Genomic DNA, 57671 nt, shown 5'->3' with positions numbered 1-57671 from the left:
CCTGCCGCCGCTGTCCCGGGTACCGGGCGGTCAGCCCCTTGACGACCACCGGGAACGGCGAGGCGGGCGCATGCCGGGGCGTCCGCGGCTCGCGTACGGGCTCCTGGGCGTCCAGCACCTCGTACACGCGCTCCGCGCTGCGCCGCACCCGCTGCCGGTACCGCACGGCGAGCGGCAGTCCCAGTACGGCCTCGAAGGCGGCCAGCGGCGTCAGGACGACCACGGCCATCGCCACGCCGCTCAGCCGGCCCGCGGCCACCGCCTGGGCACCGAGGAACGCGGTGGCCGTGACGGTCAGCCCGGAGACCAGCGCGGTCAGCCCGTCGCCGAGCCCGGTGACGGCGGCGGCGCGCGCGGCGATGCGGGTGAGGGTGCCGTCCGCCCGCCGGGCCGCGTCGGTACGGGCCGGCAGCGCACCGGCGACGGTCAGCTCGGCCGTGCCGGTGAGCAGGTCCGTCACGCGGGTGGCGAGCAGGCCCCGGGCGGGCGCCAGCCGCCGCTCGGTGCGCCGGGCGGCGGTCGCGGTCAGCAGGGGAACGCCGACGCCGGCCGCCAGCAGGCCCGCCGCGAGGGCGGCACCGGCCTCGGGCAGCAGCCAGGCCGTGAAGCCGACGGAGGCAGCGGAGACGGCGAGGGCGACGCCGGCGGGCAGCAGCCAGCGCAGCCAGTAGTCCTGGAACGCGTCCACGTCCGCGACCAGCCGGGTGAGCAGATCACCGCGCCGGACACCGCGCAGCCCGGCGGGCGCGAGCCGCTCCAGCCGCCGGTACACCGCCACCCGGGTGTCGGCCAGCATCCGCAGCACGGCGTCGTGCGACACCAGCCGCTCGGCGTACCGGAAGACGGCCCGCCCGATCCCGAAGGCCCGGGTCGCCGTCACGGCCACCATCAGGTAGAGCACCGGCGGCTGCTGCGAGGCCCGCGAGATGAGCCAGCCGGAGGTCGCCATGAGCCCGACGGCACTCCCCACCGCCAGGCTCCCCAACAACCACCCCGCCCAGAGCCGCCCGGACCGCCCCCCACCCATCCCCCGAACCCGCCCAAGCACACCCCGCCCGGCCCCCACCACTCGTCCATCCAGCCCACGCCCCCGCACCCCCACCGCATCTCCATCCGGCACAAGGCCCCCAGGCCCCGCCGCTCCTCCATCCGGCCCACCCCAGCCAGCCCCCGCCCGCCCACCATCCAGCCCACCGAGTCGGGTGGTGGGTGGGCAAGGCCGGGGGTCCAGGGGGCGGAGCCCCCTGGGTGCCCGACTGTCCCCCGGGTACCTGACCAGCGCCGCCCCTTCCAGGACCCCGCCCCTCTCCACAACCCGGCCCCCCTCCAACCGCACCACCCGATCGGCCACCCCCAACAACGCAGGCCGATGCACGACGAGCAACACGGTCCGCCCCACCGCAAGCCTCCGCACCGCCGCGACGACGTCCCCCTCCGACGCCCCGTCCAACGCGGCCGTCGGCTCATCCAGCAACAGCACAGGCCGGTCCGCCAGAAACGCCCGGGCCAGCGCGAGCCGCTGCCGCTGCCCCGCCGACAGTCCCGCCCCGTCCTCCCCGAGCACGGTGCGGACCCCCTCCGGCAGCGCCGCCACGAACTCCCACGCACCGGCGTCCCGCAGAGCCCGGCGCACAGCCTCGTCGTCGGCATCGGGACGAGCCAGCCGGACGTTCTCCGCGATGGTCCCGGCGTACAGGTGCGGCCTCTGCGGCACCCACGCGATCCGTGACCGCCACTCCGCCGGATCGAGGGAGGCGAGATCGGCACCCCCGATCCGCACCCGCCCCCCGGTCGGCCGTACGAACCCCAGCAACACGCTGAGCAGGGTCGACTTGCCCACCCCGCTCGGCCCCACGAGCGCCACGGTCTCACCGGGCTCGACGGTGAACGACACATCGGTCACCGCATCCGAGGCACGCCCCGGATAACGGACGGTGACGCCCTCGAAGGCCACCGCGCCCTCCGGCACCGACCCGGCCCCGGACACCGGTACCGGCGTCTCCAGCACGGCGAAGATCTCCTCCGCCGCCGCGAGTCCCTCCGCCGCCGCGTGGAACTGCGCCCCCACCTGACGCAGCGGGAGATAGGCCTCGGGCGCCAGTACCAGGATGACCAGCCCGACGTACAGATCCATCTCGCCATGCACGAGCCGCATCCCGATCGTCACGGCGACCAGCGCGACGGACAGCGTGGCAAGCAGTTCCAGGGCGAAGGAGGAGAGGAAGGCGATCCGCAGGGTGCGCAGGGTGGCCTGCCGGTACTCGCCGGTGATCCGCCGGATGGACGCGGCCTGCGCCTTGGCCCGGCCGAACACCTTCAGCGTGGGCAGTCCCGCGACCACGTCCAGGAAGTGGCCGGACAGCCGGGACAGCAGCCGCCACTGACGGTCCATCCGGGACTGTGTCGCCCACCCGATCAGCATCATGAAGAGCGGAATCAGCGGCAAGGTTCCGACGATGATCGCCGCCGACACCCAGTCCTCGGTGACGATCCGCGCCAGCACCGCCACCGGCACGACCACGGCGAGACCCAGCTGCGGCAGATACCGCGCGAAGTAGTCGTCCAGGGCGTCGACCCCGCGCGTCACCAGGGTGACCAGCGAGCCGGTGCGCTGCCCGCTCAGCCACCCGGGCCCGAGCGCTGCGGCCTGGTCCAGAAGCCGGCCGCGCAGCTCCGACTTCACGGCCGCGCTCGCGCGGTGCGCAGCAAGTTCGGTGAGCCACGCGACAACCGACCGTCCCACCGCCACGGCAGCCAGCAGCAGCAGGGGACTGCCCAGTTCAGCGGCCGCGTACCCGTGCTGGAAGGCTCCGACAACGACCTCGGCGACCAGCATCGCCTGGGCGATGACCAGTCCCGCACCGACGGCCCCGAGGCCGACGACCACCGCGAGGAAGAGACGGGTGGCACGGGCGTACCGCAGAAGGCGTGGGTCGATTGGTTTCACGTGAAACACCCTTCGGTCCAGAGGGGGTGTTTCACGTGAAACACCCCCTCTCCGGCCGGACTCAGTGCGCGGCGCCGGCAGCGGCGTCGGGAGCGATGTGCTGCGTGCCGATCCGCTTGCGGAACACCCAGTACGTCCAGCTCTGGTAGAGCAGCACGAGCGGAGTGGCGATGGCCGCCAGCCAGGTCATGATCTTCAGGGTGTACGGGCTCGACGAGGCGTTGGTGACCGTCAGGCTCCAGCCCTCGTCGAGGGTGGAGGGCATGACGTTCGGGAAGAGCGACAGGAAGAGCATCGCCACGGCGGCCACGATGGTGACACCGGACAGTGCGAACGCCCACCCTTCACGCCCTGCCTGGTTGGCCACCAGGGCGGCGGCCAGGGCGCCGACGGCCACGATCAGGGCCACCAGGCTCGTACCGTCGCCGCTGTCGGCCTGCGTCCACAGCAGGAACGCGAGCGCCACGACGGCCGCGACCAGGCCGGCCCACCGGGCCAGCCTCCGGGCCCGCGCCCGGATGTCCCCGACGGTCTTGAGCGCGGTGAACACCGCCCCGTGGAAGGTGAACAGTGTCAGTGTCACCAGCCCGCCGAGCAGGGCGTACGGGTTGAGCAGATCCCAGACGCTGCCGACGTACTCGAAGTTCCGGTCGATCTTGACGCCCCGCACGATGTTGCCGAAGGCGACACCCCACAGGAAGGCCGGGAGGAGCGAGGTCCAGAAGATCGCCGTCTCCCAGTTGCGCTGCCAGTTCTCCTCCGGCCGCTTGGCCCGGTACTCGAAGGCGACGCCCCTGACGATCAGACAGACCAGGATGAGCAGCAGGGGCAGATAGAAGCCGGAGAACAGGGTGGCGTACCACTCGGGGAAGGCGGCGAAGGTCGCGCCGCCCGCGGTGAGCAGCCAGACCTCGTTGCCGTCCCACACCGGCCCGATCGTGTTGATCAGCACCCGGCGCTCCGGCCGGTCGCGGGCGAGCAGCTTGGTGAGGATGCCGACCCCGAAGTCGAAGCCCTCCAGGAAGAAGTAGCCGGTCCACAGGACGGCGATCAGGACGAACCAGACGTCGTGAAGTTCCATGACTGTCCCCTCGGCCTAGTACGAGAAGGCCATCGGCTTGTCGGCGTCACGGTGGTCGCCGCCGATCTTCGTGGGCGGGTTGAGGTCGGCCTCGGTCAGCTCGGGCGGGCCGGCCTTGACGTACTTCGCCAGCAGCTTGACCTCGACCACGGCGAGGATCGCGTACAGCGCCGTGAAGACGGTCATCGAGGTGATGATCTCGCCCTGCGAGACACCGGGGGAGACCGCGTCCCGGGTTTCCAGCACGCCGTAGACGACCCACGGCTGGCGTCCCATCTCGGTGAAGATCCAGCCCCAGGAGTTGGCGATCAGCGGGAAGGCCAGGGTCCAGATCGCGATGCGCCAGTACCAGGTGGTGAGCTTCGGGCTGAGTGCCTTGTTCTTGAACAGGACCAGGTGCGGCACCTCGTCCTCGCCCACCCGCAGGTGCTGCGGCAGCATGAACTTCTTGCGAGTCAGCCACAGCCCGGCCAGGCCGATGGCGAAGGAGGTCATGCCGAAGCCGATCATCCAGCGGAAGCCCCAGAAGGTGACGGGGATGTTGGGCCGGTAGTCGCCCGGCCCGAACTTCTGCTGCTCGGCCTTGTTGATGTCGTTGATGCCGGGGACGTACGAGGTGAAGTCGTCGTTCGCCAGGAAGGACAGCAGGCCGGGTATCTCGATGGCGACGCTGTTGTGGCCCTTCTCCACGTCGCCGTAGGCGAAGACGGAGAACGGCGCCGGCCTCTGGCCGTCCCAGAGCGCCTCGGCGGCGGCCATCTTCATCGGCTGCTGCTTGAACATGACCTTGCCGAGCAGGTCGCCGCTGACCGCGGTGAGCAGACCGGCGATGACCACGGTGACCAAGCCGAGCCGCAGCGAGGTCTTCATCTCCCGGATGTGCTTCTTGCGGGCCAGGTGGTAGGCGGCGATGCCCACCATGAAGGCGCCACCGGTCAGGAAGGCCGCGGACAGCGTGTGGAACGCCTGGTTGAGCGCGGTGTTCTGGGTCAGCACGGCCCAGAAGTCGGTGAGCTCGGCGCGCCCCTTGACCTTGTCGATCTTGTAGCCGACCGGGTGCTGCATCCAAGAGTTCGCCGCGAGGATGAAGTACGCCGACAGGATCGTGCCGATCGAGACCATCCAGATGCAGGCCAGGTGGATCTTCTTGGGCAGCTTGTCCCAGCCGAAGATCCACAGGCCGATGAAGGTCGACTCGAAGAAGAACGCGATCAGCGCCTCGAAGGCGAGCGGAGCGCCGAAGATGTCACCGACGAAGCGCGAGTAGTCCGACCAGTTCATGCCGAACTGGAACTCCTGCACGATGCCGGTGACCACACCCATCGCGATGTTGATCAGGAAGAGCTTGCCCCAGAACTTGGTCGCCCTGAGGTACTTCTCCTTCTCCGTGCGCACCCACGCCGTCTGGAGCCCTGCGGTGAGGGCCGCCAGGGAGATCGTCAGCGGGACGAACAGGAAGTGGTAGACGGTGGTGATGCCGAACTGCCAGCGCGCCAGTGTCTCCGGCGCCAAAGCCAGGTCCACGTCGTCACTCTCCTTACTACGCCGTGGTACAGCGGCGGTTTGCCCCGTCTGTCAGGGACATACAAGGCAAACGGGATGCGCTTGTGAACGCGTTCACATTCACAAGCCATTATGACGCACTGATTTTCGGCCCGGGGAGGGGGGTCCCCCCTTCGCCTTTCCGTCAAGACCTTGGCAGCGACTTCAACGTCTTGTTGAATTGCGCGCCATGCAGATACGCATTTCCTGGCCCGCGGGCAACATCACCGCGACCCTCGACGCAAGCAGCCCGACCACGCAGGCCCTCGCCAAGGCACTGCCCCTCGCTTCGACCGCGCGCACATGGGGTGAGGAGGTGTATTTCGACACAGGCGTCGCTGTTTCACGTGAAACGGGCGCCCGTCAGGTCGTGGAACCGGGCACGGTGGCCTTCTGGACGGACGGCGACGCCCTGGCCCTGCCCTACGGACCCACGCCGATCTCGCAAGGCTGGGAACTCCCCCGAACCGAGTTCGGGGGAGAGTGCCGCCTCGCAAGCCCGTGCAACATCCTCGGCAGCCTCGATGGGGACGCCCGCCTCCTGGCGACCGTACGATCCGGCGATCCCATCCGGGTGGAACTGGTCCAGGAGTAGCCCCCCGGCCGAGCTGGAGTCCCTGCGCACCGGCAGTTCAGGCACACCAGAGCGCAGGCACCGCAGAACTCCCGCGAACTAAAGCCCCTTGCGGAACGCTTCCGCCACCTTCAGGAAGATGTCGTTCGCCTCGGCCTCCCCGACCGTGACCCGCACACCCTCGCCCGGGAACGGCCGGATCACCACACCGTGCTCCTCGCAGGCCTGTGCGAACGCGACCGTGCGCTCCCCCAGCCGCAGCCACACGAAGTTGGCCTGCGTCTCCGGCACCGTCCAGCCCTGGGCCCGCAGCGCGTCGACCACGCGCGTACGCTCGCACACCAGCGAGCCGACCCGGCCCAGCAGCTCGTCCTCGGCCCGCAGCGAGGCGACCGCCGCGTTCTGCGCGAGCTGGCTCACCCCGAACGGCACCGCCGTCTTGCGCAGCGCCGCCGCCACCGGCTCATGGGCGATCGCGAAACCGACGCGCAGCCCGGCCAGCCCGTACGCCTTGGAGAAGGTCCGCAGCACACACACGTTGGGCCGCTCCCGGTACAGCTCGACACCGTCGGGCACCTCGGAGTCACGGATGAACTCCCGGTACGCCTCGTCCAGCACCACCAGCACATCGCCGGGCACCCGGTCGAGGAAGCGCTCCAGCTCGGCCCGGCGCACCACCGTGCCGGTCGGGTTGTTGGGGTTGCAGACGAAAATCAGGCGCGTCCGGTCGGTGATCGCGTCCGCCATGGCGTCCAGGTCGTGCACATCACCCGGAGTCAGCGGCACCTGCACCGGGGTGGCACCGCTGATCCGCGTGATGATCGGGTACGCCTCGAAGGAGCGCCAGGCGAACATCACCTCGTCGCCCGGGCCGCTGGTGGCCTGGATCAGCTGCTGGGCGACCCCGACCGAGCCGGTGCCGGTGGCCAGGTGGGAGAGCGGGACGCCGAAACGATCCGACAGCTCGTTCATCAGCCCGGTGCAGGCCATGTCCGGGTAGCGGTTGAAGTCGCAGGCCGCCGTGGTCACGCTCTCCAGCACACCCGGCAGCGGCGGGTACGGATTCTCGTTGGAGGACAGCTTGTAGGCGACCGGTCCGCCGGCCGCGGCCGGCTTGCCCGGCCTGTAGGTGGGGATACCCTCCAGCTCGGCGCGCAGCTTGGGGCTCGTCTCGCTCACCGCAGTCCTCCTCGCGACCACCGGCGGACCGTCGACACCGCCGGCTTCCAATACTCCTCACCTTATGAGGATTCGGCCCGACTGCGTACAGGTGCGGGTGGACGGGAACGCGGCAACCGCCTCCGCGAGGGGCCGGTGCACCGCCTCACCCACCGGCATCAGGGGCATCACCGCATGAAGGCGTACGTTTCGGGGGGCGCGCCGTACATATATCTACGCGCCGGTGGCTTGCGCCCTGGCGCGCGTCCCCCGTGAAGGTGAGTTGAGACCTCTTCGATACCTCGGGCACTTGGCAGGCCCATACGCGTCGACGAGACACGTCTTACTATTGGATCCGTCAACTACCTTGCTTTCGCAGGGAGTTGACCCTTCATGACCATGCAGAAACGTGCCTGTCAACGCGTGCATATGCGTCCGCACTACCCCACCGCATGAGCCCTACTATCGGCTCGCCATGACAGCAGCAGGGAAGCACCAGGTGAGCCGCGCGGAAACCTCACGTCGAGGCAGTCGGCCGGGTCGGGCGGGCATCAGAGACGTCGCCGCCGCCGCCGGGGTCTCCATCACGACCGTGTCCGACGCCCTCAACGGCAAGGGCCGGCTCCCGGATGCCACCCGGCGCCATGTGCGCGAGGTCGCCGACCGGCTCGGGTACCGCCCCTCGGCCGCCGCCCGTACCCTCCGTACCGGCAAGTCGGGTCTGATCGGCCTGACCGTCACGACGTACGGGGATGAACCTTTCACCTTCACGGAGTTCGCGTACTTCGCCGAGATGGCCCGGGCCGCCACCTCGGCCGCGCTCGCCCGCGGCTACGCCCTGGTGATCCTGCCCGCGACCTCCCGCCATGACGTCTGGTCCAACGTCGCCCTGGACGGCACGGTCGTCATCGACCCCTCCGACCAGGACCCGGTGGTCGGTGAGCTCGTACGGCAGGGCCTGCCGGTCGTCTCCGACGGCCGTCCGGCCGGCGCGCTGCCCGTCACCGCCTGGGTCGACAACGACCACGAAGCCGCCGTACTCGGCATCCTCGACCACCTCGCCGCCGCCGGCGCCCGCCGCATCGGCCTGCTCACGGGCACGACGACGGACACGTACACCCACCTGTCGACCACCGCCTACCTGCGCTGGTGCGAGCGTGTCGGACAGGACCCGGTCTACGAGGCCTACCCCGCGCACGATCCGTGCGCGGGCGCCGTCGCCGCCGACCGGCTGCTCGCCCGCCCCGACCGTCCCGACGCGGTCTACGGACTGTTCGACCCCAACGGCACCGACCTGCTCGCCGCCGCCCGCCGCTACGGCCTGCGCGTCCCCGACGACCTGCTGCTGGTGTGCTGCAGCGAATCGACGGTCTACGCCAGCACCGAGCCGCCGATCACCACGCTCTCCCTGAAACCGCGGCGCATCGGCACCGCGGTCGTCCAGCTCCTCATCGATGCCATCGAGGGCGTCGAGTCCGAGCAGCCGGTCGAGCAGGTGATACCGACGGAGCTGATCGTGCGCACGTCCTCCCAGCGGCGGCCGCAGCGCACGACGGTCAGCCCGCCGAGGACACCGGACGAGAAGTAGCGCCGGGCCGGCCGAGGACCCGGCCGGTCCACAGCTGGTCGAACACCCACCCAAACGGGGCGAAAGCCGCGGTGAACTGGAGTCTTGTTCGGATTCCCACCCCTGGGTCATCACACGGCGCGACGCGCATTCCTATGATGGGCCCACGACACCGTGGACCGCTGCGACCAGGCAGTCCGAAGCGGTGCAGATGCGGCGCGATGGTGGAGGGGTCTGATGACTCAGGGGGCCGGTCAGGGACCCGAGGCGGAGCGGACGGCGACGCTGCGCGACTTCCGGGTACCCGCGTACGTCCACGAGACCGGTCCGTACGTCCGTGGCGTCCACCCCGGCGACGCCGTCCCGGCCGCCGACGAGGCGTACCCCGAGGGCTACACCCCCACCCAGCGCGACCTGCCCGTCATCAACCGCGGCGACACCCTCCAGGTCCCCGTGGAGCCCGCCCCCGCGGCCCCGGCCCCGCAGCCCGCGGCCGGCCCCGGACCGCTCTACGTCGTCGGAGACGTCCACGGCTACCTGGACGAGCTGGTCACCGCCCTGCAGGAGCAGGGCCTGATCGACGCCTCCGGCCAGTGGTGCGCCGGCACCACCCGGCTGTGGTTCCTCGGTGACTTCACCGACCGCGGCCCGGACGGCATCGGCGTCATCGACCTGGTCATGCGCCTGTCCGCCGAGGCGGCCGCGGCGGGCGGCTACTGCAAGGCCCTCATGGGCAACCACGAGCTGCTGCTGCTCGGCGCCAAGCGGTTCGGCGACACGCCCGTCAACTCCGGCGCGGGCACCGCCACCTTCCAGGCGGCCTGGCTGCTCAACGGCGGCCAGAAGACCGACATGGACCGCCTCCAGGACCACCACCTCCAGTGGATGGCCCGCCTCGACGCCGTCGAGGAGGTCGACGGCTATCTGCTCCTGCACTCCGACACCACCGCCTACCTGGACTACGGCGACTCCATCGAGGCGGTCAACGACACCGTCCGCGAGACGCTGACCCGCAACGACGCCGACGAGGTCTGGGACCTCTTCCGCAAGTTCACCAAGCGCTTCTCCTTCCGCGACGAGGGCGGCGCGGACGCCGTGCGCTCCCTCCTCGATACGTACGGCGGCACCCGGGTCGTTCACGGACACAGCCCCATCCCCTACCTCCTCGGCGAGGTCGGCTCCGAGGACGGCGAGGAGGGCACCGGCCCGGTCGTCGAGGGACCGCACATCTACGCCGACGGTCTGGCCATCGCCATGGACGGCGGAGTGACCATGGCCGGAAAACTGCTGGTCCAGCAACTCCCGCTGGATATCTGAGCGTTCTCGGGGCAGGCGTCCCCCGGTCGCGTACGCGCAGGCCGGGACGCGAATTCCGGCAATCCCCTGTCACCGTGCGCCGTCACGGCTCTACCATCGGCTTATCCGTAGCAGGCTCCCCTCCGTTTCTGCCCGACGGCTCGCCGGCGTGCGAGCCCCAAGCCCTACGGAGCATCGGGGGATGCACATGAGAAGCGTTCCGCAGCACCTGAGGAGCGAGGACCGACAGGACTTCGAGCGGCTCCTCGATGAGGCGCTGCGCTCCGCACCGAACCGACCGGAACCGGCCGCTGCCGGACAGCGGCTCAACCCCGAACAACTGCGCACCATGGCGCTCGACGCCGCCGCCCTGATCACGGCAGCCGCGGCGGCCGAGTACCAGCACTACGTCAAGGTCCGCGACCAACTGCGCCACCCGGCGCCGCTCGCCCCGCCGGCCGCCGACAACTCCGATGCCGGGCCGACCGGTTCGGAGGTCACGGGCCTCGCCACCGCCCTCGGCGAGGCCGCCGAGAACACGGGCGCGGGCGCCACCGCGGTCATCGCCGTCCTGGCACCCATCCTCTCCGGAACCGCCGCGGTGCTGTTCCTGCTCGTCGGTTACCTCCTGAAGATGCTGGACCCCGGGCAGACCATCGCCCGGACCATGCTCACCACCGGCTGGGTGTTCGGCGCCATGACGGCGGCAGCGATCCTCGTCGCCGCCGTCGGGCTGGTGCTCACCGCGCTGCGCAACAGCACCCCGGCGGACGCCCGGGCCCAGGACGCGGCGCACGAAGAGCTGGCCAGGGCACGAGAGGCATGGCGGGACGCCCTGCTGCAGCGCGGCATCCTGCCCTTCCTCCAGGAGGCGCTGGCCGGTCCCGGCCCGGCCGCCGTCCCCCACACGGCCCCACCCTCACCGACCGGCCGCATACCGCGCCTGGGCTACGGCCGCCCCGGCTTCAGCAGCCCCGACGCCGGCACCGGTCGCCCGAGCTACACCAGTCCCGACTACACGAGCCCGGACTTCGGCGGTCCGGAGCACCAGCCCGACTAGCCCGGCCTCACGCCGCACAGGGCCCGGCCCGGCGTCCACCGCGGGGCGTGGGCCGGCCGCCACGGCGTGAGGGTGTCCGGCGGGCCGAGCGGCGTGGTACCACCACCCGGCCGGCCGCGGACCCACCGCCCCGCGCCGCACCAGCCGCCCGCTGCGGGCCGTCCGGTGCGGCGAGTCCACCGCGCGCCGGTCGGCGACCGTCTCAGTCGGCGATCGGCAGATAGACGCGGTTGCCGGCGGCCGCGAACTCCTTGGACTTCTGGGCCATGCCCTCCTCGATCTCGCCCCGGCTGCCGCCGTGCTCCCGCCGGATGTCCTGCGAAATCTTCATGCTGCAGAACTTCGGGCCGCACATGGAGCAGAAGTGGGCCGTCTTGGCGGGCTCGGCCGGCAGCGTCTCGTCGTGGAACTCCCGTGCCGTCTCCGGGTCGAGGGCGAGGTTGAACTGGTCCTCCCACCGGAACTCGAAGCGCGCGTCCGACAGGGCGTCGTCCCACTCCTGCGCGCCCGGGTGTCCCTTGGCGAGGTCGGCCGCGTGCGCGGCGATCTTGTAAGTGATGACGCCGGTCTTCACGTCGTCCCGGTTGGGCAGGCCCAGGTGCTCCTTGGGCGTGACGTAGCAGAGCATCGCCGTGCCCCACCAGGCGATCATCGCGGCACCGATGCCGGAGGTGATGTGGTCGTACGCCGGCGCGACGTCCGTGGTCAGCGGGCCGAGCGTATAGAACGGAGCTTCATCACAGATCTCCTGCTGAAGGTCGATGTTCTCCTTGATCTTGTGCATCGGGACGTGACCGGGGCCCTCGATCATCGTCTGTACATGGAAACGCCTGGCGATCCGGTTGAGTTCCCCGAGCGTCTTCAACTCGGCGAACTGCGCCTCGTCGTTGGCGTCGGCGATCGAGCCGGGCCTCAGACCGTCGCCCAGCGAGTACGTGACGTCGTAGGCGGCGAGGATCTCGCAGAGCTCCTCGAAGTTCTCGTAGAGGAACGACTCCTTGTGGTGCGCCAGGCACCACGCGGCCATGATCGACCCGCCGCGCGAGACGATGCCGGTCTTGCGGTTGGCGGTGAGCGGGACGTAGGGGAGCCGGACACCCGCGTGGACGGTCATGTAGTCCACACCCTGCTCGGCCTGCTCGATGACCGTGTCCTTGTAGATCTCCCAGGTCAGTTCCTCGGCCTTGCCGTCGACCTTCTCCAGTGCCTGGTAGAGCGGCACCGTGCCGATGGGCACGGGGGAGTTGCGCAGCACCCACTCGCGGGTGGTGTGGATGTTGCGGCCGGTGGACAGGTCCATGACCGTGTCGGCGCCCCAGCGGGTCGCCCACGTCATCTTCTCGACCTCCTCCTCGATGGAGGACGTCACCGCGGAGTTGCCGATGTTGGCGTTGACCTTCACCAGGAACCGCTTGCCGATGATCATCGGTTCGATCTCCGGGTGGTTCACATTGGCCGGCAGCACGGCCCGGCCTGCCGCGATCTCCTCGCGGACCACCTCTGGAGAAACGTTCTCCCTGATGGCCACGAACTCCATCTCCGGCGTTATCTCGCCCCGCCGCGCGTACGCGAGCTGGGTCACCGCCTCGCCGTTGCGGCCCCGGCGCGGCTGACGCGGGCGCCCGGGGAAGACCGCGTCCAGGTTCCGCAGCCCGCCACGCGGCGCGGTGTGCTTGATCCCGTCGTCCTCGGGACGGACCGGACGGCCCGCGTACTCCTCCGTGTCCCCGCGGGCGACGATCCAGTTTTCCCGCAGCGGCGGCAGGCCCCTGCGGACATCCGTGTCCAGCAGGGGATCGGTGTACGGGCCTGACGTGTCGTACAACGTGACCGACTGCCCGTTGGTGAGGTGCACCTGGCGGACCGGCACGCGCAGGTCGGGGCGCGAACCCTCGACGTACGCCTTGTGCCAGCCGATGGACTTCCCGGCCTCCTGGGACTTGTCGTCCTGAACAGAGGCAGGCGTGCGTGCGTCCTTGTTGGTCATGAGACCTACTCCCTACGCCGGCATTACCCGGTAACAGGTTCGGCGGTCGACGCAGCGGTGTCCGTCTGCCGACATCTCCGTGGAACTGCGTTCGTTCCACGTGAAACATCGTGTCTACGGAGGTCAGCGCCCTCTCAGCCCGGTGCTCCGAGCTCCCGCGTGTGCAAAGGTGCCTCCACGCTAGCGTCATGTGTGGCGCGGTGAACAGTGGGCCCCCACGGTTCTTGCGATGATCGGGTGGTGACCAGGATGGAGCAGTACCCCTACCAGCCGCCGGAGCCGCATCGCCGAGACGGCTCGGGACAGGCCTTCGGACCCGGCCACGGAGCCCCTGACGGCGGCCGTGGTACCGGTCCGGGAAACGGCTCTGCCCCGCTCCACGGGGACTCGGGTGCCGGCTCGGGCACCGGCGGTGACGGCCCCGGGCACCACGGGCCCGCGGGTCACGGCCACCAAGGCCACGCGCACAGCCACAGCCACGGCCCGGCCGCTCCGGTGTCCCAGCATCTGCGCAAGGTCATCGCGGCGGTGCTGATCCCCTTCACCGCGGCGGTCCTGGTCGGCCTCGTGGTGCTCTGGCCCGGAGGAGCGCCCTCCCACAAGCGCACCGGCGTGGGCTTCGACCGGCAGACCCAGCAGGCCACGGTCACCCGGGTCGTCGAGGTCGACTGCAAGTCGGTGAACGCCTCCGGTGCCACCCCGACCGGTGACACCTCCACCGCGGAGGGCAGTTCGGCGCAGCAGCAGGCCGACGGGACCTGCAAGAAGGCGACCATCCGGGTCGACACCGGCAAGGACAAGGGCCGTACGTTCACCGAGATCGTGCAGCCGGACCAGTCACGGCAGCTGGAGCAGGGCGAGAAGGTCGTGGTCGCCTACGAGCCCTCCGCTCCGAAGGACCTCCAGTACGCGGTGACCGATGTGAACCGCTTGTTCCCCATGATGCTGCTCGCAGGGATCTTCGCCGTCGCCGTCGTCGTGGTGGGCCGGCTGCGCGGCCTCATGGCACTGGTCGCCCTGGCCGTCAGCTTCCTGGTACTGACCCTGTTCATCCTGCCCGCGATCCTGCAGGGTTCGAACCCGCTGCTGGTAGCCGTGGTCGGGTCGAGCGCCATCATGCTGATCGCCCTGTACCTGTGCCACGGCCTGTCGGCCCGGACATCGGTGGCGGTGCTCGGCACCCTGATCTCCCTGTCGCTGATCGGCGTGCTCGGCTCGCTCTTCATCGGCTGGGCCGCGCTCACCGGCAACACGGACGACAACACCGGCCTCATCCACGGCCTGTATCCGTCGATCGACATGAGCGGTCTGCTGCTGGCCGGCGTCATCATCGGTTCGCTCGGCGTGCTGGACGACGTGACGGTGACCCAGACGTCGGCCGTGTGGGAGCTGCACGAGGCCAACCCCTCGATGGGCTGGCGCGGGCTGTACCGGGCGGGCATCCGCATCGGCCGCGATCACATCGCCTCCGTCGTCAACACCCTCGTGCTCGCCTACGCCGGTGCCGCACTGCCGTTGCTGCTGCTGTTCTCGATCGCGCAGAGCAGCGTCGGGACCGTGGCCAACAGCGAGCTGGTGGCCGAGGAGATCGTGCGCACGCTGATCGGCTCGATCGGTCTGGTCGCCTCGGTCCCGGTCACCACCGCGCTGGCCGCGCTGGTCGTCTCGGCCGACCGGCCCGCCCCGGCTGCCGCGTCACCTTCCGGGGCTCAGCCGGCCGCGGCGCGCGGCGGCCGGGGCCGGCGTCGGAAGCGGTGAGCCGGGTGCGGCCCGGAGAGGGGAAGCAGGGTGGAGCCCCGCTGAAGAAGCGTTCCTGCACACGTCCACGCTGCACGACCGAGCGTCCCGCACTCGTGCCGTAACGCTTCAGCCGGCGCTCTGTTCCTCGGCCAGGATGCGGTCCAGGGCCTCGTCCAGATGAGCGTCGAAGTCGGCGAGCGCACCTTCCTGGCCGAGCGGCACGAGCTTGTCCGTCCGGTCGAGGAAGGCAACGAGCGGTGGCGCGGACGAACGGAACAGCGCCCGGTCGCTGCCGACCTGAAGCCGGATCAGCACCTCGCCCAGCACCTCCGCATCGGCGGGGGCGATGTGCACATCCCCCTCGCCACACGGTCGGCCGACCCCGTCGATCAGCAACTCCCGCCCGAACGCCCAGGTCACCGGCGCATCACCGGGCAGATGGAAGGTGAGCCGCACGGCATACGGATCATCGGTCTCGTAGCGCAACTCCACCGGGATGCGGAAGGAGAGCTCCTCCGACACGAGAAAGCTCATCATGACTTCTGCCTGTACGGACTCGCGCATCGGTTACCCCGTCATATGACGTCGACTGGCCGGGATCAATCCTTCTGACCGTGGTCAAATCTAGCTGAACGTACACGACAGATCACAAGGAGTAAGTTTTCAGATACTGATAGAGAGCGTGAGAGACCCCAGATGCCGCCCGATCTCGGCCTGCAGCCGGTGGGCGGCGGGCAGCAGCCGGTCGGCCTGGTGGGCGGGGAGGGAGATGGCCATGGTGGCGGCCGTGGTGCCGACCGTGATCGGCACCGCCGCGCAGACCGTCCCGACGGCGTACTCCTGGCGCTCCACCACCGGTTCCATGCGCCGCATCCTCGCCAGCCGCCGCAGGAGGGCGTCGTTGTCCCGCACGGTGTACGGGGTGAGGGGCTGGGCGGGATACCGGGCGAGGTGGTCACGCCGCGCGTCCTCGTCCAGCTGGGAGAGCAGGCACTGCCCGATCGCGTGCGCGTGGCCGGTCTCACGGAAGTCCGCCCACTCCTCGACCGCGGGCGCGTCACGGGAGTCGGAGACGCACATGACCTCGATCTCCCCGTCCCGGTACATCGCGTAGTACACCGGCACACCGATGGAATCGCGCCAATGCGCGAGCGTGTCCGCCACCATGCTGCGACGTTTCTGCTGCGCTCCGCTGCGGCCCAGCCGCTCGGCCGCCTCCCCGAGGAAGAACAGCCCCTTCTCCCGGTGCAGATAGCCCTCGTGCACCAGGGTGCGCAGCAGGTGGTACGTCGTCGGCAGCGCGAGGCCGGTCTCACGGGCGAGCTGTTTGGCGGGGGCGCCGTACGCATGCGCGGCAACGCTCTCCAGCAGGCGCATGGCGCGCTGGACGGACCCGATGAGCGTGGCGGTGGATGCCGTCGCACCCGGTGGTTCCGGCACGCCGACGGAGGAAGCCGGAAGGACTCGGTCCGGCGCGTGCGGCGGGTCGGGCAGGTCCGCCGCACGTGGCCCGCCAGGGACGGGCCGGACGGCCGGTCGCTGGAGAGGAGCCGCGCACGGGGGCGGCGGGGCGGGGGGGAGGCGGAGTTCTGCCGGTGCGGTGTCAACCGTGGCCAAGGGTCACTCCCGAAGGGCGAGGGGCAGCCCGTGCGGGGAAAGAGCACGGAGGGGGGACTGCGCCCCACGGGGCCTGACCCCGCGGGGAGTTCCGGACTCTAACCGCCGGCCACCGCGTGCAGACGGCTCCCTGGAAAACTTCCCTCCCCCGAGGGAACCGGTGCTCCCGTCACGGGTCACCGGCCCCCTGATGCCTCACCAGTCGCTGCGCGACGCGGAGTTCCCCATGAACTTGCGCACGACGTAGATCAGTCCGCCGACCAGGGCGACGAAGACCAGCACCTTGAAGAGCAGACCGATCACGAACCCGACCACGGTCGCTATCAGGCCCCCGAAGACGACCAGGGCGATGACCGGCACCGCGACCCACTTCACCCACCACGGCAGCCCCGCGAAGATCTCTCGCATCGCCCTTGTCCTTTGCGTCTCGTGCGTCTTGTCTGTTCGCACTCGATGCTAGGGCCGCGCAGGGGGCCGGCGGGGGCCTCGCATCCCTTGTCCTCCCCTGACCCGTCCCCTAGGGATGCCCGGGGCCCGCCCTCACGCCTCCGGCGGAGAGAACACGACGAGCACCCTGAGGTCCTCGCTGATGTGGTGGAACTTGTGCGCGACCCCGGCGGGCACGTAGACGACGCTGCCCCGCGCCACCTGGGTCGTCTCCAGACCGACCGTGATCGAGGCCCGGCCGCTGACCACGAAGTACACCTCGTCCTGGTTGTGCGGCTTCTGCGGGTCGTGCTCGCCCGCGTTCAGGGCGTACAGACCGACCGACATGTTCCGCTCGCGCAGGAACTGCAGGTAGGCACCCTCGTTGGCGGCCCGTTCCGCCTCCAGTTCGTCCAGCCGGAAAGCCTTCATCGCCGCTGCCGCCCTCGCCTCACCACTCGCCGGTCCCCTGCTCGCCGTCACACCGCTCGCCGCCCATCCGGCCGGCGCGCGTCCGGTCTGCCACGATCAGACACATGAAGAATTTCGTAGTCAAGACGATCGCCAATGCGGGTGCCCTGGCGGTCGCGGTGTGGCTGCTCGACAAGATCACCCTCACGGGTGACAGCACCGCCAAGAAGGCCGGCACACTGATAGTCGTCGCGCTGATCTTCGGTCTGGTGAACTCCCTGGTCAAGCCGATCGTAAAGGTCCTCACCTTCCCGCTCTTCATCCTGACCCTGGGCCTGATCACCCTGGTCGTCAACGCGCTGATGCTGCTGCTGACCTCCTGGGTGTGCGACAAGCTCGACCTGAGCTTCCACGTGGAGGGCTTCTGGACGGCCGTCCTCGGTGGCCTGATCATCTCCGTCGTCTCCTGGGCGCTGCACATCGTCCTGCCCGACGAGGACTGACCGCGCCATGACCTACCGCGTCTGCTTCGTGTGCACCGGCAACATCTGCCGCTCCCCGATGGCCGAATCCGTCTTCCGCACGCGGGTGGCGGAAGCCGGACTGGAGGACCTGGTGGCGGTCGACAGCGCCGGTACCGGCGGCTGGCACGAGGGCGAGCCCGCCGACCCGCGCACCGTCTCGGTCCTGGACGAGTACGGCTACGCCGGCGAGCACGTCGCCCGCCGGTTCCAGCCGTCGTGGTTCGCCCGCCTCGACCTTGTGATCGCGCTGGACACCAGCCATCTCAAGGCCCTGCGCCGCCTCGCCCCCACCGAGGAGGACGCCCGCAAGATACGCCTGTTCCGCTCCTACGACCCCACCGCGGGAGGCGACCTCGACGTACCGGACCCGTACTACGGGGGACGGGAGGGCTTCGAGGAATGCCTGCAGATGGTCGAGGCGGCGAGCACCGGCCTGCTCGCAGCCGTACGGGCCGAGCTGGACGGGCGGGCCGCATGACGGGCGCCATGCGGGACGAGGGCTGCACCGGGGAGGGCACGCGCGCGGTCCGGGCCGGGCTGCCCGAGCCGGTCAAGCACGAGCCGACCCTGCCCGGGCCGGTGTTCGCGGCCCACTTCCACCTGCCCGGCGAGGTGACGGGCCCCTACGCGTACGGCCGTGACGACAATCCGACCTGGACGCTGCTGGAGCGGGCCATCGGCGAGCTGGAGGCGCCCGGCCGGGACGACGTCGAGACGCTGGTGTTCGCCTCCGGTATGGCGGCGATCTCCTCCGTGCTGTTCTCGCAACTGCGCGCGGGGGACGCGGTCGTACTGCCGTCCGACGGCTACCAGGTGCTGCCGCTGGTCGGCGCGCAGCTGCGGGACTACGGCATCGAGGTCCGCACCGCGCCGACGGGCGGCGACGCCCAGCTCGAGCTGCTCGACGGTGCGCGGCTGCTGTGGATCGAGTCCCCCTCCAATCCCGGACTCGACGTGTGCGACATCCGGCGGCTGGCGGAGGCGGCGCACGCGCGCGGTGCCCTGGTGGCCGTCGACAACACGCTCGCCACGCCGCTGGGGCAGCGCCCGCTGGAGCTGGGCGCCGACTTCTCGGTTGCCAGCGGCACCAAACAGCTGACCGGGCACGGCGATGTTCTGCTGGGCTATGTCACCGGCCGCGATGCCGAGGCGATGGCCGCCGTACGCCGCTGGCGCAAGATCGTCGGCGCGATCTCCGGGCCCATGGAGGCCTGGCTCGCACACCGGTCGATCGCCACGCTGCAGCTGCGCGTCGACCGGCAGAACGCCACCGCCCTCGCCGTCGCGGAGGCACTGCGCCGGCGTCCCGAGGTCTCCGGACTGCGCTATCCGGGCCTCTCCGACGACCCCGCGCACGCGATCGCCTCACGGCAGATGCGCGGGTACGGCTGTGTCGTCTCCTTCACGCTGCCCACGCGTGCGCGTGCCGAGCGTTTCCTCACGGCTCTGCGCCTGGTGGAGGACGCGACGAGCTTCGGCGGGGTGCGGTCCACGGCCGAGCGCCGCGGCCGCTGGGGCGGGGACGCGGTCCCGGAAGGCTTCATCCGCATGTCCGTCGGCGCGGAGGACCCCGCGGACCTGGTGGCCGACGTACTGCGCGCCCTGGACGAGTCCGCGGGGTGAACGCGTCCACCCGCCCGCCGGACCGTCGGGACGGTCCGAGCCTCCCCCCTCGTGGCTCGGACCGTCCGCGGCTTCCGTGAGGGAAAGCCCGCTCCGACAAGGCTAGTTGACTGTCTGTCAGTGTCCAATCACAGTAGCGACAGGGACCTATCGGCGTATTTATGGTTGGTGCCTGCCTGGGGGCCGGAGAGGCAGTCACCGGGAGGGCGTGCCATGGATCTGGCCTTGCTGCGGACCTTCGTCGCCGTGCACCGGTCCGGTTCCTTCACCCGCGCCGCCGCGCTGCTCGGCCTCTCCCAGCCGGCCGTCACCTCGCAGATCCGCACGCTGGAGCGCCAGCTGGGCAGGCCCCTGTTCCTCCGCCAGGCACGCGGGGTGACCCCCACGACCATCGGCGACGAACTCGCGCACAAGGCGGGGCCGCACCTCGACGCGCTGGTGGAGATAGCCGAGAGCCGCCTGGACGACGCATCCTCCTCACGGACCCTGCACCTGGCCGGGCCCCCGGAGTTCACGGCCGAGCGGGTTCTGCCCACTCTGACGGAGCTGACCGGCGAGGACGGCCGGGGCCTCACGCTGCGCGCCTCCTTCGGCACGTCCGCGGAGGCCCTCGACGGGCTGGCCTGCGGCCACCATGACCTCGCCATCAGCACCGCCCGGCCGCGCGGCGCCCTGTTCACCGCCACCCCGCTCTGCGACGAGGAACACGTACTGGTCGCGGCCCCGCGCTGGGCCGAACGCATCGGATCCGACACGGTACGGCTGAAGGGCGCGCCGGCCGTGGACCACCTGCCGCTGGTGGAGGTCCATGAGTCGCTTCCCTTCGTCTCGCGCTACTGGGCCGCCGTCTTCGACTCCCGTCCGGCCGCCACGGGCACGATCGTCGTCCCCGATCTGCGGGCGGTGCTGTCCTGCGCGATCGCGGGCGCCGGACTGGCGGTGCTGCCGCGTTATCTGTGCGCCCCGGCCCTCCGCGAAGGCGCGATCGTCACCTTGCACGAGCCGGCGGTGCCGCCGCTGCGCACGTACTTCCTGGCGGTGCGGACCGGCACGCTCGGTATGCCTCCCATCGCGCGGGCCCACGAGTGGCTCCAACGCGCCGCCACCGCCTGGTGCTGACGCTGTGGCGCGGGCTCAGGCACTGCGGGGGTGGGGTGGTGCTTTGCGATGTTTCACGTGGAACCAGCCGGGCCACATTTCTCCCATGACCGTCCGACCCGTGGTCAAGCGCACCGCCCGCGCCGTTCTGCTGGACGGTGACGACCTGATTCTGATCAAGCGCACCAAGCCCGGTGTCGATCCCTACTGGGTCACTCCCGGTGGCGGGGTCGAACCCAGGGACTCGACCGTCGTGGACGCCCTCCACCGAGAGGTGTACGAAGAGCTCGGCGCCAAGATCACCGATGTGGTCCCGTGCTTCGTGGACACGGTGGAGCACATCGGTGAGGACGGCGGCGCGACCGGTGTAAAGGTGCAGCACTTCTTCGTCTGCCGGCTGGAATCCATGGATCCGGCCCTGCGGCACGGTCCCGAGGTGGACGAGCCGACGGGTGAGTACGAGATCGTCCGCGTTCCGTTCACCCGCGTCGGCATCGCCTCCGTCCACCTCGTGCCCTTGTCCCTGCGCCACTACCTGGACGGCAACATCGAGGGAGTACGGGCCATGCACGCCCCCGACCTCGGGTGAGCGCCGTCAGTCCGCGGTGACGAGCAGTTCCTCCACGGAGTCGTGCCGTATGCGGCTCGGCGGAATGCCCATGTCCCGCAGCGCGCCGATGCCGCTCCGGACCATGCCGGGCGGGCCCGAGAGATAGGCGTCGTACTCGTTCCACGGGCCGTATCCGCGGACGGCGTCGGGAAGCTGGAGCCGGGACTGCTGGTCTATGACCGCGCGGACCGACAGCCAGGGGTGGCTCTGCTGGAGCCTGAGCATGGTGTCGATGTCGTAGAGGCCGTGCTCGGTGCGTGCCCCGTAGAACACCTCGACCGGGCGGCGTTCGCCGTGCTCGGCGACATCCTCCACCAGGGCCTTGATGGGCGCGATGCCGGTGCCGCCGCCCAGGCAGAGCAGTCCGCTGTCGGTGGTGTGGTCGACGGTCATCGAGCCGGTCGGCGGGCCGAGGCGTATGACGTCTCCGGGCCGGGCACGGTGCACCAGCGCGTTGGAGACCCAGCCGGCCGGGACGGCCTTCACATGGAACGTCAGCAGTCCGTCGGAGCGGGGCGCGGAGGCGAACGAGTAGTTCCGCCACACCCGCGGCCACCAGGGGGTCTCCACGCTCGTGTACTGGCCCGCGAGGAACGGGTACGGCTGGTCGGGGCGGACGGTGAGGACCGCGACGTCCGGGGTCCGCAGCTCGTGCGTGACGACCTCGGCGTGCCACCAGGCCGGGGCGAGCAGCTCGTCCGCCGCCGCGGCGTCGATCATGACCTGGGACATCGTCGTGTACGCCCGCACCCAGGCCGCTTCGGTCTCCGGGCTCCACAGGGTGGTGGCGTACTTGCTCAGCGCGCCGATGAGGCATTCGCCCACGGCCGGATAGTGCTCGGCCCGCGTCCCGTACTTGCGGTGTCCGCGGCCCAGATTCCGCAGGTAGTCGACGAGGACGGGGGTGTTGTCGAGGTGCTCGGCCGCCGTGAGCAGCGCCTTCAGCAGGCGGTCCCGCTGGACGTCCATCGCGGCCGGGAAGAGCGACCGAAGTTCCGGGTGCCGGACGAAGAGCAGAGCGTAGAAGTATGAGGTGACCTTGTCGGCGACGGGGCCGATCTCGGTCATCGTGCGCCGGATGAGGAGAGCGTCCGCGCCCGGCCCGGGCCGCGCCGCAGGGGGAACGAGATGCCCCGCAGAAGGACCGGGGCGCTCGGCACGGTCGGCAGGAAGACCGGGGCGCTCGGCGGGAAGACCGGGACGCCCGGCACCCGGCCGCAGCACCGCGGGCCGGAGTCCGCCGTGCTCCGCCTGGTCACCGTCCCCGTCCGGCGGCGGAGCCGACGGCACCTTGCGCGGCGCGAACCAGTCGCCCCCACCCGACATGCCGTTCTCCCCCGACGTGGTGGTCGGAGCGTCCATGGTGTGCCCTCGCCTCGAACATCTCTAGGTCGGTCTGCGCACCCTCCTACCCGGAAGGCGGGCGAACCATTTCATAGGCGTCCCACAGGTCCCGCCCGGTGTAGGAGTGGGTCGCGAGCCCGGCCAGATGGGTGTCGGCGTTGACGGCCACGGAGACCGGTACGACAGCGAACAGCTCCTTGTCCGACGACGAGTCGCCGTAGGCCACGCAGTCCGCCCGCGCCACGCCGAACTCCTCGCAGAGCCGGTCCGCGATGGTCACCTTGGCCGCGGCGCTGAGCACCCCGGACGGGTCGACGGGCTCGGTGAACGGCACGGCCGGGAACCGGGACCCATGCGCCGCGTGAGCACCCCAGTCGAGGAGCAGTTCGACAAAGAAGGAGGGCGAGAGAGACACCACCGCGCAGTATTCACCCGCGCTCCTGATCTCCGCCCAGACCTCGCGGATCCTCGCCAGCCAGGGAGCAGCCTCGAACGCGGCCCGTACGTGCGTCTCGGTCAGATCAGCCCACAGCTCGTGCACCTGTGCCGCGTACTCCGGCGGTCCGATCCGTCCCTCCGCGATCGCCCGGTCCAGCGCCGTCGTCTCCGCTTCCAGCCCCAACTGGCGGGAAATCTCGACCGGAGCGGTGGAGCCGTGGAGCAAAGTGCCATCGAGATCGAACAGATGAAGTCTCGCCATGGCGCTGAGGCTAGTCGGCTGCCGATGTTTCACGTGAAACACCAACAGCTGTCCAGGGGAGGTGCACCAGGCTACGAGATGGCCAAAAGCACGTATGTCCGAGCCGAAACGGGTGGACGGCAGGGGTGCCGGTCGGACAGCCTGACCTGCGTGCCGACTCCTTCCCTCGCCGCTCTGCCCATCCGTCGCCTGACGCTTCGCGATCTCCCAGCCTGCGCCGACCTGTCCGAGGACCGGGGATGGCCTCGGGAGGAACACAAGTGGGGATTCCTCCTCACAGCGGGCAAGGGCTTGGGCATCGATGACCCCGAGGGGGGTCTGGTCGCCGCGTGCGTGGTCACGGAGTACGGCGCATGGGGGCGGCCGGATCTCGGTGCCGTGGGGATGGTCCTGGTGGCCGAACGCCATGCCCGCAGGGGCGTCGGTCGCCGCCTGATGCGGCATGTCCTGTCGGCCATGGGACCCACTCCGCTGACCCTGCACGCCACGCCGTCCGGCCGCCCCCTGTACGAGGAGCTGGGCTTCAAAGCGACGGGCCGGGCGGAGATGCTGAGCGGCCTCTTCTCGCCCGGCGGCCCGGAGCCGGCAGTCGCCACGCGTGCCGCCACCGCGGAGGACCTGCCCGCGATCCTGCGGCTCGACGAGGAGGTGTTCGGCACCGACCGCACCCCCCTCATCACCCGGCTGCCCGCCTTCGCCGATCAGCTGCGGGTCGCCGAGGAGGACGGCCGGCTCATCGGCTACACGGCCGCGTGGCCCAACATGGACACCCATGTCGTCGGCCCGCTGATCGCCCGGGACACGGAGACCGCCAAGGCGCTCATCGCTTCGCTGGCGGCCCGTACGGACCGCCCCCTGCGCACCGACATCGACGTCCGCCACGAGGAGCTGCTGGTCTGGGCGAAGGAGCGGGGGCTGGCCTCCGTGGCCTTCAACGCCGTGATGACCTACGGCATCACCGAGCTGCCGGGCGACTGGACCCGGCGCTTCGCACCGCTGACGGTCGCCGCGGGCTGAGCTGACGTACGCCGCACGCCGGCCCCGCCGCTTCTGGCGGCGGGGCCGGCGTCATGTGGTGCGGGCCGTGGCTCAGGCGAGGGCCTGCACGGCCGCGGTGGCGAAGCCGTGGTCCTGCTCCGGGGCACCGCCGCCGACGCCGATCGCGCCGATCAGCCGGCCGTCCCGGTGGACGGGGACGCCGCCGGCGATGAACAGCAGCGGCCGGTCGAGGGCCGTGGGCAGGGTGTGGAAGAGACCGCCGGGCTGGACGGCGGCGACGAGGCCGGCGGTGGGCGCGTTCAGCTGGAGCGCCGTGTAGGCCTTGCGGGTGCTGGTCTCACCGGAGATCAGCACGGCCCGGTCGTCCCGGCGGAAGGCGAGCAGATGGCCGCCGGCGTCCAGGACGGTGACGCTGACGGTGACCCCGGCCTCCTCGGCCGCCCGGCGGGCCGTGGCGACGAGCAGCTCGGCGTCTTCGGTGGTGAGCGGGGCGACGGCGGTGGTGCTCATGGAGCTGTCTCCTTGGGTGGTGCCGTGGTGGGTGCTTGCCGTACCGGAAGGCCCGGCACGGGGTCTTGGGGTGTCCGGTGCGAGGCGCCCGGGTGCCGGCGGCTCAGTGGTGGACGGGCGTCCGCTGCCCCGACGGCGTACCGGAGGCGACCACGGTCCCGTGCCTACGGTCGCGGCGCTCCAGGGCTGCCGACAGGACGGCGAGGACGAGGGCGGCGGCGGCGAGGGCGGCACCGACCCAGTTGGGGGCCGTGTAGCCGAAGCCGGCCGCGATCACGAGGCCGCCGAGCCAGGCGGACAGGGCATTGCCCAGGTTGAAGGCGCCGATGTTCACGGCCGACGCGAGCGTCGGGGCGCCGTGCGCCTGGTCGAGGACGCGCTTCTGCAGGGGCGGCACGGTGGCGAAGCCCAGCGCGCCGATCAGGGCGATGGTCACCGCGGCCGCGATCTTGTTGTGGGCGGTGAGCGTGAAGAGCGCCAGGACGACGGCCAGGGCACCGAGCGAGACGTACAGCATCGGCATCAGCGCGCGGTCGGCGAACTTGCCGCCGACGAGGTTGCCGCCGACCATGCCGAGGCCGAACAGGACCAGCAGCCAGGTGACCGAGCCGTCGGCGAACCCGGCGATGTGGGTCATCATCGGCGCGATGTAGGTGATGGCCGCGAAGACACCGCCGAAACCGAGGACGGTCATCGCCATGGCGAGCAGCACCTGGGCGTTCTTGAAGGCGGCCAGCTCATGCCGCAGGTGTACGCCCTCCGGCTGCGGCAGCTCGGGCACGAGCTTGGCGATACCGGCGAGACCGACGACCCCGAGGGCGGCGACGACGGCGAAGGTGACGCGCCAGCCGATGGCCTGTCCGATCAGGGTGCCCATCGGGACGCCGACGACGTTGGCGACGGTCAGTCCGGTGAACATCATCGCGATGGCGCCGGCCTTCTTGTCGGGCGCGACCAGCTCGGCCGCGACGACCGATCCGATGCCGAAGAAGGCACCATGGGCGAGTGAGGCGACCACACGGCCGATCAGCATGATCGCGAAGGCGGGGGCCACGGCGGAGAGCAGGTTCCCGGCAATGAACAGGACCATCAGCAGCATCAGCATCCGCTTGCGGGGGACCTTGGTGCCGAGCAGGGTCATCAGCGGGGCACCGATGACCACGCCGAGCGCGTAGCCGGTCACGAGCAGGCCTGCCGTGGGGATGGAGACCCCGAAGTCACCCGCGACCTCGGGCAGCAAACCCATGATCACGAACTCGGTCGTGCCGATTCCGAAGGCCCCGATCGCGAGGGCCAGAAGCGCGAGAGGCATGTGGGGGTACACCTTCCCAGAAGATTGCAGGAGCGCTTTGCGTTCGTCCACAATAATTGCAGACGCGGGATACTTGCAAGCGATGACTATTGCGCTGGTGCTCTACCCTGGATGCAGCCGCTCCGGGACGGAGGAACACGCCAATGACAGCGACGGACCCCGCGCTCACCGCCCTCGCCCAGGGCTGGTGCGCCCTTTCTGCGCTGCACGGAAGAATCGAGGCGCACATCGAGCGCGCCCTCCAGGCCGGGCACGACCTGAGCGTGCGCGAGTACTCCCTGCTGGACGTGCTCAGCCGGCAGCACGACGGCGAGGGCGGACACCTGCAGATGAAGCAGGTCGCCGACGCGGTCGTGCTCAGCCAGAGCGCCACCACTCGTCTGGTGACCCGGCTGGAGGACCGCGGTCTGCTCGAGCGCTACCTGTGCCCCACCGACCGGCGCGGGATCTACACCAATGTCACCGAGGCCGGCCTGCGACTGCTGGAGGAGGCGCGGCCCACCAACGACGCGGCGCTGCGCGAGGCCTTGGACGACGCCGCCAGGAACCCCGAACTGGCCCCGCTGGTGCGGGTGGTCGAGTCGCTGAACGTGCCCGCATAGGGTGCGGGCATGGGAGATCTCGAAATACGCCCCGCACTCGCCGACGACCTCCCGGCGATCGTCGCCCTGCTCGCCGACGACCCGCTCGGAGCGCAGCGCGAGTCCCCCGACGACCTGGCCCCGTACCGCACCGCACTGGAACGGCTCACGGCCGACCCGAACCAGCACCTCGTCGTCGCCGTACGCGAAGGCCGTGTGATCGGAACCCTCCAGCTCACGATCATCCCCGGCCTCTCGCACAAGGGATCCACCCGCGCGCTCATCGAGGCCGTGCGCATCCACGCCGACCAGCGAGGCAGCGGACTGGGCAGCACGCTGATCGAGTGGGCGATCGACACCTCCCGGCGGCTCGGCTGCCGGATGGTGCAGCTCACCTCCGACAAGTCCCGCACCGACGCCCACCGCTTCTACGAGCGGCTCGGCTTCCACGCCTCGCACGAGGGCTTCAAGCTACGACTCTGACCACAGCCCCCGGGCCCCCGGTACCCCGGACCGCACCGAAAACCGGAAGAGGGGTGTGTTTCACGTGAAACACACCCCTCGCCGCATCCCAGGGCTAGCCGATGCCCCGCCACCCCTGCGGGTCAACGCCCCCCGGCACCGCTGAACCGGGTTCGTACGGCTGTCGCGTGAACACGAACGAGCCGATGTCCAGGTGGCTGAGAGACCCGTCCGGGCGCCGTACCGGCCGCATCACCTCACCGGCGTAGTAACCCTCCAGCCCCGTCCAGGTGCCGTCACCGTTCGCGCGGAAGCGGGCCCTGCGGCCGCCGCCGGCCAGCGGGGCCAGTGCGAGAAGGCCGTCGGCGGTGGCACGGAGGCCGCAGGCGTGGGTGCCCCAGTACCACTGCCCCACCAGCTCCAGCACCGCCGCATCGGCTTCACGCAGCGGCCGCCAGGGCTCCGGGATACGTGGTTCCGCCTCGGCGACGATCCGGACCAGGTCCGCTCCGACCGCACCCAGCAGCGGTCCGCTGGTGCAGTTGGCGAGGACCACGGCGGCCACGTCGTCCTCCACGCTGATGGTGAGGTTCGCCAGAAATCCCGGCAGCGAACCGGAGTGGCCGACGAGCAGCCGGCCGTCACGCCGCTGAATCTGCATGCCCAGCCCGTAGGTGACGCCGTCCATGACGTCCGCGGCCTCGGCGGGCGCCGCCGGGGTACGCATCTCCCGCACCGATTCCGCGCCCAGGACCCGGTCGTCCCCCCGGGCCAGGAACACGGCGAACCGCGCCAGGTCCCCGGTGGTCGACCAGAGCTGGCCGGCCGGCGCCATCCGGCCCAGGTCCTCCAACGGCTCGGGGAGCATCGCGTCGGCCCATGGATGCACGGCCCAGCCCCCCGCGTGCGGGGGCTCGGGCCGCACGCCGGTGCGGTGCAGGCCGAGCGGCTCCAGGATCTCGGCGCGCAGCACCTGCTCCCAGGGAGCGCCGCGCACCTCCTCCACCAGGGCTCCGAGCACGGTGTAGCCGGAATTGGAGTAGTGGTGCCGCCGGCCGACGGGATGCAGCAGGGGCCGTTCCCCGAGCACATCGCTCAGCGCCGGCCGCAGGGAGCCGGGCGTCCGCTCCCACCAGGGCGCGGGCGACTCGGCCGCCAACCCCGCGGTGTGCGCGAGCAGTTCGGCGATCGTCGCCTCGCCCACACCGGTGCCCGGAAGATGCTTCTCCAGCGGATCACCGAGATCGAGCAGACCCTCGTCGCGCAGCCGCATCACCAGCACAGCGGTGAACGTCTTGGTGATGGAGCCGATCCGGTACTGCACGGTCTCGTCGGGTCCGTGCCCGTCCACCGAGGTCCGCGCACCGTGCCACACGGCCCGCCCGTCCCGTACGACGGCGGCGACCAGCGACGGAGCCCGCCCTTCGGCCTGCGCGACGGCGATCCGGTGCAGCAGGGCACGCCGGGTGCCGGGAAGCAGCTCTTCCTGAGGTGTCGTCATGGGCTCAGTTCACCCGTTGCGGCGGCGGGCGTCGAATCCGTTTCCCGGATCAGGTCTGGGCCATGTCCACGAAACGCGAGTAGTGGCCCTGGAAGGCGACCGTGATGGTGGCCGTCGGACCGTTTCGGTGCTTGGCGACGATCAGGTCGGCCTCGCCGGCCCGCGGGGACTCCTTCTCGTACGCGTCCTCGCGGTGCAGCAGGATGACCATGTCGGCGTCCTGCTCGATGGAACCGGACTCACGCAGGTCGGAGACCATCGGCTTCTTGTCGGTGCGCTGTTCGGGTCCACGGTTGAGCTGGGAGAGCGCGATGACCGGGATCTCCAGCTCCTTGGCGAGCAGCTTGAGGTTACGGGACATGTCCGAAACCTCCTGCTGACGGCTCTCGGCACGCTTGGAGCCGCCGGACTGCATCAGCTGGAGGTAGTCGATGACGACCAGCTTCAGGTCGTTGCGCTGCTTCAGGCGACGGCACTTGGCGCGGATCTCCATCATCGACAGGTTCGGGGAGTCGTCGATGTACAGCGGCGCCGCCGACACGTCCGGCATGCGGCGGGCGAGCCGGGTCCAGTCCTCATCGGTCATCGTGCCGGACCGCATGTGGTGCAGGGCGACCCGGGCCTCGGCGGACAGCAGACGCATCGCGATCTCGTTGCGGCCCATTTCGAGCGAGAAGATGACGCTCGGGAGGTTGTGCTTGATGGAGGCGGCCCGCGCGAAGTCCAGGGCGAGGGTGGACTTACCCATGGCGGGACGGGCCGCGATGACGATCATCTGGCCCGGATGGAGGCCGTTGGTGAGGGAGTCGAAGTCGGTGAACCCGGTGGGCACGCCCGTCATCTCGCCGCTGCGCGAACCGATCGCCTCGATCTCGTCGAGGGCGCCTTCCATGATGTCGCCGAGCGGGAGGTAGTCCTCGCTGGTGCGCTGCTCGGTGACGGCGTAGATCTCCGCCTGGGCGCTGTTGACGATCTCGTCCACGTCGCCGTCGGCCGCGTATCCCATCTGCGTGATGCGCGTTCCGGCCTCGACCAGGCGGCGCAGGACGGCCCGCTCGTGGACGATCTCCGCGTAGTACTCGGCGTTGGCGGCCGTCGGCACGGTCTGGACGAGACTGTGCAGGTAGGCGGCGCCGCCGACCTTGTTGATCTCGCCGCGCTTGGTGAGTTCGGCGGCGATGGTGATCGGGTCGGCCGGCTCGCCCTTGGCGTAGACGTCCAGGATGGCCTGGTAGATCGTCTCGTGCGCGGGCTTGTAGAAGTCGTGGCCCTTGAGGATCTCGACGACGTCGGCGATGGCGTCCTTGGACAGCAGCATGCCGCCCAGCACCGACTGCTCGGCGTCCAGGTCCTGGGGCGGCACCCGCTCGAAGGCCGAACCGCCGCCGTCCCAGGAGTCGTTGTCCCGGCCCCGGTCGTGCTGCTCGCCACGACCCCGGCCGCCGTCACCACGCCGACGGGAGGCCGGCAGACGATCGCTGGGTCCGCTGTCGGCCCACGGATCGTCCAAGGGCTCGGAAATGCTCACCGAGCCACCTCCTCCCGTCCGCACGGCGGACCTCGCCGTGTCCTCTTTTGTACGGCACGACACTGACAACTGAGAGGCCCGGCTCCGGTTTCAACGTGTCGTCTCTGCGACGGTTCCCGAGCCGGAAAGGGACGCTTGCCGGGCCCGGGAAAGGAGCGGGCGCCGGACCACGGTAGGCCCCTCGGCACCGTCAGCCAATCTGGTTATCCACAGGCCATGTGGACGACCGCCCCGATGCTGTGGAGAACTCGCCGAAACCTGTGCACGACCCGGTGGACAGCCCTGTGAACAAGACCTCTCTCCCGGCATGAACAAGCCTCTGAGCTGCGGTTTTCCGATCCACCGGCTGTGCAGAAGAAAAACTTCCCCAGTCGGCCCAAGATCGCTTCGAACGGCGCCCGAAAGGACTCGACACCGGAGGCAAAGTAAGGACTGCACATCGGTTGCATCTCTTACCTGTGGAAGATTAGATTGATGCTCATGACACAGGCTCCAGCGATATCCCAGGCCACTCGTCGGCGGCACGACCGAGAGATCGTCGCGCTCGCCGTCCCGGCCTTCGGCGCCCTCGTCGCCGAGCCTCTCTTCGTCATGGCGGACAGTGCGATCGTCGGCCATCTCGGCACTGCTCAGCTCGCCGGTCTCGGCGTCGCCTCGGCGCTTCTCACCACCGCCGTGAGCGTCTTCGTCTTCCTCGCGTATGCCACGACGGCCGCCGTCGCCCGCCGCGTCGGCGCCGGGGATCTCCCCGCCGCCATCCGGCAGGGCATGGACGGCGTCTGGCTGGCTCTGCTGCTCGGCGTCGCCGTCATCGCCGTCGTTCTGCCCCTGGCCCCCGGCATCGTGGACCTCTTCGGCACGTCCGCGACCGCGGCCCCGTACGCGACCACCTATCTGCGCATCTCCGCACTCGGTATCCCGGCGATGCTCATCGTCCTGGCCGCGACCGGAGTGCTGCGCGGCCTCCAGGACACCAAGACCCCGCTCTACGTCGCCATCGCGGGCTTCGTCGCCAACGCCGGACTCAATGTGGGACTCGTCTACGGCGCAGGGCTGGGCATCGCCGGATCGGCCTGGGGCACCGTCATCGCACAGTGGGGCATGACAGCCGTCTACCTGACCGTGGTCGTCCGCGGAGCCCACCGGCACGGCGCTTCACTCCGGCCGAACGCCGCCGGGATCCGGGCCTCGGCCCAGGCCGGTGCACCCCTGCTCGTCCGCACCCTCTCCCTGCGGGCGATCCTCATGATCGCCACCGCGGTCGCGGCCGGGCTCGGTGACGCCGAGATCGCCGCACACCAGATCATCCTGTCCCTGTGGAGTCTGCTGGCCTTCGCGCTCGATGCGATAGCGATCGCGGGGCAGGCCATCATCGGCCGCTACCTCGGCGCGGGCGACGCCCAAGGCGCACGGGAAGCCTGCCGCCGCATGGTCCAGTGGGGCCTTGCGACCGGTGTCGTCCTCGGTGTGCTCGTCGTGGCCGCCCGACCACTGTTCCTGCCGCTGTTCACCAGCGACTCCCTGGTGAAGGACGCGGCGTTGCCGGCCCTGCTGCTGGTGGCTCTCTCGCAGCCCGTCTGCGGGATCGTCTTCGTCCTGGACGGGGTCCTGATGGGGGCGGGCGACGGGCCGTATCTGGCCGGGGCCATGGTCGTCACCCTGGCGGTGTTCGCTCCGGCGGCCCTGCTCGTCCCCACACTGGGCGGCGGCCTCACCGCCCTGTGGGCGGCGATGACGTTGATGATGACCGTCCGCATGCTGACGCTGTGGCTGCGGACCCGGTCCGGCCACTGAATCGTGACGGGCGCGAGCCGCTGACCGTTTCACGTGAAACATGCCGTGGTGACCACCCTCGGCACAGGGAAGGGTGACCATCCCCGGCATGGGAAAGGGGCCACACCCATGAAGGGTGCGGCCCCTTTCACCGGCTCAAGCGAGCACGGCGATCACGCGGCGGTCAGGCCGCGACGACCTCGATGTTGACCTTGGCGGCAACCTCGGGGTGCAGACGCACGGACGTCTCGTGGGCGCCCAGGGTCTTGATCGGAGCGGACAGCTCGATGCGGCGCTTGTCGACCTCGGGGCCACCGGAAGCCTTGATCGCGGACGCGATGTCGGCCGGGGTGACGGAACCGAAGAGACGGCCGGAGTCGCCGGAGCGGACGGCCAGACGGACCTTCACGCCCTCGAGCTGGCCCTTGATCTGGTTGGCCTGCTCGATGGTCTGGATCTCGTGGATCTTGCGAGCACGACGGATCTGCTCGACGTCCTTCTCGCCACCCTTGGTCCAGCGGATAGCGAACTTCCGCGGGATGAGGTAGTTGCGAGCGTAACCGTCCTTGACGTCGACGACGTCACCGGCAGCGCCGAGGCCGGAGACCTCGTGGGTGAGGATGATCTTCATGTGTCGGTCACCCTTCCCTTATCGCGCGGTGGACGTGTAGGGCAGCAGCGCCATCTCACGGCTGTTCTTGACGGCCGTGGCGACGTCACGCTGGTGCTGCGTGCAGTTGCCGGTCACGCGGCGGGCACGGATCTTGCCGCGGTCGGAAATGAACTTCCGCAGCATGTTCGTGTCCTTGTAGTCCACGTACGTGACCTTGTCCTTGCAGAAAGCGCAGACCTTCTTCTTAGGCTTGCGCACAGGCGGCTTCGCCATGGTGTTTCTCCTGTGTGATCAAGAAGTTGGGGTACGACCCGCCCTCGACCGGCCAGGACCCGGAAAACCGGGCCCCAGGGCCTAGAAGGGGGGCTCGTCCGAGTAGCCGCCACCGCCGCCGGAGCCGCCGCCCCAGCCGCCGCCACCCTGGTTGCCACCGGCGGGAGCGCCGGTCGCCCACGGGTCGTCGGCCGGAGCGCCGCCGCCCTGCTGGCCGCCACCGGAGCCGCCGCCCCAGCCGCCGCCACCCTGGCCGCCACCGCCGCCGTAACCGCCCTGGCCACCACGAGCGCCGCCGCCGGCGGTCTTGGTGACCTTGGCCGTGGCGTTACGGAGGCTGGGGCCGACTTCCTCGACATCCAGCTCGTAGACCGTGCGCTTGACGCCCTCACGGTCCTCGTAGGACCGCTGCTTCAGCCGGCCCTGCACGATGACGCGCATGCCTCGCTGGAGCGACTCGGCGACGTTCTCCGCCGCCTGACGCCAGACCGAGCAGGTCAGGAAGAGGCTCTCGCCGTCCTTCCACTCGTTCGTCTGGCGGTCGAAGGTGCGGGGAGTGGACGCGACGCGGAACTTCGCGACGGCCGCACCGGACGGGGTGAAGCGCAGCTCGGGGTCGTCGACAAGATTGCCGATGACCGTGATGACGGTCTCGCCTGCCATGGGGGAACCTCTCGGCGGGTTTGCTGCTCTGGCTGCTTGGTTGCTGCTACTCGAATCCCGAGATCAGCTGAGCGGAAGGGCTCAGTGCATCTCGGGGCGGAGGACCTTGGTCCGGAGGACCGACTCGTTCAGGTTCATCTGGCGGTCGAGCTCCTTGACGACCGCAGGCTCGGCCTGCAGGTCGATGACCGAGTAGATGCCCTCGGGCTTCTTCTTGATCTCGTAGGCGAGACGACGACGGCCCCAGGTGTCGACCTTCTCAACCTTGCCGCCGCCGTCACGGACGACGGACAGGAAGTTCTCGATCAGCGGGGAGACAGCACGCTCCTCGAGATCGGGGTCGAGGATGACCATCACCTCGTAGTGACGCATGTGGAACCCACCTCCTTTGGACTCAGCGGCCACGGTCGTTCCGTGGCAGGAGGGTTGTGATGCGTACGCAACGGTATCGGCCGCCACTGACAATCCGGGCTCCGCGAAGGAGCCGGGTCGGTGGACGCTGAGTGACCCGGTCAGGTCTGGGCAGACACCAGTGCAGACGGTACAGACTACCCGCACACCCGCTTCCGGTTGAAATCCGGCCGCCGGGACCGTCAATCTGTACACATCGGGTGTGTACGGCGCTACCATGCGCCGCCTTCCGCAGGAGGTGCCCATGGCACAGGCATTGCGACCCAACACCGCCGGATCCCTCTTCGCCACGGACGGCAAGCCTCATCCACTGCCGGACGCCCTGATGGCGGTGACGTTCGTCCTGGGCGTGCTGTCGTTCATCACGTCCTTCTTCCACGGCCTCCACCTGCTGAGCTCGTGGGCGGGCCTGGTGGCGCTGGGCACCGGCATCTACGGGCAGTGGGTCTCGGAGACCACGAGGGAGCGGTTCTTCCTGATCCTGGGTCTCGGTGCCGCGGGGGTCGGTTTCCTGATCGCCATGGCTCACGGTGGACTGTTCGGCGGGCTCATCGGCTGACCCGCGGGGAGTAACGCCCGTACGCCCGGTCGGGGCGCTCGCAGGGCGCAGTAGGCTTCGGCGCTAGAGCCGGAGCCCCTGTACCCATGGGGACACACCAGCCCGAGGAGCGCCCCGAATGAGCCTGACCCTGAGGACCATCAGTCGCGAGCAGCATCTGGCCTTCATCCAGAGCCTGCCGTCGGCGAGCCACATGCAGGTCCCGGCCTGGGCAGATGTGAAGGCGGAGTGGCGTTCCGAGAACCTCGGCTGGTTCGACCGCAGCGGCCAGCTGGTCGGCGCGGGTCTGGTGCTGTACCGGCAGCTGCCCAAGATCAAGCGCTACCTCGCGTATCTGCCCGAGGGCCCGGTCATCAACTGGTTCGCGCCGAACCTGGACGACTGGATCCAGCCGATGCTGGCCCACCTGAAGCAGCAGGGCGCCTTCTCGGTGAAGATGGGCCCGCCGGTGATCATCCGCCGCTGGAACGCGGACACCATCAAGAGGGGCATCCAGGACCCGGACGTCAAGCGGCTGCGGGACCTGGAGGCCGACTTCATCGAGCCGCGCGCCTTCGAGGTGGCCGACAAGCTGCGCCGCATGGGCTGGCAGCAGGGCGAGGACGGCGGTGCCGGCTTCGGCGACGTGCAGCCCCGCTACGTCTACCAGGTGCCGCTGGCGAACCGTTCCCTGGAAGAGGTCCACAAGAACTTCAACCAGCTCTGGCGCCGCAACATCAAGAAGGCGGAGAAGGCCGGCGTCGAGGTCGTCCAGGGCGGCTACCAGGACCTGGCCGAGTGGCAGCGGCTGTACGAGATCACGGCCGTCCGTGACCACTTCCGGCCCCGCCCGCTGTCGTACTTCCAGCGCATGTGGACGGCCCTCAACACCGAGGACCCCAACCGGATGCGGCTGTACTTCGCCCGCCACAACGGTGTGAACCTGTCCGCGGCGACGATGCTCATCGTCGGCGGGCACGTCTGGTACTCCTACGGCGCCTCCGACAACATCGGACGCGAGGTCCGGCCCTCGAACGCGATGCAGTGGCGGATGCTGTGCGACGCCTACGCCCTCGGCGCCACCGTCTACGACCTGCGCGGCATCTCCGACTCGCTGGACGAGACGGACCACCTGTTCGGCCTGATCCAGTTCAAGGTCGGCACGGGTGGCCAGGCCGCCGAGTACCTCGGCGAGTGGGACTTCCCGCTGAACAAGCTGCTCCACAAGGCGCTCGACATCTACATGTCGCGCCGGTGAGCCGCAGGCGTTTGATTCCATAGGCTTCACAGCTGTCACACCCCTGATTCACCACAGCCACGAGAAAGGTCCCGGGTCCGGCCATGGCGCTCACGCTCTACGTCGACACCGCGCGCTGGCGGGCGCACCACAAGCACGTGCAAGAGCAGTTCCCGGGCCTCGTCCCGGTCTGCAAGGGCAACGGCTACGGCTTCGGGCACGAGCGGCTGGCGGAGGAGGCCACGCGGCTCGGCGCGGACCTGCTGGCCGTCGGCACCACCTACGAGGCGGCGCGCACCAAGGACTTCTTCGGCGGTGACCTGCTGGTGCTGACGCCGTACCGGCGCGGCGAGGAGCCGGTGCCGCTGCCGGACCGCGTCATCCGCTCGGTGTCGTCGGTCGACGGCGTGTACGGCCTGGTGGGCGCCCGTGTGGTCATCGAGGTGATGTCCTCGATGAAGCGGCACGGCATCAGCGAGCAGGACCTGCCGCAGCTGCACCAGGCCATAGAGAACGTCCGGCTGGAGGGCTTCGCCATCCACCTGCCGCTGGACCGCGCCGACGGCTCGGACGCCGTCGAGGAGGTCATCGGCTGGATGGACCGGCTGCGCGCCGCCCGGCTGCCGCTGCACACGATGTTCGTCAGCCACCTCAAGGCGGACGATCTGGCCCGGCTCCAGCAGCAGTTCCCGCAGACCCGGTTCCGCGCCCGTATCGGCACGCGTCTGTGGCTGGGGGACCACGACGCCACCGAGTACCGCGGCGCCGTCCTCGACGTCACGCGCGTGGCGAAGGGCGACCGGTTCGGCTACCGGCAGCAGAAGGCGGCCTCCGACGGCTTCCTGGTGGTCGTGGCGGGCGGTACGTCGCACGGGGTGGGCCTGGAGGCCCCGAAGGCCCTGCACGGGGTGATGCCGAGGGCCAAGGGCGTCGCCCGGGCCGGCCTGGCCACGGTCAACCGGAACCTCTCCCCGTTCGTCTGGGGCGGCAAGCAGCGCTGGTTCGCCGAGCCGCCGCACATGCAGGTGTCGATCCTCTTCGTCCCCTCCGACGCCCCCGAGCCGCACGTGGGCGACGAGCTGGTGGCCCACCTGCGGCACACCACCACGCAGTTCGACCGGCTCGTGGACCGCTGAGCCCGTCCAGGTGAACGAGAAGGCCGTATCCGGAGCGTCCGGATACGGCCTTTCGCATGAGCCCGCCGACGAGGTGTTCGCTCAGAGCGAACCGTCCCGGCGGGACAGCGTCTCCGGCCGTCCCCAGTCCACCTGGGGACCCTCGAACGGGGCGGCGTGCCGGGGCGGATGAGTCGCCGCGCCGAGCGCGAACGCGTCCTGCGCACCGTCGAGCACCCCACCCGAGGGATCGTCGTCGCCGGAGCGGCGCACCACGTCCCGGTCCGGCATGAGGATGTCCCGCACCACGACGGCGCACAGGTAGAGCGTGCCCGCCAGGTGCACCGCGATCGCCCAGTGGTAGCCCTGCGTCGGCAGGCCCTTGTGCGCGTCTCCGCTGGTCGTGTAGGCGAGGTACATCCAGATGCCGAGGAAGTACGCCACCTCGCACGCCTGCCAGATCAGGAAGTCCCGCCACTTGGGCCGGGCGAGGACCGCCAGCGGCACCAGCCACAGGACGTACTGCGGGGAGTAGACCTTGTTGGTGAGGACGAAGGCCGCCACCATCAGGAAGGCCAGCTGGGCGAAGCGGGGCCGGCGCGGGGCGGTGAACGTCAGCGCGGCGATGCCCAGGAAGGACAGCACCACCAGCACCGTGGCCGCGTTGTTGACGAAGGCGGTGGTGGGCGGATTGCTGGAGTTCTGCGCCCAGATCAGCCAGAAGGAGCCGAAGTCGACGCCGCGCTCCTTGCTGAAGGTGTAGAACTTCGCCCAGCCCTCGCGGATGTGGAAGCCCGTGGCGTCGTGCGTGAGCATGACGGGCAGGTTCACCACGAGCCAGGCGCCGAGCGCACCGGCAGCGGCCTGGATAAACGGGCGCCACTTGCCGGCCCGCCAGCACAGCACCAGCAGGGGGCCGAGCAGGAGCACGGGATACAGCTTGGCGGCCGTGGCGAGCCCCAGGAGGATGCCGAAGGCGAGAGCCCGGCCCCGGGACCACATCAGCATCGCGGCGGCCGTCAGCGCGACCGCCAGCAGGTCCCAGTTGATGGTGGCGGTCAGCGCGAAGGCGGGTGCGAGAGCGACCAGCAGGCCGTCCCAGGGGCGCCTGCGGTGGGTACGGGCCACGCAGACGGCGATGACGGCCGCGCACACCATCAGCATCCCGGCGTTGACGAACCAGTACCACTGCTCCTGGTGCTGGATGGTCCCGCTGTGCGGGGTCAGCCAGGAGGCCACCTCCATGAACAAGCCGGTCAGCACCGGGTATTCGAGGTAGTCCATGTCGCCCGGGAGCTTGTCGAAGTACGGCACGAGATGGTCAGCGAAACCGCGGCCCTGGTACAGGTGCGGGATGTCCGAGTAGCAGGCGTGCGTGTACTGGCTGCTCGCGCCGAAGAACCATGCGCCGTCGTAGCAGGGCGCCTTCTGGACCAGGCCGAGGGCGAACATGCCGATCGCCACGAGCGCCACGATCCGCACGGGCGTCCACCAGGAGGTCCCCGGCAGGGCACGCCGCCCCAGGGGACCGCCGATCAGCTCACTGCCGGCGGCGGCGACCTCGTCCTCCCTGGTCGGCTGCACCGGTTCTGCCGTGGCGGGCCGCACGGGCTCGGGCTCGTGCATGCTCGCGGGCGTCATCTCTGCACTGGGCATGGGGCACATCCTGCCGTACCCGGCCGTGAATACGCCGAGGGCCGCCGCACCTTCCGGGTGCGGCGGCCCTCGTTTCACGTGAAACACCTCCGGCGGGCGATGGGGTCGCCGGCCGGTCGGATCACCGGGCTAGCCTGTCTGACCGCCGAAGAACCCTCCGTTGCCGTTTCCTCGGGTGTTGCCGGTCCCGCTCGTGTCCGTGACCGTGGGCGTCGGTGACGGTTCCACGCCCCCGTCGGTACCGCCCGTCTCGTCGCCTCCGGGGCCGTTGCCGTTGCAGTTGCCGCCCCAGCCCAACTCGCACGACTCGCTCGGCGAAGGAGACGGCGTCGGGGTCGTCTCGCTCGGCGTCGGGGTCGGCGTGTCACTCGGCGTCTGGCTCGGCGTGATGGTGACGCTCGGGGTCGGGGAGGGGGCCCCCACCTGGTCCTGGACCGTGCCGATGTCGGTGGCGTCCGGGAAGCCGGGGTCGCTCTTGCCCTTGAGCGCGGCCTTCATGTACTCGGTCCACACCAGCGTCGGGATGTCACCGCCGTGGATGGAGTCCTTGCCCGCCGTTCCGTTCATGGACAGCAGCTCGTGGTCCTTGGGGTTCTCGCGGAACATCGCGACCGACGTCGACAGCTGCTGGGTGTAGCCGACGAACCAGGCCGACTTGTTGCTGTCGGTGGTACCGGTCTTGCCGGCAGCGGTACGCCCCAGGGCCTTGGCGTTCTGGCCCGTACCGTTCTGGATCACGTTCTCCAGCGTGTCCGTGACGTTGTCGGCCACGGCCTCCGGCATCGCGCGTGTCGTCTTCGGCTTGGTGAAGCCCGGCAGCTCCTGACCGTCCTTCTTGACGCTCACCACCGAGTAGGGATCCGTGTGCTTGCCGGAGGCGGCGAACGTCGCGTAGGCGTCGGCCATACGGATCGCGCTCGGTGTGGAGGTACCGATGGCGAAGGACGGGTTGAGCGAGGCGAAACTCGCGTCGAGGATGCCGGACGCCTTCGCGACGTCCCGGACCCGCGACATCCCCACGTCCATGCCGAGCTGCACGAACGGCGTGTTGACGGACTGCTCCATGGCCTTGCGCAGCGTGATGTAGCCCCAGGGCTTGGGGCCCTCGTTGCGCTGGTAGAAGACCGAGCCGTCCTTCTTCAGGACGTCGGTTCCGTCCTGGTTCTTCACCCGGAGCTTGTCGTTGCCGTTGTACTTGCTGAGCGGGGAGAGGCCCTCGCCCTCGGACCGGTACGTGCCGTACTGCATCGCCGCGGCGAGGACGAACGGCTTCCACGTCGATCCGACGGGGACGCCGGAGGTGTCGGCGTTGTTGGTGAAGTGGCCGTTCTCGTAGCCGTCACCGCCGTAGAGGGCGACGATCGCTCCGTCGTCGGGCACCACCGACGCCGCACCGAACTGGACGTATTTGTCCAGCTCGCGGTTCTTCGGGTCGAGGCGCTCCTTCTGCACCTTCTTCACCGCCGCGCTGAGGGCGTTGACCTGCTTCTTCTGGAAGGTCGTGTAGATCTGGTAGCCGCCCTGGTCGAACTGCGCCTCGGTGATGTCGGAGTGGTTCAGGACGTACTTCTTGGCCGTGTCGACGAGATAGCTGATCTGGCCGGTCATGCCCTTGGTCGCCTTGCGGCCCTGGGGCTTGGGGTACTCCTTGACGGCTTCCTGGTACTCGGTGTCGCTGAGGTGCTTGTCCTTGTGCATCTCCTCGAGAATCCAGGACCAGCGTTCCTTGGACCGCTTCAGGTTGTCCTTGGCGTTGGCCGCTCGGTCCAGGTCGGCGTTGCCGGCCGGGTCGTAGTACGTCGGGCCCTTCAGCAGCGCCGCGAGGAAGGCGCACTGGCTGGGCTTGAGGTCGACCGCGTCCACGCCGTAGTAGGTCTGGGCGGCGGCCTGGATGCCGTAGGCGCCGCGGCCGTAGTACGAGGTGTTCAGGTAGCCCTGGAGGATCTGCTTCTTGTCGAGCTTCGTGCCCACCTTTATGGAGATGAACATCTCCTTGAACTTGCGGGAGACGGTCTGGTCCTGGCTCAGGTAGGTGTTCTTCACGTACTGCTGGGTGATGGTCGAGCCACCCTGCGTCTGACCGCCGCGGGCCATGTTGGCCAGGGCCCGCGCGATGCCCATCGGGTCGACGCCCGAGTCGTCGTAGAAGCTCTTGTTCTCCGCCGAGATCACGGCCCACTGCATGGCCTCGGGGATCTTGTCGATGGTGACGTTCTGCCGGTTCACCCCGGTGCCCGTCGCGACCATCTGGCTGCCGTCGGCCCAGTAGTACACGTTGTTCTGGGACTTGGCCGCGTCGTTCTCGTTCGGGATCGAGACCATCGCGTAGCCGACGCCGATCATGACCACCAGGCTGCCGACGAAGCCGATGAACAGCCCGCTGACCAGCTTCCAGGACGGCACCCAGCGCCGCCAGCCGTACTTGTCGGCGCGCGGGTAGTCGATGAAGCGCTTCTTGCCGGGTGCCGTCGTCGCGCGGCCCCTGCCGCGCCCGGGGCCGGTCGGTCCTCCCGGGCCGCCCCGGCGGCCGCCGGGGGCCGGAGCGTCGGCCGCTCTGCGCCGGCCGCCTCTCTGCGCCGCACGGCGGGCCTCGGCACGGCCGCCGTAGGGACGTTCTTCGCCTCCCGCGTCTTGGGACTGCGACTCATAGGAATGGGACCCATAGGAGTCGGCAGGAGACCCGGTGGCGCCTCGCGGTGCCGCACGGCGGCCGGAGGACGGACCGGACTGGCCGCGTCGGGCCGCGGCACGTCCGCCTCCCTGCGGCTGCGGCGGTTTGCGACGGTGCTCGCTCATCGAACGATTACTCCTCGGGCAGGCGCACCCCTGCGCGCCTGGAACGGCGGCTGTTTTCCGGTCCCCCCGAAGTACGGATGTGGTCGGTTGCGTATTCACCCGTACTGCACCGAGGACCAGGACGCTCCCCGGGCGTCACGCGGTTCCCGGTGGTATGCATGCCGCACAGACTACGCACCACCAAAACCCGCCGAGCCCCGAAGTTCACTCCAAATCGGGCAACTCACCTCCTACGAATCGGTGATGTGATCCCGTTCACCATCGCCGCCCTTGTCGCCCGCGAGAGGCCGTTCTATCGTCGTGATGTATCGAGTCGATACATCAGCGCGAAATAAAGACGCTGACAGGCACTGCGAGACCTGCGGGACCGACCTGCGGGGCCGAGAGGAGGCGACGATGAGCCGGCGCTCCGGCATCCTCGAGTTCGCCGTGCTCGGCCTGCTGCGGGAGTCCCCGATGCACGGCTACGAGCTGCGCAAACGTCTGAACACGTCACTGGGTGTGTTCCGTGCGTTCAGCTACGGAACCCTCTACCCCTGTCTCAAGACGCTGGTCGCCAACGGCTGGCTGATCGAGGAACCGGGCAACGCCCAGGAGGACGCCCTCACCGCCACCCTCGCCGGACGCCGCGCGAAGATCGTGTACCGATTGACGGCAGAAGGTAAGGAGCACTTCGAGGAGCTGCTCTCGCAGACCGGCCCCGACGCGTACGAGGACGAACACTTCGCCGCACGGTTCGCCTTCTTCGGGCAGACCTCGCGCGATGTGCGCATGCGCGTCCTGGAGGGCCGGCGCAGCCGCCTGGAGGAGCGACTGGAGAAGATGCGCGCCTCCCTGGCGCGCACCCGGGAGCGCCTCGACGACTACACACTCGAGCTCCAGCGCCACGGTATGGAGTCCGTGGAGCGCGAAGTGCGCTGGCTGAACGAGCTCATCGAGAGCGAGCGGGCCGGGCGGGACCTGAGAGGTACCGCGTCCGGGGGGCCCGCTCAGCAGGACACCACCACTGGATCGACGGGCGGCCTGCCCCGTCCCGGGGAAACCCCCCGGACGGATACGCCCGACGACACCGCCCCGTGAGACCCAGTCAGGGCCTCACTCGTACACACAGGGAGCAACCGGAATGGGTTCGGTTCGCGTAGCCATCGTCGGCGTGGGCAACTGCGCCGCGTCGCTGGTGCAGGGAGTCGAGTACTACAAGGACGCCGACCCGGCGTCCAAGGTCCCCGGCCTCATGCACGTGCAGTTCGGTGACTACCACGTACGCGACATCGAGTTCGTCGCGGCGTTCGACGTCGACGCCAAGAAGGTCGGCCTCGACCTGGCGGACGCCATCGGCGCCTCCGAGAACAACACCATCAAGATCTGCGACGTGCCCAACACCGGTGTCACCGTCCAGCGCGGCCACACCCTCGACGGCCTCGGCAAGTACTACCGCGAGACCATCGAGGAGTCGGCCGAGGCGCCGGTCGACGTCGTCCAGGTCCTCAAGGACAAGCAGGTCGACGTCCTGGTCTGCTACCTGCCGGTGGGCTCCGAGGACGCGGCGAAGTTCTACGCCCAGTGCGCCATCGACGCCAAGGTCGCCTTCGTCAACGCCCTCCCGGTCTTCATCGCCGGCACCAAGGAGTGGGCGGACAAGTTCACCGAGGCCGGTGTGCCGATCGTCGGTGACGACATCAAGTCGCAGGTCGGCGCCACCATCACGCACCGCGTCATGGCGAAGCTGTTCGAGGACCGCGGCGTCATCCTCGACCGCACGATGCAGCTGAACGTCGGCGGCAACATGGACTTCAAGAACATGCTCGAGCGCGAGCGCCTGGAGTCCAAGAAGATCTCCAAGACGCAGGCCGTCACCTCCCAGATCCCCGACCGGGACCTCGGCGAGAAGAACGTCCACATCGGCCCGTCCGACTACGTCGCCTGGCTGGACGACCGCAAGTGGGCCTACGTCCGCCTCGAGGGCCGCGCCTTCGGTGACGTCCCGCTGAACCTGGAGTACAAGCTCGAGGTCTGGGACTCCCCGAACTCCGCGGGTGTCATCATCGACGCCCTGCGCGCCGCGAAGATCGCCAAGGACCGCGGCATCGGCGGCCCGATCCTGTCGGCGTCGTCCTACTTCATGAAGTCCCCGCCGGTCCAGTACTTCGACGACGTGGCCCGCGAGAACGTCGAGAAGTTCATCCGCGGCGAGGTCGAGCGCTGAAGCGGCCGACTGCCGCACGGTAAGAGAACGCTCCTGCCAGGGCTGTGAAGGTCCCCGGGTCACCCGACCCGGGGACCTTCCGCATATGTGAGGCTGTCGCCCATGCCCGTCGTACGTGACCTGCGCCTGCTGATGCGCCTGCGGCACTTCCGGCGCCTGCTCTGCGTCCGCCTCCTGTCCCAGGGCGCCGACGGCGTCTACCAGGTCGCGCTCGCCGCGTACGTCGTCTTCTCCCCGGAGAAGCAGACCTCGCCCACGGCGATCGCCTCGGCGATGGCGGTCCTGCTGCTCCCCTACTCCCTCGTCGGCCCCTTCGCCGGCGTCCTGCTGGACCGCTGGCGGCGCCGGCAGGTCTTCGTCCACGGCAATCTGCTGCGAGCACTGCTGGCCCTGGCCACCGCCGCGCTGATGGTGGGCCATGCCCCCGACTGGCTCTTCTACGTCTCCGCGCTGTGCGTCACGGCCGTCAACCGCTTCATCCTCGCGGGTCTGTCCGCGGCCCTGCCCCGGGTCGTCGACGCCGAGCGCCTGGTGCTGGCCAACTCGCTCTCCCCGACGGCGGGCACCCTCGCCGCGACCGCCGGGGGCGGCCTGGCCTTCGGCGTACGGCTCGTGGCCTCGGACTCCGATGCCGCGGTGGTGCTGCTCGGCGCCTTCCTCTACCTCTGCGCGGGCCTCGCCTCCCTGAGCCTGGCCCCCGATCTCCTCGGCCCCGACCGGCACCCGGAGCGGCCCTACCTCGGGACGGCGCTCGCGGAGACCGCGCGGGAGCTCCTCGCCGCCGTCCGGCACCTGGCCGCACCCCGGCGTGCGGAAGCGGCCTGGGCACTGGCCGCGATGACACTGATGCGCTTCTGCTACGGCGCGTTCCTGGTCCTGCTGCTCATGCTCTGCCGCTACGCCCTCTCCGACACCCCCGAGGAAGGGCTGCGACTGCTCGGGACGGCGCTGGCGCTGTCCGGCGCGGGCTTCTTCGCAGCGGCGGTGGTGACACCGTGGGCGGCGGGACGCCTGGGGCCCGGCCGCTGGATCGTGGTGTGCTCCGGCGCGGCCATGGTCCTGGTACCCGCCCTGGGTCTTCCGTTCGCCGCCGCTCCGCTCATGGTCGCGGCCTTCGTGCTGGGGCTGATCACCCAGGGCTCCAAGATCGCCACCGACACGGTCGTCCAGGCGCGGGTCGAGGACGGCTTCCGGGGGCGCGTCTTCTCCGTGTACGACGTGCTCTTCAACGTCGCCTTCGTCGGCGCGGCGGGGGTGGCGGCCCTGATGCTTCCGCCCGACGGCCGCTCGGCGGTGCTGGTGGTGCTCGTCGCCGTGGTCTACGGCGCGGTCGCCGTTGTCCTGGCCCGCGTCGAGCGCCGGCCGGCCCGCGCGTGAACCAGTGAGTCGCACCCCGACCGGTGGGCGGCGCTTCACGAGGTGGTGACGACGCGCGAGGGGCGATGTTTCACGTGAAACATCGCCCCCCGGTTCTCTCCGTCCCGGGCGGGTGTTTCACGTGAAACATCGCCCGGACCGGATCAGCTCTGTGCCGCCCACCACTCCTTGAGGGCGGCCACCGCGGCATCGTGCTCCATCGGGCCGTTTTCCAGGCGGAGCTCCAGCATGTGCTTGTACGCCTTGCCGATCGCCGGGCCCGGGCCGATGCCCAGGATCTCCATGATCTGGTTGCCGTCGAGGTCGGGCCGGATGGCGTCCAGCTCCTCCTGCTCCTGGAGCTGGGCGATGCGCTCTTCCAGGCCGTCATAGGCACGGGACAACGCGGCGGCCCTGCGCTTGTTCCGCGTGGTGCAGTCCGAGCGGGTCAGCTTGTGCAGACGGTCCAGCAGCGGGCCCGCGTCCCGGACGTACCGCCGCACCGCCGAGTCCGTCCACTCCCCGGTGCCGTAGCCGTGGAAGCGCAGGTGGAGCTCGACCAGCCGCGAGACGTCCTTCACCAGCTCGTTGGAGTACTTCAGGGCGGTCATGCGCTTCTTGGTCATCTTGGCGCCGACCACCTCGTGGTGGTGGAAGGAGACCCGGCCGTCCTTCTCGAAGCGGCGGGTGCGCGGCTTGCCGATGTCGTGCAGCAGCGCGGCCAGGCGGAGGGTGAGGTCGGGACCGTCCTCTTCGAGCGCGATCGCCTGCTCCAGCACGATCAGCGTGTGCTCGTAGACGTCCTTGTGCCGGTGGTGCTCGTCACGCTCCAGCCGCAGCGCGGGCAGCTCGGGCAGGACGTGTCCGGCGAGCCCCGTGTCGACCAGCAGGGTGAGACCCTTGCGCGGGTACGCGGAGAGGACCAGCTTGTTCAGCTCGTCCCGGACGCGCTCGGCCGAGACGATCTCGATCCGTCCGGCCATCTCCGTCATGGCGGTGACGACCTCGGGGGCGACCTCGAAGTCCAGCTGGGCGGCGAACCGGGCGGCCCGCATCATGCGCAGAGGGTCGTCGGAGAACGACTCCTCGGGTGTGCCCGGCGTGCGCAGCACACGCCCCGCGAGGTCCTCCAGGCCGCCGTGCGGGTCGATGAACTCCTTCTGGGGCAGCGCCACGGCCATCGCGTTGACCGTGAAGTCCCGCCGGACCAGATCCTCCTCGATGGAGTCGCCGTAGGACACCTCGGGCTTGCGTGAGGTGCGGTCGTACGCCTCCGACCGGTAGGTGGTGATCTCGATCTGGTAACCGCCCTTGTGCGCGCCGACCGTGCCGAAGGCGATCCCCACCTCCCAGACGGCGTCCGCCCATGGCCGGACGATCTTCAGTACGTCCTCGGGGCGCGCGTCGGTGGTGAAGTCCAGGTCGTTGCCGAGCCGGCCGAGCAGCGCATCACGGACCGAACCGCCGACCAGGGCGAGCGAGAACCCGGCCTCCTGGAATCGGCGGGCGAGGTCGTCGGCGACGGGGGCCACCCGCAGCAGCTCCGCGACCGCGCGCTGCTGCGCCTGGCTCAGGGCAGAGGGAGTGTCTTCGATGGGATTCGGCACAACAGAAGAGGGTACGTGCCTCGCGCGACCAGAGGCGCCCCCATTTCGGCGGCGCCGCGGGCGGCGGAGCCGCCCCTCGGGGCGGCACGGACAGCTCCCGCCATACCCGCGCAAGCACTGCTCTTGCGGCGTACGGCCGCTCTCCCCTCGATACTGGATATAGAGGACGCGTCGGCCGCAGTTCCCCGATCTTGTGTAGGAGACCGCGGCACTTCCGTTCAGCGCGCATCGTTACCATGCGTGGACGCACATTCCGACGACCACTGACGACGACGAGGGACGGGCGAGCGCGTGGCCGAGGCGGCTGACTTCCAGGGGACCAGTGCCTCACCTGCCCGCCGGTGGCTGCGGCGCGCGGGGGCACTCCTCGCAGGCGCCCCGGTGCTGGCCGGCCTGCTCCAGCTGCCCGCCGCCGGACCCGCGCAGGCCGCTTCCTCGGACACGGTGTCCGTCTCCCTGGACTCGCTCAGCCCCAATGCCCCCACGGACGGCGACACGCTGACCGTGTCCGGGACGGTGACCAACAACGGCAAGCGGACGGTCACCGACGCCCACGTGGGCCTGCGCCTGGGCCCGCAGCTGACCACCCGCTCGGCCATCGACTCCGTCGCCCGGCGCTCCGACGACGTGCAGGCCTCCACCGGATCCGAGGTCGGCGACAAGTACGAGGAGAAGTTCGACGAGCTGGCCCCGGGCGTCGCCCAGCACTTCACCCTCTCCGTCCCCGTGGACAAGCTCGACCTCGGCGACGACGGCGTCTACGAACTCGGGGTCGCCCTGTCCGGACAGACCTCCGCCCAGCGCTGGGACCAGGTGCTCGGCGTCCAGCGGACGTTCCTGCCCTGGCAGTCGTCGGAGGCCGACACCAAGACGAAGACGACGTTCCTGTGGCCGCTGATCTCCACGGTCCACATGACGGCCAAGACCGGCGCGGGCGAACTGCAGACGCCGATGTTCCTCAACGACGACCTGGCCAAGGACCTCGCGCCGGGCGGCCGGCTGGCCCGGATGGTGGAGCTCGGCAAGGACCTGGACGTCACCTGGGTGATCGACCCGGACCTGCTGGCCTCGGTCGACGCGATGGCCACCGGCAACTACCGGCTCCCGGGCCCGGACGGCACCACCACCCCCGGCTCACGGGAGCACCAGGCGGTCGCCAAGCAGTGGCTGGCCGGCCTGCAGAAGGCGGTGACCGGCAAGGAGGTCGTCGCGCTGCCCTTCGCCGATCCCGACCTGGCCTCCCTCGCGCACAACGGCACCAGCGTCACCGGCTCGCTCAGCCACCTCAAGGACGCCACCGACGTCGCCGCGACCACCGTCAAGACCGTGCTCCACGTCACGCCGAACACCGACTTCGCCTGGCCCGTGGACGGCGCCGTGGACCCCTCGATCATGAAGGTCGCGACCTCCGCCGGTGCCGACCGGGTCATCGCCCGCAGCGACAGCCTCCAGGAGACCGCCGGGCTCTCGTACACGCCGTCCGCCGCCCGCCCGGTCGGCGGAGGCACCACGGCGGTCGTCGCCGACGCCCGGATGTCCACGGCGTTCGAGGACGACCTGTCGAAGGCGGGCTCGGCCACCCTCGCCGTACAGCGGTTCCTGGCCCAGAGCCTGGAGCTGAACACGCAGACCGACAAGCAGCGCAGCATCGTCGTCGCCCCGCAGCGCACGCCCACGGTGAGCCAGGCCCAGGCGATGGCGACAGCGCTGAAGGCGCTCCAGGGCGGCACCTGGACCCAGCCCCAGGACCTCACCGCGGCGGCCAAGGACAGGCCCGACCCCGGCGCCACCACGCGCATCCCCTCGACGTCCGCCTACCCGTCCTCGCTGCGCCGGCAGGAGCTGCCGCGGACGGCGTTCGGGCAGATCGCCCGCACCCAGGACAAGCTCGACAACTTCCGGGTGGTCCTGACCGACCAGTCCCGCGTGGTCACGCCGTTCGGGCGGGCCATAAACCGGGAGATGTCCACGTCCTGGCGGGGCCGGAGCAACGCGGCCGACAGCTACCGCGGGGGTGTCGAGGCGTGGCTCGACGAGCTGGCCGAACAGGTCAAGCTGATCGACAAGTCCGAGACCAAGCTCTCGGGCCGCAGCGCCACCATCCCGGTGACCGTCCAGAACAACCTCGTGCAGCCCGTCGGCCATCTGGTGCTGCGCCTCACCTCGTCCCAGCCGACCCGTCTGAAGATCGGCGGCAAGGCCTACTCCGAGCAGCCCGTGGAGATCTCGGGCGGGCACAGCCAGTCGGTGAAGTTCACCACCTCGGCCAACGCCAACGGCCGGGTCACGGTGATCGCCCAGCTCTACACCGAGGACGGCCAGGAGTACGGCAACGCCGTCAGCTTCGACGTGAAGGTCACCGAGGTCACGCCCACCGTGATGCTGGTCATCGGCGGAGGCGTGCTGCTCCTCGTCCTCGCCGGCTTCCGGATGTACACCCAGCGCAAGCGGGCGGCCGCCCGGCAGGGCGAGGAGGACGGCCCCGGAACGGCGGGGGAGGGCACGGACGAACCCGGGAACCCCGGGGCGCCCGGGGACCGTCTCCCGGAGGAGTCCGACTCCGCCGCCGGGGCAGACGGCCCGGAGCAGCCGAGTGACCCTGCACCGGACACCGCACCGGAAAGCACCGACCCGTCCGGGACGGGTGAGAGAGTGGACCGTTGAGCGATGTCGTGGCCGGTGGGCCCGGGACGATGAGGTGGGGTAAGCATGAACGCGCCGTACGACGGTGACCGTGGCCAGGGCGCGGCCGGCTCGGGCTACCCCGAGCCGCCGCCCGAGCCCGGCCAGGTGCCGCCGCAGCACGCGGCGGACATGTACCTCCAGGACGCCTACGAGCAGGACCCCTACCGGGCGCACGACCTGGCCGCCCAGGACCCGGTCGCCGAGGCGCTGTACGACCGTGCCGCGCACCCGCCACCGCCGCCGGGCACGTACGACCAGCAGCAGCCCCTGTACGCCCCGCCCGCCCAGTCGCCGTACGCGCCCGACCCGAATGTGTGGGCGCAGACCCCGGCGCCGGAGCCGGAGGGCGCGGCCCCGTACCTGCCGTACGGCGACGATCCGCGCACGACCCAGTTCGTGGGCGTCGACGACCTGGTCACGCACTCCGGTGAGGAGTACCACGAGCCGGACGCCTTCGCGCACCTCTTCAAGGACCAGCAGCAGAGCGGCGGGCCCGGGCCCATGGATCCCCCGGCCGTTCCCGGACCGGCCGCGGCACCGGGCGGCGGGCACGGCCACGCCGGTCCGTACCCCCCGCAGCACGGGTACGGCCCGCGGCAGGGCCAGCCGTACGGTGGCGCCGCGTACCCGGCCGGTCCCTTCGCCGCCGGGCAACCGGCACAGTCCGCGGTGCCCGCACCGGCGCCGGCTCCGGACCCCGCCGGTCCCCGCGCGGCCACCGGGCCCGAGGACGTCACGGGCGGATCCGCCGCCGCACCCGCGGCACCCGCCGCACCCGCCAAGAAGGGCGGGCGGGCCGCCGGACTGCTGAAGTCCAGCGCCGTCATGGCGGCGGGCACGATGGTCTCCCGCCTGACCGGCTTCATCCGCTCCGCACTGATCGCCGCGGCGCTGGGCCTCGGCTTCCTCGCCGACTCCTTCCAGGTGGCCTACCAGCTGCCGACGATGATCTACATCCTCACCGTCGGCGGCGGTCTGAACTCCGTGTTCGTGCCGCAGCTGGTGCGTTCCATGAAGGAGGACGAGGACGGCGGCGAGGCGTTCGCCAACCGGCTGCTGACCCTGGTCATGGTGGCGCTGGCCGTGCTGACCGGGCTCGCGATGTTCGCCGCGCCGGTGCTGGTGCGGCTGCTGGCCAACCCCGTCGCCAACGACCCGGCGGCGAACGAGGTCGCGGTCACCTTCACCCGCTACTTCCTGCCCTCGATCTTCTTCATGGGCATCCACGTGGTGATGGGTCAGATCCTCAACGCGCGCGGGAAGTTCGGCGCGATGATGTGGACCCCGGTCCTGAACAACATCGTCATCATCGTGACGCTCGGCATGTTCATCTGGGTCTACGGCACCTCCGCCAACTCCCACATGGACGTCACCACCATCCCGCCGGAGGGCCAGCGGCTGCTCGGCGTCGGTGTGCTGCTCGGTCTGGTCGTCCAGGCACTGGCGATGATTCCGTACCTGCGCGAGACCGGCTTCCGGATCCGCCTCCGCTTCGACTGGAAGGGCCACGGCCTCGGCAAGGCCGCGATGCTCGCCAAGTGGACGGTCCTGTTCGTCCTCGCCAACCAGGCGGGCGCCATGGTCGTGACCCAGCTGTCCACCGCCGCCGGCAAGGACTCCGGCGTCAAGGGCACCGGCTTCGCGGCCTACGCCAACGCCCAGCTGATCTGGGGTCTGCCGCAGGCCATCATCACCGTGTCCCTGATGGCCGCCCTGCTGCCGCGCATCTCGCGCTCGGCCGCCGAGGGCGACGCGGGCGCCGTACGGGACGACATCTCCCAGGGGCTGCGCACCACGGCGGTCGCCATCGTGCCCATCGCCTTCGGGTTCGTCGCGCTCGGCATCCCGATGTGCACGCTGATCTTCGGCTCCGCCGGCACCACCGCGGCCACCAACATGGGGTACATGCTGATGGCCTTCGGCCTCGGTCTGATCCCCTACTCCGTGCAGTACGTCGTCCTGCGCGCCTTCTACGCGTACGAGGACACCCGCACGCCGTTCTACAACACGGTCATCGTGGCGGCGGTCAATGCCGGCGCCTCGGCGCTGTGCTACTTCCTGCTGCCGTCGCGCTGGGCGGTGGCCGGCATGGCCGCCGCCTACGGCCTCTCCTACGCCATCGGTGTGGGGGTCGCCTGGCGGCGGCTGCGGATGCGGCTGGGCGGCGACCTGGACGGCTCCCGGGTGCTGCGGACGTACGCGCGCCTGGGTATCGCCTCGGTGCCGGCGGTCCTGCTCAGCGCCGCGGCCTGCTACGGCATCGGGCACACCCTCGGCCAGGGCGTCGTCGGTTCCTTCGCCGCGCTCCTCGCCGGGGGCGCCGTCCTGTTCGGCGTCTTCTTCGTCGCCGCCCGCAGGATGCGCATCGAGGAACTCAACTCGCTCGTGGGAATGGTGCGCGGGCGTCTGGGTCGGTGACCCGGGGGTAGGCGCACAACCATCGTCCGCCGCCGTGTGTCGTGCATAGCGGCGGACTGTGGGCACAATTGGTTTCGGCGTCGGACAGCGTGCAACGGATGGGGAGGCAGGGACGACGGTGGCGGAACGGAGCACAGCTGCCGTCGACGTGGCAGACAACAGCGGTGAGCAACCGCTGACCGCCAAGGCGGACCAGTCCACGGCCGACGGGGTGGCCCAGAACCCGGAGCGGGACAGGGACAGCGACATGGCACAGGGGGGCGGCGGAACAGAGGGTCCCGGGCGGAAGGCCTCGCCCCCGGAGCTGCACAGCGGTCACAAGCTCGCCAGACGCTACCGGCTGGAGGAGTGCGTCACCCGTCTGGACGGATTCAGCAGTTGGCGAGCGGTCGACGAGAAACTCCGGCGTGCCGTCGGCGTCCACATCCTGCCCGCCGACCACGCCCGGGCCCGTTCCGTCCTCGCCGCCGCCCGCTCCTCCGCGCTGCTCGGCGACCCCCGCTTCGTCCAGGTCCTCGACGCCGTCGAGGAGAACGACCTCGTCTACGTCGTCCATGAGTGGCTGCCCGACGCCACCGAGCTGTCCACGCTCCTCGCCGGCGGCCCGCTGGAGCCGCACGACGCCTACCAGATGGTCAGTCAGGTCGCCTCCGCCATGGCTGCCGCGCACCGGGAGGGCCTCGCCCACCTGCGGCTGAACCCGAACGCCGTACTGCGCACCTCCACCGGGCAGTGGCGGATCCGCGGCCTGGCCGTGAACGCCGCCCTGCGGGGCATCAGCTCCGACACCCCGCAGCGCACCGACACCGAGGCGCTCGGCGCCCTGCTCTACGCGGCGCTGACCCAGCGCTGGCCGTACGAGAACGACGCCTACGGCCTGTCCGGCCTCCCCAAGGACATCGGGCTCATCGCCCCGGACCAGGTGCGGGCCGGTGTGCACCGCGGCCTGTCCGAACTGACCATGCGGGCCCTCGTCAACGACGGGGCCACCGCGTCCCGGCACGAGGCGCCGTGCACCACGCCGGAGGAGCTGGTGAAGGCGATCGGCGAGATGCCGCGCATCCGCCCGCCCGAGCCGGCGTTCACGGCCCCGCCGGAGTACCAGCGCACGACCTACCAGCAGGGGACCTACGGCCGCCCCGCGCCGCACGCCGGGCCGGTCCATCCGATCGCGGCCCCGCCGCCCCCGCTGCAGAGTCGCACCGGCAGGGCCCTGAAGTGGGCGGTGTCGGCACTCCTCATCGCCGCCCTCGGCCTGGGCAGCTGGCAGCTGGCCGACGCCCTCATGGACCAGGGCGAGAAGTCGGACGACACCCACAAGAGCCAGACGACGGACAACGGCGACAAGAACGTCCCGAAGCCGAAGCCGGTGCCGATAAAGATCCAGTCGGGCCAGGAATTCGTCGCCGAGGGGGGCGCCCAGAACTCCGGCGCCGAACCCAAGACGTACGACGGCAACGCTTCGACGTACTGGAAGACCAAGAGTTTCAACGAGGGTCCGCCGATCGCTCCGTACAAGCCGGGCGTCGGCATCGTGTACGACCTCGGCTCGGCGAAGAAGCTCAGCACCGCCACCCTGAACCTGCGCTACGGCGGTGACCACACGACGGTCGAGCTGTACGCCGCGGACTCGCTGACACCGGCGTCGCTGGACTCCATGACGAAGATCGGCAGCGCCACGACCACGGGCACCACCGCCACGGTGAAGGTCGCCAAGTCGGTCAAGACGCAGTACGTCCTCGTCTGGCTGACGGCCGTGCCGAGATCGGGATACGACTCGGCCCTGTACGCCAGTGCCGGTTTCAAGCAGGCCATCGGCGAAGTGAAGTTCACGGGCTGACGGCACACCCGGACCGGAGGGGGCAGATGGCGGAGGGCGCCGGATACGAGGGAGTGGGCGACCGAGACCTGCTCGCCCGCCACGTGGAAGGCGACCCCGAAGCCTTCGGCGAGATCGTCCGGCGGCACCGGGACCGGCTCTGGGCGGTCGCACTGCGTACCCTCGGAGACCGGGAGGAGGCCGCCGACGCGGTCCAGGACGCCCTGGTGTCGGCCTACCGGGCCGCCCACACCTTCCGGGGGCAGTCGGCCGTCACGACGTGGCTGCACCGGATCACGGTGAACGCCTGCCTGGACCGGGCACGTAAAGCTGCCACGCGGAAGACGGCTCCGGTCGACGACACCGAGCGGCTGGAGCAGCTGCTGGAGCCCCACGAGTCCGCCTCGGCACCGGCCGAGCGGAAGGACGTGCACCGCCAGCTCCTCGAAGCGCTCGGCACGCTCCCTGCGGAGCAGCGGGCGGCTCTCGTCCTGGTGGACATGCAGGGGTATCCCGTGGCGGAGGCGGCGCGGATCCTGGACGTGCCGACGGGGACGGTGAAGAGCCGCTGCGCCCGGGGCCGGGCCAGGCTGCTGCCCCTGCTCACCCATCTGCGGCCCGAAGGCGGCCCGGACCCGCGAGCCGGCGGGACCGGGGACGGAAAAGAAACCGGCCGGGGACGGAACCAGGGGCGCGGGTCATCCGTCCCACCGGCATCGGGGTCACCGAGCGGACTGTCCAGGGACGCGGGAACGAGCGGTTCAGCCGTAGTGAAGGGCGGAGGTGGGCGAGCGTGACGTCCACGACAGACACGGCCGGGCACCCGGACGTCGCGGAGATCTCCGACCTCACCGAGGGCCTCCTCACGCCGGACCGGAGCACGGACGTACGGCGCCATCTGGCCGGCTGCGAGCCGTGCGCGGATGTGTACGCCTCGCTGGAGGAGATCAGAGGGCTGCTGGGATCCGTGCCGGAGCCCGAGCGGATGCCCGCCGACGTGGCGGGGCGCCTCGACGCCGCCCTCGCCGCCGAGGCGCCCTTCCCCGCGATCGCCGGGAGCGCCGCGCGTCATGTGTCCGAGGACGGCGTAGGCCATGTTTCACGTGAAACATCGGCTCCCGCCGATCACCTCACGGATCGCTCCGCCGGCCGGCCCGCCGGACGCCCGCGTGCGGCGACCGGGCCGGGACGCAAGGCGGCCGAACGAGGGCGGCGCCGCGGCCGGCTTGTCCTGGGGGCCGTTCTCACAGCCGCCGTGCTCGGCGCCGGCAGTCTGTTCGTGACCTCACTCGGTGACCACACCGACCATCCGACCGCCCACGGAACACCGACCGCCGCCGCCGGCCCCTTCTCCGGTGACAGTGTGCAGAACCAGGTGCGCTCTCTCCTCAGTGGCAAGAACGGGCTGTCGCAGGAGGGCGAGGAGCCCCGGACGCGCCAGGGCGAGTCGAACGCACCCGATTCGACCGAGGGCCCGAGCACCCTGCTCCAGACCACGGTGCCCGTCCCCGACTGTGTCCGCCTGGCGCTCGGCCGGAGCGCCGCCGTCCTGGGAGCCAAGACGGGAACCTACGAAGGCAAGGCCGCCTACCTCGTCGTCGTGGCCGACAGCCGTGACGCCAAGCGGGTCACGGCCTATGTGATCGACGCGAAGTGCGTCCACCAGCAGGCCGCGGCAGCCGGCACCGTGATGCTGAAGCAGTCGGTCGCGCGTCTCTGATTCTCTGGAACACTCCTCGGTGATTCCTCAGCGTGCGTGTGCCCCGACACACCGGGAATGCGGGCCCCGTAGGATCCGTTGGGTGGGGTGAGACTCCCGAAAGGGGCTCGCACCGGTCGACTGACGCAGACCAGAGACGAGGAATCAAGCCGTGAGCGACGTCCGTAACGTGATCATCATCGGCTCCGGGCCCGCAGGCTACACGGCGGCGCTGTACACCGCCCGTGCGTCGCTGAAGCCCCTGGTGTTCGAGGGCGCCGTCACCGCGGGTGGTGCGCTGATGAACACCACCGAGGTGGAGAACTTCCCGGGCTTCCGCGAGGGCATCATGGGCCCCGACCTCATGGACAACATGCGCGCCCAGGCCGAGCGCTTCGGTGCCGAGCTGGTTCCGGACGACATCGTCTCCGTCGACCTGACCGGGGAGATCAAGACCGTTACCGACACCGCGGGCACGGTCCACCGGGCGAAGGCCGTCATCGTCACCACCGGCTCCCAGCACCGCAAGCTGGGCCTGCCGAACGAGGACGCGCTCTCCGGCCGTGGTGTCTCCTGGTGCGCCACCTGTGACGGGTTCTTCTTCAGGGACCATGACATCGCCGTGATCGGCGGCGGCGACACCGCCATGGAGGAGGCCACCTTCCTCTCCCGGTTCGCCAAGTCCGTGACGGTCGTGCACCGCCGTGACACCCTGCGTGCCTCCAAGGCGATGCAGGAGCGCGCCTTCGCCGACCCGAAGATCAAGTTCGTCTGGGACAGCGAGGTCGCCGAGATCCAGGGCGAGCAGAAGCTCTCCGGCCTGAAGCTCCGCAACGTCAAGACGGGTGAGCTGTCCGACCTGCCGGTGACGGGTCTGTTCATCGCGATCGGCCACGACCCGCGCACCGAGCTCTTCAAGGGCCAGCTGGACCTGGACGAGGAGGGGTACCTGAAGGTCGCCTCTCCGTCCACCCGCACCAACGTGACCGGTGTCTTCGCCGCCGGTGACGTGGTCGACCACACCTACCGCCAGGCGATCACCGCGGCCGGCACCGGTTGCTCCGCCGCTCTGGACGCCGAGCGGTTCCTCGCCGCCCTGGCGGACGAGGACCAGGCGGAGCCCGAGAAGACCGCCGTCTGACTTCGCCCCTCCCCCCGCCCCACCGCACGACCAAGGTAAGGAGCCCACTGTGGCCGGCAACCTGAAGATTGTCACCGACGCTACCTTTGATCAGGACGTCCTCAAGAACGACAAGCCCGTCCTCGTGGACTTCTGGGCCGCGTGGTGCGGTCCGTGCCGCCAGATCGCCCCCTCCCTGGAGGCGATCGCTGCCGAGTACGGCGACCGGATCGAGATCGTCAAGCTCAACATCGACGAGAACCCGGATACGGCGGCCAAGTACGGCGTCATGTCCATCCCGACCCTGAACGTCTACCAGGGCGGGGAGGTCGCCAAGACCATCGTCGGCGCCAAGCCGAAGGCTGCGCTCCTCCGCGACCTGGAAGAGTACATCGCCGCCAAGTGACGTTTCACGTGAAACACGGATGGGCCAACCCCCTGGGGTTGGCCCATCCGTTTGAGGCGGCCGGTGTGCGCGGAGGCCGCCGTCTGAGGCTCGCCGGCTAGAGCGGTCTCAGGGCCGGCTCCTTCTGGACGGCCCCCAGGAGCCGGTCGAGTGCCATCTCGACGTCCTCCTTCCACGAGAGCGTGGACCGCAGCTCCAGCCGCAGCCGGGGGTGGGTGGGGTGCTGCCGGACCGTCTTGAAGCCGACGGCCAGCAGGTGGTCGGCGGGCAACAGGCAGTCGGGCTCCTTCCAGCGGGCATCGCCGAACGCCTCGATCGCCTTGAAGCCCCGGCGCAGCAGATCCTTGGCGACCGTCTGCACCAGCACCCGGCCCAGCCCCTGCCCCTGATAACCGGGCATGACGAAGGCCGTCATCAGCTGAACGGCGTCCGGGGACACCGGGCTCGTCGGGAAGGCCGTGGAGCGGGGGACATACGCCGGCGGTGCGTAGAGGACGAACCCGACCGGGACGTCGTCGACGTACACCACCCGGCCGCACGATCCCCAGTCCAGCAGGACCGCGGAGATCCAGGATTCCTTCTCCAGCGCCGACGTGCCCGCCTTCACCGCCGCTTCGCCGCTGACCGGGTCCAGCTCCCAGAAGACGCACGAGCGGCACCGGTGGGGAAGATCCTGAAGGTTGTCCAGCGTGAGCGGCACGAGCCGACGCCCCATGAAGGCTGATCCTCGCTTCCTTCGCCCGCCGCATCGAGAGCGGCTGTCAGAGCGCCCCGTGTCCTGAGCAGGCCGCCGACGCATCCGCCGACTGCTTCCAGGCTCAGGCCGGCGCTCACCGGTCCGGTGCGGCTCATCGATCGCATGGCCCCCGTCTTCCACCGCACACGCAGATGCTGTCCGGTGGATGTGCCATACCTGTTCGCATCGTATCCACGATGGGTTTCGCCCGACACCGCCTCAAAGCAAAGAGCGGGCCGTGTTCCGGTACACGAAGATGCCCCAGGTGGCACCGATCAGCCGCTGCCGCTCGCCGTCCCGCTCGGTGTACTGGACGGTGAGGAAGCGGACGAGCGCCTGGGCGACG

General features: G+C 70.1%; 50 protein-coding genes and 1 riboswitch (1 of these 51 running past the window's edge). Of the genes, 27 read left to right on the top strand and 23 right to left on the bottom strand.

Annotation, left to right across the window (positions count from 1 at the left end; all coding sequences use genetic code 11):
* From cydD to ABZ576_RS30895, 3 genes are all read right to left on the bottom strand, one after another.
* Positions 1-2947, bottom strand: the 5' portion of a protein-coding gene (gene cydD / locus ABZ576_RS30905) for a thiol reductant ABC exporter subunit CydD (RefSeq protein ID WP_360748163.1). 695 nt of this gene lie to the left of the window's left edge; 2947 of the gene's 3642 nt are visible here — the first part of the coding sequence; it begins with the start codon at positions 2945-2947; its stop codon lies off the left edge, out of view.
* 61 nt (positions 2948-3008) lie between these two features.
* On the bottom strand, positions 3009-4028 hold the full coding sequence (gene cydB / locus ABZ576_RS30900; RefSeq protein ID WP_360748160.1) for a cytochrome d ubiquinol oxidase subunit II: 1020 nt from the start codon (positions 4026-4028) through the stop codon (positions 3009-3011).
* A 15-nt stretch (positions 4029-4043) separates the two neighbouring features.
* Complete coding sequence (locus tag ABZ576_RS30895; protein WP_360748157.1) at positions 4044-5552, bottom strand: cytochrome ubiquinol oxidase subunit I; 1509 nt, start codon at positions 5550-5552, stop codon at positions 4044-4046.
* Positions 5553-5760: 208 nt separating this feature from the next.
* On the opposite strand from ABZ576_RS30895, the gene ABZ576_RS30890 reads away from it, so the two are divergent.
* Entirely contained in the window at positions 5761-6165 is a 405-nt protein-coding gene (locus ABZ576_RS30890; RefSeq protein ID WP_360748154.1) for a cyclophilin-like fold protein, read from the top strand.
* Positions 6166-6243: 78 nt separating this feature from the next.
* On the opposite strand, the gene hisC is transcribed toward ABZ576_RS30890, so the two are convergent.
* Positions 6244-7323: a histidinol-phosphate transaminase gene (gene hisC, locus ABZ576_RS30885; protein WP_360748151.1), complete on the bottom strand. Its 1080-nt coding sequence runs from the start codon at positions 7321-7323 to the stop codon at positions 6244-6246.
* Positions 7324-7777: 454 nt separating this feature from the next.
* On the opposite strand from hisC, the gene ABZ576_RS30880 reads away from it, so the two are divergent.
* The 3 genes from ABZ576_RS30880 to ABZ576_RS30870 all read left to right on the top strand — a co-directional run bounded on the left by ABZ576_RS30880 (position 7778) and on the right by ABZ576_RS30870 (position 11225).
* Positions 7778-8890 carry a LacI family DNA-binding transcriptional regulator gene (locus ABZ576_RS30880; protein WP_360748148.1) on the top strand — a complete coding sequence of 371 codons (1113 nt, stop codon included), beginning with the start codon at positions 7778-7780 and terminating at the stop codon, positions 8888-8890.
* A 216-nt stretch (positions 8891-9106) separates the two neighbouring features.
* The gene (locus ABZ576_RS30875) at positions 9107-10186 is read left to right on the top strand and encodes a metallophosphoesterase (protein ID WP_360748145.1); all 1080 of its coding nucleotides are present in this window, start codon (positions 9107-9109) and stop codon (positions 10184-10186) included.
* Positions 10187-10367: 181 nt separating this feature from the next.
* Positions 10368-11225 (top strand): hypothetical protein, encoded by an 858-nt coding sequence (locus tag ABZ576_RS30870; protein ID WP_360748142.1) that lies wholly within the window; start codon positions 10368-10370, stop codon positions 11223-11225.
* 202 nt (positions 11226-11427) lie between these two features.
* Here ABZ576_RS30870 and thiC read toward each other — a convergent pair whose 3' ends face one another.
* A complete protein-coding gene (gene thiC / locus ABZ576_RS30865) occupies positions 11428-13212 on the bottom strand; it encodes a phosphomethylpyrimidine synthase ThiC (protein WP_360748139.1) in 1785 nt (594 codons plus the stop codon).
* Positions 13205-13381, bottom strand: a riboswitch (TPP riboswitch). Its footprint overlaps the gene before it by 8 nt.
* A 71-nt stretch (positions 13382-13452) precedes the next feature.
* On the opposite strand from thiC, the gene ABZ576_RS30860 reads away from it, so the two are divergent.
* Positions 13453-14970, top strand: coding sequence for a YibE/F family protein (locus ABZ576_RS30860; protein ID WP_360748136.1), 1518 nt, complete (start codon positions 13453-13455; stop codon positions 14968-14970).
* A 108-nt stretch (positions 14971-15078) separates the two neighbouring features.
* Here the strand turns inward: ABZ576_RS30860 and ABZ576_RS30855 are convergent, their stop codons facing one another.
* The 4 genes from ABZ576_RS30855 to ABZ576_RS30840 form a co-directional block, all read right to left on the bottom strand.
* A complete protein-coding gene (locus tag ABZ576_RS30855; protein WP_360748133.1) occupies positions 15079-15516 on the bottom strand; it encodes an SsgA family sporulation/cell division regulator in 438 nt (145 codons plus the stop codon).
* A gap of 99 nt (positions 15517-15615) precedes the next feature.
* On the bottom strand, positions 15616-16392 hold the full coding sequence (locus ABZ576_RS30850; protein WP_360748130.1) for an IclR family transcriptional regulator C-terminal domain-containing protein: 777 nt from the start codon (positions 16390-16392) through the stop codon (positions 15616-15618).
* A gap of 372 nt (positions 16393-16764) precedes the next feature.
* Entirely contained in the window at positions 16765-16977 is a 213-nt protein-coding gene (locus ABZ576_RS30845; protein ID WP_360748127.1) for a DUF5326 family protein, read from the bottom strand.
* 132 nt (positions 16978-17109) lie between these two features.
* Entirely contained in the window at positions 17110-17427 is a 318-nt protein-coding gene (locus ABZ576_RS30840; RefSeq protein WP_100827154.1) for a cupin domain-containing protein, read from the bottom strand.
* Between the two features lie 104 nt (positions 17428-17531).
* Between ABZ576_RS30840 and ABZ576_RS30835 the strand changes: the two genes are divergently transcribed.
* The 5 genes from ABZ576_RS30835 (at position 17532) to ABZ576_RS30815 (ending at position 21240) form a co-directional block, all read left to right on the top strand.
* Complete coding sequence (locus ABZ576_RS30835; RefSeq protein ID WP_360748124.1) at positions 17532-17909, top strand: phage holin family protein; 378 nt, start codon at positions 17532-17534, stop codon at positions 17907-17909.
* A 7-nt stretch (positions 17910-17916) separates the two neighbouring features.
* Complete coding sequence (locus ABZ576_RS30830) at positions 17917-18408, top strand: low molecular weight protein-tyrosine-phosphatase (protein WP_360748121.1); 492 nt, start codon at positions 17917-17919, stop codon at positions 18406-18408.
* The gene (locus ABZ576_RS30825) at positions 18405-19553 is read left to right on the top strand and encodes a cystathionine gamma-lyase (protein WP_360748118.1); all 1149 of its coding nucleotides are present in this window, start codon (positions 18405-18407) and stop codon (positions 19551-19553) included. The genes ABZ576_RS30830 and ABZ576_RS30825 overlap by 4 nt, the downstream gene beginning before the upstream one ends.
* Before the next feature lie 213 nt (positions 19554-19766).
* Positions 19767-20672, top strand: coding sequence for a LysR family transcriptional regulator (locus ABZ576_RS30820; protein ID WP_360748115.1), 906 nt, complete (start codon positions 19767-19769; stop codon positions 20670-20672).
* A gap of 85 nt (positions 20673-20757) precedes the next feature.
* Positions 20758-21240 carry an NUDIX hydrolase gene (locus ABZ576_RS30815; protein ID WP_360748112.1) on the top strand — a complete coding sequence of 161 codons (483 nt, stop codon included), beginning with the start codon at positions 20758-20760 and terminating at the stop codon, positions 21238-21240.
* 6 nt (positions 21241-21246) lie between these two features.
* On the opposite strand, the gene ABZ576_RS30810 is transcribed toward ABZ576_RS30815, so the two are convergent.
* Complete coding sequence (locus tag ABZ576_RS30810) at positions 21247-22623, bottom strand: globin domain-containing protein (RefSeq protein ID WP_360748109.1); 1377 nt, start codon at positions 22621-22623, stop codon at positions 21247-21249.
* Positions 22624-22669: 46 nt separating this feature from the next.
* Complete coding sequence (locus ABZ576_RS30805; RefSeq protein ID WP_360748106.1) at positions 22670-23305, bottom strand: haloacid dehalogenase-like hydrolase; 636 nt, start codon at positions 23303-23305, stop codon at positions 22670-22672.
* A 150-nt stretch (positions 23306-23455) separates the two neighbouring features.
* Between ABZ576_RS30805 and ABZ576_RS30800 the strand changes: the two genes are divergently transcribed.
* Positions 23456-24322 (top strand): GNAT family N-acetyltransferase, encoded by an 867-nt coding sequence (locus ABZ576_RS30800; protein WP_360748103.1) that lies wholly within the window; start codon positions 23456-23458, stop codon positions 24320-24322.
* A gap of 72 nt (positions 24323-24394) precedes the next feature.
* Here ABZ576_RS30800 and ABZ576_RS30795 read toward each other — a convergent pair whose 3' ends face one another.
* Both ABZ576_RS30795 and ABZ576_RS30790 read right to left on the bottom strand, forming a co-directional pair.
* Positions 24395-24814: a heme-binding protein gene (locus ABZ576_RS30795; protein ID WP_360748100.1), complete on the bottom strand. Its 420-nt coding sequence runs from the start codon at positions 24812-24814 to the stop codon at positions 24395-24397.
* A gap of 103 nt (positions 24815-24917) precedes the next feature.
* Complete coding sequence (locus ABZ576_RS30790) at positions 24918-26126, bottom strand: MFS transporter (protein WP_360748097.1); 1209 nt, start codon at positions 26124-26126, stop codon at positions 24918-24920.
* 143 nt (positions 26127-26269) lie between these two features.
* Here ABZ576_RS30790 and ABZ576_RS30785 point away from each other — a divergent pair, with 143 nt between their 5' ends.
* Both ABZ576_RS30785 and ABZ576_RS30780 read left to right on the top strand, forming a co-directional pair.
* Positions 26270-26728: a MarR family transcriptional regulator gene (locus ABZ576_RS30785; RefSeq protein ID WP_360748094.1), complete on the top strand. Its 459-nt coding sequence runs from the start codon at positions 26270-26272 to the stop codon at positions 26726-26728.
* A 9-nt stretch (positions 26729-26737) separates the two neighbouring features.
* Complete coding sequence (locus ABZ576_RS30780; protein ID WP_360748091.1) at positions 26738-27190, top strand: GNAT family N-acetyltransferase; 453 nt, start codon at positions 26738-26740, stop codon at positions 27188-27190.
* 94 nt (positions 27191-27284) lie between these two features.
* Here the strand turns inward: ABZ576_RS30780 and ABZ576_RS30775 are convergent, their stop codons facing one another.
* Both ABZ576_RS30775 and dnaB read right to left on the bottom strand, forming a co-directional pair.
* Positions 27285-28670 (bottom strand): serine hydrolase domain-containing protein, encoded by a 1386-nt coding sequence (locus ABZ576_RS30775; RefSeq protein ID WP_360748088.1) that lies wholly within the window; start codon positions 28668-28670, stop codon positions 27285-27287.
* Positions 28671-28719: 49 nt separating this feature from the next.
* Positions 28720-30198 (bottom strand): replicative DNA helicase, encoded by a 1479-nt coding sequence (gene dnaB, locus ABZ576_RS30770; RefSeq protein WP_360748085.1) that lies wholly within the window; start codon positions 30196-30198, stop codon positions 28720-28722.
* A 480-nt stretch (positions 30199-30678) separates the two neighbouring features.
* Here dnaB and ABZ576_RS30765 point away from each other — a divergent pair, with 480 nt between their 5' ends.
* Positions 30679-31992, top strand: a complete 1314-nt coding sequence (locus tag ABZ576_RS30765; protein WP_360748082.1) for an MATE family efflux transporter — start codon at positions 30679-30681, stop codon at positions 31990-31992.
* Positions 31993-32155: 163 nt separating this feature from the next.
* Here ABZ576_RS30765 and rplI read toward each other — a convergent pair whose 3' ends face one another.
* From rplI to rpsF, 4 genes are all read right to left on the bottom strand, one after another.
* Positions 32156-32602: a 50S ribosomal protein L9 gene (rplI, locus tag ABZ576_RS30760; protein ID WP_360748079.1), complete on the bottom strand. Its 447-nt coding sequence runs from the start codon at positions 32600-32602 to the stop codon at positions 32156-32158.
* 18 nt (positions 32603-32620) lie between these two features.
* Entirely contained in the window at positions 32621-32857 is a 237-nt protein-coding gene (gene rpsR / locus ABZ576_RS30755; RefSeq protein WP_003949403.1) for a 30S ribosomal protein S18, read from the bottom strand.
* An 81-nt stretch (positions 32858-32938) separates the two neighbouring features.
* Positions 32939-33520 carry a single-stranded DNA-binding protein gene (locus ABZ576_RS30750; protein WP_360748076.1) on the bottom strand — a complete coding sequence of 194 codons (582 nt, stop codon included), beginning with the start codon at positions 33518-33520 and terminating at the stop codon, positions 32939-32941.
* Between the two features lie 81 nt (positions 33521-33601).
* Positions 33602-33892, bottom strand: a complete 291-nt coding sequence (gene rpsF / locus ABZ576_RS30745) for a 30S ribosomal protein S6 (protein ID WP_043502363.1) — start codon at positions 33890-33892, stop codon at positions 33602-33604.
* A 283-nt stretch (positions 33893-34175) separates the two neighbouring features.
* On the opposite strand from rpsF, the gene ABZ576_RS30740 reads away from it, so the two are divergent.
* The 3 genes from ABZ576_RS30740 to ABZ576_RS30730 all read left to right on the top strand — a co-directional run bounded on the left by ABZ576_RS30740 (position 34176) and on the right by ABZ576_RS30730 (position 36842).
* Positions 34176-34490 (top strand): hypothetical protein, encoded by a 315-nt coding sequence (locus ABZ576_RS30740; protein WP_360748073.1) that lies wholly within the window; start codon positions 34176-34178, stop codon positions 34488-34490.
* A 118-nt stretch (positions 34491-34608) separates the two neighbouring features.
* Positions 34609-35727, top strand: coding sequence for a peptidoglycan bridge formation glycyltransferase FemA/FemB family protein (locus ABZ576_RS30735; protein WP_360748070.1), 1119 nt, complete (start codon positions 34609-34611; stop codon positions 35725-35727).
* Between the two features lie 83 nt (positions 35728-35810).
* Positions 35811-36842 (top strand): alanine racemase, encoded by a 1032-nt coding sequence (locus tag ABZ576_RS30730; RefSeq protein ID WP_360748067.1) that lies wholly within the window; start codon positions 35811-35813, stop codon positions 36840-36842.
* A gap of 81 nt (positions 36843-36923) precedes the next feature.
* On the opposite strand, the gene ABZ576_RS30725 is transcribed toward ABZ576_RS30730, so the two are convergent.
* Both ABZ576_RS30725 and ABZ576_RS30720 read right to left on the bottom strand, forming a co-directional pair.
* Positions 36924-38477 (bottom strand): glycosyltransferase 87 family protein, encoded by a 1554-nt coding sequence (locus tag ABZ576_RS30725; RefSeq protein ID WP_360748064.1) that lies wholly within the window; start codon positions 38475-38477, stop codon positions 36924-36926.
* A 129-nt stretch (positions 38478-38606) separates the two neighbouring features.
* Positions 38607-40880, bottom strand: coding sequence for a transglycosylase domain-containing protein (locus ABZ576_RS30720; protein WP_360748061.1), 2274 nt, complete (start codon positions 40878-40880; stop codon positions 38607-38609).
* 789 nt (positions 40881-41669) lie between these two features.
* Between ABZ576_RS30720 and ABZ576_RS30715 the strand changes: the two genes are divergently transcribed.
* From ABZ576_RS30715 to ABZ576_RS30705, 3 genes are all read left to right on the top strand, one after another.
* Positions 41670-42353: a helix-turn-helix transcriptional regulator gene (locus ABZ576_RS30715; protein ID WP_360748058.1), complete on the top strand. Its 684-nt coding sequence runs from the start codon at positions 41670-41672 to the stop codon at positions 42351-42353.
* A gap of 43 nt (positions 42354-42396) precedes the next feature.
* Complete coding sequence (locus ABZ576_RS30710; protein ID WP_360748055.1) at positions 42397-43479, top strand: inositol-3-phosphate synthase; 1083 nt, start codon at positions 42397-42399, stop codon at positions 43477-43479.
* A 102-nt stretch (positions 43480-43581) separates the two neighbouring features.
* Complete coding sequence (locus tag ABZ576_RS30705) at positions 43582-44856, top strand: MFS transporter (RefSeq protein WP_360748052.1); 1275 nt, start codon at positions 43582-43584, stop codon at positions 44854-44856.
* 143 nt (positions 44857-44999) lie between these two features.
* Here the strand turns inward: ABZ576_RS30705 and ABZ576_RS30700 are convergent, their stop codons facing one another.
* On the bottom strand, positions 45000-46442 hold the full coding sequence (locus ABZ576_RS30700; protein ID WP_360748049.1) for a CCA tRNA nucleotidyltransferase: 1443 nt from the start codon (positions 46440-46442) through the stop codon (positions 45000-45002).
* A 291-nt stretch (positions 46443-46733) separates the two neighbouring features.
* On the opposite strand from ABZ576_RS30700, the gene ABZ576_RS30695 reads away from it, so the two are divergent.
* The 7 genes from ABZ576_RS30695 to trxA all read left to right on the top strand — a co-directional run bounded on the left by ABZ576_RS30695 (position 46734) and on the right by trxA (position 56589).
* Positions 46734-49106 carry a DUF6049 family protein gene (locus ABZ576_RS30695; RefSeq protein ID WP_360748046.1) on the top strand — a complete coding sequence of 791 codons (2373 nt, stop codon included), beginning with the start codon at positions 46734-46736 and terminating at the stop codon, positions 49104-49106.
* A 45-nt stretch (positions 49107-49151) separates the two neighbouring features.
* A complete protein-coding gene (murJ, locus tag ABZ576_RS30690) occupies positions 49152-51545 on the top strand; it encodes a murein biosynthesis integral membrane protein MurJ (RefSeq protein ID WP_360748043.1) in 2394 nt (797 codons plus the stop codon).
* A 118-nt stretch (positions 51546-51663) separates the two neighbouring features.
* A complete protein-coding gene (locus ABZ576_RS30685; protein WP_360748040.1) occupies positions 51664-53385 on the top strand; it encodes a protein kinase family protein in 1722 nt (573 codons plus the stop codon).
* Positions 53386-53411: 26 nt separating this feature from the next.
* Positions 53412-54161 carry an RNA polymerase sigma factor SigM gene (sigM, locus tag ABZ576_RS30680; protein WP_360748037.1) on the top strand — a complete coding sequence of 250 codons (750 nt, stop codon included), beginning with the start codon at positions 53412-53414 and terminating at the stop codon, positions 54159-54161.
* Positions 54158-55084, top strand: coding sequence for a zf-HC2 domain-containing protein (locus ABZ576_RS30675; RefSeq protein ID WP_360748034.1), 927 nt, complete (start codon positions 54158-54160; stop codon positions 55082-55084). Before sigM ends, ABZ576_RS30675 begins: the two co-directional genes overlap by 4 nt.
* Before the next feature lie 151 nt (positions 55085-55235).
* On the top strand, positions 55236-56204 hold the full coding sequence (gene trxB / locus ABZ576_RS30670) for a thioredoxin-disulfide reductase (RefSeq protein WP_360748031.1): 969 nt from the start codon (positions 55236-55238) through the stop codon (positions 56202-56204).
* A gap of 49 nt (positions 56205-56253) precedes the next feature.
* Positions 56254-56589, top strand: a complete 336-nt coding sequence (gene trxA, locus ABZ576_RS30665; protein WP_360748028.1) for a thioredoxin — start codon at positions 56254-56256, stop codon at positions 56587-56589.
* Between the two features lie 97 nt (positions 56590-56686).
* Here the strand turns inward: trxA and ABZ576_RS30660 are convergent, their stop codons facing one another.
* Positions 56687-57304 carry a GNAT family N-acetyltransferase gene (locus ABZ576_RS30660; RefSeq protein WP_360748025.1) on the bottom strand — a complete coding sequence of 206 codons (618 nt, stop codon included), beginning with the start codon at positions 57302-57304 and terminating at the stop codon, positions 56687-56689.
* Between the last annotated feature and the right edge of the window lie 367 nt (positions 57305-57671).

The sequence above is a fragment of the Streptomyces sp. NPDC013455 genome (assembly GCF_040632975.1).
In the GTDB taxonomy this organism is placed as follows: domain Bacteria; phylum Actinomycetota; class Actinomycetes; order Streptomycetales; family Streptomycetaceae; genus Streptomyces.
This window is presented reverse-complemented; position numbering and strand designations above follow the sequence as displayed.

Bases quoted from the DNA above. Each gene is read 5' to 3' on its own strand.
- cydB (WP_360748160.1), bottom strand. From the start codon at position 4,028: ATGGAACTTCACGACGTCTGGTTCGTCCTGATCGCCGTCCTGTGGACC.
- ABZ576_RS30890 (WP_360748154.1), top strand. From the start codon at position 5,761: ATGCAGATACGCATTTCCTGGCCCGCGGGCAACATCACCGCGACCCTC.
- ABZ576_RS30880 (WP_360748148.1), top strand. From the start codon at position 7,778: ATGACAGCAGCAGGGAAGCACCAGGTGAGCCGCGCGGAAACCTCACGT.
- ABZ576_RS30875 (WP_360748145.1), top strand. From the start codon at position 9,107: ATGACTCAGGGGGCCGGTCAGGGACCCGAGGCGGAGCGGACGGCGACG.
- ABZ576_RS30870 (WP_360748142.1), top strand. From the start codon at position 10,368: ATGCACATGAGAAGCGTTCCGCAGCACCTGAGGAGCGAGGACCGACAG.
- thiC (WP_360748139.1), bottom strand. From the start codon at position 13,212: ATGACCAACAAGGACGCACGCACGCCTGCCTCTGTTCAGGACGACAAG.
- ABZ576_RS30855 (WP_360748133.1), bottom strand. From the start codon at position 15,516: ATGCGCGAGTCCGTACAGGCAGAAGTCATGATGAGCTTTCTCGTGTCG.
- ABZ576_RS30845 (WP_360748127.1), bottom strand. From the start codon at position 16,977: ATGCGAGAGATCTTCGCGGGGCTGCCGTGGTGGGTGAAGTGGGTCGCG.
- ABZ576_RS30840 (WP_100827154.1), bottom strand. From the start codon at position 17,427: ATGAAGGCTTTCCGGCTGGACGAACTGGAGGCGGAACGGGCCGCCAAC.
- ABZ576_RS30835 (WP_360748124.1), top strand. From the start codon at position 17,532: ATGAAGAATTTCGTAGTCAAGACGATCGCCAATGCGGGTGCCCTGGCG.
- ABZ576_RS30830 (WP_360748121.1), top strand. From the start codon at position 17,917: ATGACCTACCGCGTCTGCTTCGTGTGCACCGGCAACATCTGCCGCTCC.
- ABZ576_RS30825 (WP_360748118.1), top strand. From the start codon at position 18,405: ATGACGGGCGCCATGCGGGACGAGGGCTGCACCGGGGAGGGCACGCGC.
- ABZ576_RS30820 (WP_360748115.1), top strand. From the start codon at position 19,767: ATGGATCTGGCCTTGCTGCGGACCTTCGTCGCCGTGCACCGGTCCGGT.
- ABZ576_RS30815 (WP_360748112.1), top strand. From the start codon at position 20,758: ATGACCGTCCGACCCGTGGTCAAGCGCACCGCCCGCGCCGTTCTGCTG.
- ABZ576_RS30810 (WP_360748109.1), bottom strand. From the start codon at position 22,623: ATGGACGCTCCGACCACCACGTCGGGGGAGAACGGCATGTCGGGTGGG.
- ABZ576_RS30805 (WP_360748106.1), bottom strand. From the start codon at position 23,305: ATGGCGAGACTTCATCTGTTCGATCTCGATGGCACTTTGCTCCACGGC.
- ABZ576_RS30795 (WP_360748100.1), bottom strand. From the start codon at position 24,814: ATGAGCACCACCGCCGTCGCCCCGCTCACCACCGAAGACGCCGAGCTG.
- ABZ576_RS30790 (WP_360748097.1), bottom strand. From the start codon at position 26,126: ATGCCTCTCGCGCTTCTGGCCCTCGCGATCGGGGCCTTCGGAATCGGC.
- ABZ576_RS30785 (WP_360748094.1), top strand. From the start codon at position 26,270: ATGACAGCGACGGACCCCGCGCTCACCGCCCTCGCCCAGGGCTGGTGC.
- ABZ576_RS30780 (WP_360748091.1), top strand. From the start codon at position 26,738: ATGGGAGATCTCGAAATACGCCCCGCACTCGCCGACGACCTCCCGGCG.
- ABZ576_RS30775 (WP_360748088.1), bottom strand. From the start codon at position 28,670: ATGACGACACCTCAGGAAGAGCTGCTTCCCGGCACCCGGCGTGCCCTG.
- ABZ576_RS30765 (WP_360748082.1), top strand. From the start codon at position 30,679: ATGACACAGGCTCCAGCGATATCCCAGGCCACTCGTCGGCGGCACGAC.
- rplI (WP_360748079.1), bottom strand. From the start codon at position 32,602: ATGAAGATCATCCTCACCCACGAGGTCTCCGGCCTCGGCGCTGCCGGT.
- rpsR (WP_003949403.1), bottom strand. From the start codon at position 32,857: ATGGCGAAGCCGCCTGTGCGCAAGCCTAAGAAGAAGGTCTGCGCTTTC.
- ABZ576_RS30750 (WP_360748076.1), bottom strand. From the start codon at position 33,520: ATGGCAGGCGAGACCGTCATCACGGTCATCGGCAATCTTGTCGACGAC.
- rpsF (WP_043502363.1), bottom strand. From the start codon at position 33,892: ATGCGTCACTACGAGGTGATGGTCATCCTCGACCCCGATCTCGAGGAG.
- ABZ576_RS30740 (WP_360748073.1), top strand. From the start codon at position 34,176: ATGGCACAGGCATTGCGACCCAACACCGCCGGATCCCTCTTCGCCACG.
- ABZ576_RS30735 (WP_360748070.1), top strand. From the start codon at position 34,609: ATGAGCCTGACCCTGAGGACCATCAGTCGCGAGCAGCATCTGGCCTTC.
- ABZ576_RS30730 (WP_360748067.1), top strand. From the start codon at position 35,811: ATGGCGCTCACGCTCTACGTCGACACCGCGCGCTGGCGGGCGCACCAC.
- ABZ576_RS30725 (WP_360748064.1), bottom strand. From the start codon at position 38,477: ATGCCCAGTGCAGAGATGACGCCCGCGAGCATGCACGAGCCCGAGCCC.
- ABZ576_RS30715 (WP_360748058.1), top strand. From the start codon at position 41,670: ATGAGCCGGCGCTCCGGCATCCTCGAGTTCGCCGTGCTCGGCCTGCTG.
- ABZ576_RS30710 (WP_360748055.1), top strand. From the start codon at position 42,397: ATGGGTTCGGTTCGCGTAGCCATCGTCGGCGTGGGCAACTGCGCCGCG.
- ABZ576_RS30705 (WP_360748052.1), top strand. From the start codon at position 43,582: ATGCCCGTCGTACGTGACCTGCGCCTGCTGATGCGCCTGCGGCACTTC.
- murJ (WP_360748043.1), top strand. From the start codon at position 49,152: ATGAACGCGCCGTACGACGGTGACCGTGGCCAGGGCGCGGCCGGCTCG.
- sigM (WP_360748037.1), top strand. From the start codon at position 53,412: ATGGCGGAGGGCGCCGGATACGAGGGAGTGGGCGACCGAGACCTGCTC.
- ABZ576_RS30660 (WP_360748025.1), bottom strand. From the start codon at position 57,304: ATGGGGCGTCGGCTCGTGCCGCTCACGCTGGACAACCTTCAGGATCTT.